This is a genomic window from Pseudomonas sp. NPDC077408 (assembly GCF_050269105.1).
GTDB lineage: Bacteria > Pseudomonadota > Gammaproteobacteria > Pseudomonadales > Pseudomonadaceae > Stutzerimonas.
Window position 1 is genome coordinate 1 of record NZ_JBNNHS010000015.1, and the last position, 45215, is coordinate 45215.

At 59.3% G+C, this 45215-nt stretch carries 45 protein-coding genes; 18 read left to right on the plus strand and 27 right to left on the minus strand.

Features of this window, described 5'->3' with window-relative positions; genetic code table 11:
• Positions 1-569 (minus strand): GntR family transcriptional regulator (locus ACQKEK_RS22330; RefSeq protein ID WP_499167701.1); only part of this gene is annotated, 569 nt, incomplete at its 3' end.
• 266 nt (positions 570-835) lie between these two features.
• On the opposite strand from ACQKEK_RS22330, the gene rloA reads away from it, so the two are divergent.
• From rloA to pabB, 4 genes are read left to right on the plus strand one after another with little or no spacing between them, the layout of a single operon-like run.
• Complete coding sequence (gene rloA / locus ACQKEK_RS22335; RefSeq protein ID WP_128121180.1) at positions 836-1372, plus strand: retropepsin-like aspartic peptidase RloA; 537 nt, start codon at positions 836-838, stop codon at positions 1370-1372.
• A 4-nt stretch (positions 1373-1376) separates the two neighbouring features.
• The gene (gene rloB, locus ACQKEK_RS22340) at positions 1377-2903 is read left to right on the plus strand and encodes an osmotic stress tolerance membrane protein RloB (RefSeq protein ID WP_128121179.1); all 1527 of its coding nucleotides are present in this window, start codon (positions 1377-1379) and stop codon (positions 2901-2903) included.
• Positions 2904-2906: 3 nt separating this feature from the next.
• Positions 2907-3890, plus strand: a complete 984-nt coding sequence (locus ACQKEK_RS22345) for an alpha-L-glutamate ligase-like protein (RefSeq protein WP_128121178.1) — start codon at positions 2907-2909, stop codon at positions 3888-3890.
• Between the two features lie 47 nt (positions 3891-3937).
• Entirely contained in the window at positions 3938-5287 is a 1350-nt protein-coding gene (pabB, locus tag ACQKEK_RS22350; RefSeq protein WP_499144393.1) for an aminodeoxychorismate synthase component I, read from the plus strand.
• A gap of 42 nt (positions 5288-5329) precedes the next feature.
• Here pabB and thrH read toward each other — a convergent pair whose 3' ends face one another.
• Positions 5330-5947: a bifunctional phosphoserine phosphatase/homoserine phosphotransferase ThrH gene (gene thrH / locus ACQKEK_RS22355; protein ID WP_045426436.1), complete on the minus strand. Its 618-nt coding sequence runs from the start codon at positions 5945-5947 to the stop codon at positions 5330-5332.
• Positions 5948-6132: 185 nt separating this feature from the next.
• Between thrH and ACQKEK_RS22360 the strand changes: the two genes are divergently transcribed.
• Complete coding sequence (locus ACQKEK_RS22360; RefSeq protein ID WP_499144394.1) at positions 6133-6867, plus strand: phosphoadenylyl-sulfate reductase; 735 nt, start codon at positions 6133-6135, stop codon at positions 6865-6867.
• 110 nt (positions 6868-6977) lie between these two features.
• On the opposite strand, the gene cysB is transcribed toward ACQKEK_RS22360, so the two are convergent.
• Both cysB and ACQKEK_RS22370 read right to left on the minus strand, forming a co-directional pair.
• On the minus strand, positions 6978-7952 hold the full coding sequence (gene cysB / locus ACQKEK_RS22365; protein WP_499144395.1) for an HTH-type transcriptional regulator CysB: 975 nt from the start codon (positions 7950-7952) through the stop codon (positions 6978-6980).
• Between the two features lie 320 nt (positions 7953-8272).
• Positions 8273-9220: a putative 2-dehydropantoate 2-reductase gene (locus tag ACQKEK_RS22370; protein WP_499144396.1), complete on the minus strand. Its 948-nt coding sequence runs from the start codon at positions 9218-9220 to the stop codon at positions 8273-8275.
• A gap of 264 nt (positions 9221-9484) precedes the next feature.
• On the opposite strand from ACQKEK_RS22370, the gene ACQKEK_RS22375 reads away from it, so the two are divergent.
• A complete protein-coding gene (locus ACQKEK_RS22375) occupies positions 9485-10561 on the plus strand; it encodes a 3-deoxy-7-phosphoheptulonate synthase (RefSeq protein ID WP_046163601.1) in 1077 nt (358 codons plus the stop codon).
• Between the two features lie 41 nt (positions 10562-10602).
• Here ACQKEK_RS22375 and ACQKEK_RS22380 read toward each other — a convergent pair whose 3' ends face one another.
• Positions 10603-10893, minus strand: a complete 291-nt coding sequence (locus tag ACQKEK_RS22380; RefSeq protein ID WP_499144397.1) for a GNAT family N-acetyltransferase — start codon at positions 10891-10893, stop codon at positions 10603-10605.
• A gap of 423 nt (positions 10894-11316) precedes the next feature.
• Between ACQKEK_RS22380 and ACQKEK_RS22385 the strand changes: the two genes are divergently transcribed.
• Positions 11317-11571, plus strand: a complete 255-nt coding sequence (locus ACQKEK_RS22385; protein ID WP_029404583.1) for an Lpp/OprI family alanine-zipper lipoprotein — start codon at positions 11317-11319, stop codon at positions 11569-11571.
• 87 nt (positions 11572-11658) lie between these two features.
• On the opposite strand, the gene ACQKEK_RS22390 is transcribed toward ACQKEK_RS22385, so the two are convergent.
• From ACQKEK_RS22390 to ACQKEK_RS22400, 3 genes are all read right to left on the minus strand, one after another.
• Positions 11659-12621 (minus strand): L,D-transpeptidase family protein, encoded by a 963-nt coding sequence (locus ACQKEK_RS22390; protein WP_499144398.1) that lies wholly within the window; start codon positions 12619-12621, stop codon positions 11659-11661.
• 68 nt (positions 12622-12689) lie between these two features.
• On the minus strand, positions 12690-12971 hold the full coding sequence (locus ACQKEK_RS22395) for a hypothetical protein (protein WP_499144399.1): 282 nt from the start codon (positions 12969-12971) through the stop codon (positions 12690-12692).
• Between the two features lie 45 nt (positions 12972-13016).
• A complete protein-coding gene (locus tag ACQKEK_RS22400) occupies positions 13017-13622 on the minus strand; it encodes an arylesterase (RefSeq protein ID WP_128121171.1) in 606 nt (201 codons plus the stop codon).
• A 10-nt stretch (positions 13623-13632) separates the two neighbouring features.
• Here ACQKEK_RS22400 and ACQKEK_RS22405 point away from each other — a divergent pair, with 10 nt between their 5' ends.
• The 5 genes from ACQKEK_RS22405 to ACQKEK_RS22425 all read left to right on the plus strand — a co-directional run bounded on the left by ACQKEK_RS22405 (position 13633) and on the right by ACQKEK_RS22425 (position 19695).
• Positions 13633-14319, plus strand: coding sequence for an ABC transporter ATP-binding protein (locus ACQKEK_RS22405; protein WP_499144400.1), 687 nt, complete (start codon positions 13633-13635; stop codon positions 14317-14319).
• Positions 14316-16817, plus strand: coding sequence for an ABC transporter permease (locus ACQKEK_RS22410; protein WP_499144401.1), 2502 nt, complete (start codon positions 14316-14318; stop codon positions 16815-16817). The genes ACQKEK_RS22405 and ACQKEK_RS22410 overlap by 4 nt, the downstream gene beginning before the upstream one ends.
• 64 nt (positions 16818-16881) lie before the next feature.
• Positions 16882-17379 carry a transcription elongation factor GreB gene (gene greB, locus ACQKEK_RS22415; RefSeq protein ID WP_045426408.1) on the plus strand — a complete coding sequence of 166 codons (498 nt, stop codon included), beginning with the start codon at positions 16882-16884 and terminating at the stop codon, positions 17377-17379.
• A 302-nt stretch (positions 17380-17681) separates the two neighbouring features.
• On the plus strand, positions 17682-18623 hold the full coding sequence (locus tag ACQKEK_RS22420) for a triacylglycerol lipase (RefSeq protein ID WP_499144402.1): 942 nt from the start codon (positions 17682-17684) through the stop codon (positions 18621-18623).
• A gap of 49 nt (positions 18624-18672) precedes the next feature.
• The gene (locus tag ACQKEK_RS22425) at positions 18673-19695 is read left to right on the plus strand and encodes a lipase secretion chaperone (protein WP_499144403.1); all 1023 of its coding nucleotides are present in this window, start codon (positions 18673-18675) and stop codon (positions 19693-19695) included.
• A 4-nt stretch (positions 19696-19699) separates the two neighbouring features.
• Here the strand turns inward: ACQKEK_RS22425 and ACQKEK_RS22430 are convergent, their stop codons facing one another.
• Positions 19700-21112, minus strand: a complete 1413-nt coding sequence (locus ACQKEK_RS22430; RefSeq protein WP_499144404.1) for an MltF family protein — start codon at positions 21110-21112, stop codon at positions 19700-19702.
• 174 nt (positions 21113-21286) lie between these two features.
• Here ACQKEK_RS22430 and ACQKEK_RS22435 point away from each other — a divergent pair, with 174 nt between their 5' ends.
• Together ACQKEK_RS22435 and ACQKEK_RS22440 are read left to right on the plus strand one after the other, a co-directional pair.
• Positions 21287-22099, plus strand: a complete 813-nt coding sequence (locus ACQKEK_RS22435) for a TatD family hydrolase (protein WP_499144405.1) — start codon at positions 21287-21289, stop codon at positions 22097-22099.
• A gap of 109 nt (positions 22100-22208) precedes the next feature.
• On the plus strand, positions 22209-23681 hold the full coding sequence (locus ACQKEK_RS22440; protein ID WP_499144406.1) for a methyl-accepting chemotaxis protein: 1473 nt from the start codon (positions 22209-22211) through the stop codon (positions 23679-23681).
• 65 nt (positions 23682-23746) lie between these two features.
• Here the strand turns inward: ACQKEK_RS22440 and ACQKEK_RS22445 are convergent, their stop codons facing one another.
• The 8 genes from ACQKEK_RS22445 to selD form a co-directional block, all read right to left on the minus strand.
• The gene (locus ACQKEK_RS22445) at positions 23747-24544 is read right to left on the minus strand and encodes an acyl-CoA thioesterase (RefSeq protein WP_499144407.1); all 798 of its coding nucleotides are present in this window, start codon (positions 24542-24544) and stop codon (positions 23747-23749) included.
• A 98-nt stretch (positions 24545-24642) separates the two neighbouring features.
• A complete protein-coding gene (locus ACQKEK_RS22450) occupies positions 24643-26664 on the minus strand; it encodes a transglutaminase TgpA family protein (protein ID WP_499144408.1) in 2022 nt (673 codons plus the stop codon).
• Positions 26661-27623, minus strand: a complete 963-nt coding sequence (locus ACQKEK_RS22455) for a DUF58 domain-containing protein (protein WP_499144409.1) — start codon at positions 27621-27623, stop codon at positions 26661-26663. The genes ACQKEK_RS22450 and ACQKEK_RS22455 overlap by 4 nt, the downstream gene beginning before the upstream one ends.
• Positions 27624-27655: 32 nt before the next feature.
• The gene (locus tag ACQKEK_RS22460; protein ID WP_499144410.1) at positions 27656-28573 is read right to left on the minus strand and encodes an AAA family ATPase; all 918 of its coding nucleotides are present in this window, start codon (positions 28571-28573) and stop codon (positions 27656-27658) included.
• Between the two features lie 178 nt (positions 28574-28751).
• Complete coding sequence (locus ACQKEK_RS22465; RefSeq protein WP_127839525.1) at positions 28752-29354, minus strand: flavin reductase family protein; 603 nt, start codon at positions 29352-29354, stop codon at positions 28752-28754.
• Between the two features lie 89 nt (positions 29355-29443).
• Positions 29444-29722, minus strand: coding sequence for a hypothetical protein (locus ACQKEK_RS22470; protein WP_045426380.1), 279 nt, complete (start codon positions 29720-29722; stop codon positions 29444-29446).
• A gap of 27 nt (positions 29723-29749) precedes the next feature.
• A complete protein-coding gene (gene mnmH / locus ACQKEK_RS22475; protein ID WP_499144411.1) occupies positions 29750-30856 on the minus strand; it encodes a tRNA 2-selenouridine(34) synthase MnmH in 1107 nt (368 codons plus the stop codon).
• The gene (gene selD / locus ACQKEK_RS22480) at positions 30856-31890 is read right to left on the minus strand and encodes a selenide, water dikinase SelD (RefSeq protein WP_463286199.1); all 1035 of its coding nucleotides are present in this window, start codon (positions 31888-31890) and stop codon (positions 30856-30858) included. Before selD ends, mnmH begins: the two co-directional genes overlap by 1 nt.
• A 181-nt stretch (positions 31891-32071) precedes the next feature.
• Here selD and ACQKEK_RS22485 point away from each other — a divergent pair, with 181 nt between their 5' ends.
• Positions 32072-33058 carry a patatin-like phospholipase family protein gene (locus tag ACQKEK_RS22485; protein ID WP_128121162.1) on the plus strand — a complete coding sequence of 329 codons (987 nt, stop codon included), beginning with the start codon at positions 32072-32074 and terminating at the stop codon, positions 33056-33058.
• 29 nt (positions 33059-33087) lie between these two features.
• Here ACQKEK_RS22485 and ACQKEK_RS22490 read toward each other — a convergent pair whose 3' ends face one another.
• The 8 genes from ACQKEK_RS22490 to ACQKEK_RS22525 form a co-directional block, all read right to left on the minus strand.
• The gene (locus ACQKEK_RS22490; RefSeq protein WP_128121161.1) at positions 33088-34182 is read right to left on the minus strand and encodes an AI-2E family transporter; all 1095 of its coding nucleotides are present in this window, start codon (positions 34180-34182) and stop codon (positions 33088-33090) included.
• Positions 34183-34262: 80 nt separating this feature from the next.
• Positions 34263-35066 carry a DUF4892 domain-containing protein gene (locus ACQKEK_RS22495; protein WP_499144412.1) on the minus strand — a complete coding sequence of 268 codons (804 nt, stop codon included), beginning with the start codon at positions 35064-35066 and terminating at the stop codon, positions 34263-34265.
• A gap of 178 nt (positions 35067-35244) precedes the next feature.
• A complete protein-coding gene (locus ACQKEK_RS22500; RefSeq protein ID WP_499144413.1) occupies positions 35245-36102 on the minus strand; it encodes an alpha/beta hydrolase in 858 nt (285 codons plus the stop codon).
• Positions 36099-36905, minus strand: coding sequence for an alpha/beta fold hydrolase (locus tag ACQKEK_RS22505; RefSeq protein ID WP_128121158.1), 807 nt, complete (start codon positions 36903-36905; stop codon positions 36099-36101). Before ACQKEK_RS22505 ends, ACQKEK_RS22500 begins: the two co-directional genes overlap by 4 nt.
• 106 nt (positions 36906-37011) lie before the next feature.
• Positions 37012-37467, minus strand: a complete 456-nt coding sequence (locus ACQKEK_RS22510) for a hotdog fold thioesterase (RefSeq protein ID WP_499144414.1) — start codon at positions 37465-37467, stop codon at positions 37012-37014.
• 78 nt (positions 37468-37545) lie between these two features.
• Entirely contained in the window at positions 37546-38004 is a 459-nt protein-coding gene (gene sixA / locus ACQKEK_RS22515; RefSeq protein ID WP_128121156.1) for a phosphohistidine phosphatase SixA, read from the minus strand.
• Complete coding sequence (locus ACQKEK_RS22520) at positions 38001-38339, minus strand: DUF4389 domain-containing protein (protein ID WP_128121155.1); 339 nt, start codon at positions 38337-38339, stop codon at positions 38001-38003. Before ACQKEK_RS22520 ends, sixA begins: the two co-directional genes overlap by 4 nt.
• A gap of 19 nt (positions 38340-38358) precedes the next feature.
• Positions 38359-39381 (minus strand): NAD(P)H-dependent glycerol-3-phosphate dehydrogenase, encoded by a 1023-nt coding sequence (locus ACQKEK_RS22525; RefSeq protein WP_499144415.1) that lies wholly within the window; start codon positions 39379-39381, stop codon positions 38359-38361.
• 416 nt (positions 39382-39797) lie between these two features.
• Between ACQKEK_RS22525 and fabA the strand changes: the two genes are divergently transcribed.
• Positions 39798-40313, plus strand: a complete 516-nt coding sequence (fabA, locus tag ACQKEK_RS22530; protein ID WP_045426348.1) for a 3-hydroxyacyl-[acyl-carrier-protein] dehydratase FabA — start codon at positions 39798-39800, stop codon at positions 40311-40313.
• Between the two features lie 11 nt (positions 40314-40324).
• Entirely contained in the window at positions 40325-41542 is a 1218-nt protein-coding gene (gene fabB / locus ACQKEK_RS22535) for a beta-ketoacyl-ACP synthase I (RefSeq protein WP_499144416.1), read from the plus strand.
• 122 nt (positions 41543-41664) lie between these two features.
• Here fabB and sstT read toward each other — a convergent pair whose 3' ends face one another.
• Both sstT and ACQKEK_RS22545 read right to left on the minus strand, forming a co-directional pair.
• Positions 41665-42903: a serine/threonine transporter SstT gene (sstT, locus tag ACQKEK_RS22540; RefSeq protein ID WP_128121152.1), complete on the minus strand. Its 1239-nt coding sequence runs from the start codon at positions 42901-42903 to the stop codon at positions 41665-41667.
• Positions 42904-43329: 426 nt separating this feature from the next.
• Positions 43330-44316, minus strand: coding sequence for an amidohydrolase family protein (locus ACQKEK_RS22545; protein ID WP_499144417.1), 987 nt, complete (start codon positions 44314-44316; stop codon positions 43330-43332).
• Between the two features lie 275 nt (positions 44317-44591).
• On the opposite strand from ACQKEK_RS22545, the gene ACQKEK_RS22550 reads away from it, so the two are divergent.
• Positions 44592-45215: IS4 family transposase (locus ACQKEK_RS22550; protein WP_499167704.1), on the plus strand; the 624-nt coding region annotated here is incomplete at its 3' end.

The following is a 45215-nucleotide window of genomic DNA, read 5'->3' on the forward strand; positions in this document are numbered from 1 at the left end:
GCGAACGCCTGACGCGGGCGGTTGGGCGTTGCGGAAAACTGGATGCGGTACATACGGACAAGTTGATACAGCTCGTCGCACAGCAACTTGGCCAGAGTGCGGTTACCGCTGCCTTGGATAATCCGGTAATGGAAGTCGAAGTCGCCTTCCTGCTGGTAGTAGCCGACGCCGGCCTGGAAGGCCTCATCGCGCTCGTGGGTGCTCAATACCTTGCGCAGGTCTTGGATGTCCGCCTCGCTCATACGCTCGGCAGCCAGGCGACAGGCCATGCCTTCCAGTGACTCACGGATCTCGTAGAGCTCGATCAGCTCGGCATGGCTGAGCGACACCACCCGTGCGCCAACATGCGGCACGCGAACCAGCAGCTTCTGCCCTTCCAGCCTGTGGATCGCCTCGCGCAGTGGCCCGCGACTGATGCCGTAGGTACGCGCAAGCTCAGGCTCCGATATCTTGCTACCGGGCGCGATATCGCCTTTCACAATGGCCGCCTGAATCCGTCGAAATACGTGCTCGGAGAGGGTTCCGCTGTCCACCTGATCAAGGCGGGGGACTTCCAGCGCATCCAGCATATTGTTGACACCTCAGCGGTTTATGGCCACAACTTAGCCCTGAGACCACGCTCGGTCAATAATACAAAAGTAGATTGTCGACAATCGCTCTATTGATGCTGAGGTCGCCTGGACCCATGGCGCCGCGTTACGGCTTGAGCCTAGCTTCGTGATCTGCCGCCCATGCTAGAATGCGCCGCTATATACGCCACGTCCGGCGCTCGCTCCGACGTGCTTCAGCCTGGCTCGTTGTTCCGGCCGCTTTTCCGACTCGACTACCTGGATTTATGAGCACCAAAACCCGCCTTCTATTGCTCTGCCTCTTAAGCGCCCCGCTCTGGTCACAGGCCGATGACAAAACGATCTACGGCCTGAATGAGCATGTGGCATTGCCGGATTTTGGTCTGGAGGTGCCAGCCAAGCTTGATACCGGCGCCCAGACTGCCTCGCTCAGCGCGCGCGACATCGAACGCTTCAAGCGCAACGGAAAAAGCTGGGTGCGCTTTTACCTGGCTATTGATGAAGCCCATGACCGCCCAATCGAACTCCCGTTGCAGCGCATCAGCAAGATCAAGCGTCGTGCTGGTGACTTCGACCCAGAGGAAGAGAAAACCTATACACCGCGCCCGGTTGTTGAACTCAATTTGTGTATGGGCAAGGCAAAACGCAGCATCGAAGTGAACCTCACGGACCGAAGCGCATTCCAATACCCACTTTTGATCGGTTCCGATGCGCTTTCTCGCTTCGGTGCCTTGGTCGACCCTGACCTTAAGTACGCTGCTGGCAAACCCGGCTGCATTATCGAATCTGACGCTGACGAGTAACCCCATGCGCGCACTTACCCTGCACCTGAAAATCCTGATTCTTTTGCTCGTCTCGCTGGGCATCGCAATCACCGCCTACCAAATATTCGTATTGGGCATTCCGGTGACTGAAGATGAAACCGATGACCTTTGGAATATTGACGCTAAGGTCGAATTCCAGGCCAACCCGCGCGAGCCGGTGAAGCTGCAGATGTACGTACCGCCGCTCAATCAGGAATTCGTCAGCCTCAATGAGAGCTTCATTTCCAACAACTATGGCGTGAGCATCAATCGTGCCGATGGCAACCGCCGGGTTACCTGGTCAGCGCGGCGGGTCAATGGCAAGCAGACGCTGTACTACCGACTGGTACTGACCCGACGCTATAGCGGTGAACAGACCAAGGCTACCGGCCCGATCTTCCGTGACAGCATTCCGGTTGAAGGGGCTGAGAAAATTGCGGCAGAAGCATTGCTATCACCCATTCGCCAGCATTCGGCAGACGTTGAAACCTTCATCAGCGAAGCCATCAAGCGGGTCAACAATGCCAATGACGACAACGTCAAGCTGCTGCTTGGCGGTGACGCTTCGACCCCCAACAAGGCACGGGTGATCGAGCTATTGCTGTCCATAGCCCACGTACCCATGGAGCGCGTACACACGGTTCGCCTGCAGGCCGACATGGCGCAATCTCCGGAGCTCTGGCTGCGGAGCTTCAACGGCGACAAATGGCTGTATTTCAATCCGGAAACCGGCGAGCAAGGTTTGCCTGATGACCGTCTGGTCTGGTGGACCGGCAACGAGCCGCTGCTGAACCTCGAAGGTGGGCGCAACCCGCAAGTTACCTTTACGCTCAACAGCAGCGAGATGAATGCCATCCGTCTGGCAAAACTGACTGACGAAAATACCGACGCCGACTTCCTCGAATATTCGCTTTACGGCCTTCCACTGCAAACTCAGCAGACCTACCAGATCATGATCATGATTCCGATCGGCGTTCTGGTCATTCTGATTCTGCGCAACCTCGGCGGTTTGCAAACACTGGGCACCTTTACACCAGTACTGATTGCGCTGGCCTTCCGTGAAACCCAGATCGGCTTCGGCATCATCCTGTTCACCGTCATCACTGCAATGGGCCTGTCGCTGCGCTCGTATTTGGAACATTTGAAACTCCAAATGCTGCCCCGCCTGTCCGTTGTGCTCACGTTCGTGGTGGTGCTGATCGCGGTGATCAGCCTGTTCAGCCACAAGCTTGGGCTCGAGCGCGGCCTATCCGTCTCACTGTTCCCCATGGTCATCCTGACCATGACCATCGAGCGCCTCTCCATCACCTGGGAAGAACGCGGCGGCGGTCATGCGTTCAAGGTGGCAGTCGGTACGCTCATCGCAGCTGCGCTGGCGTTCCTGCTGATGAACATTCCGGAGCTGACCTACTTCATCTTCACCTTCCCGGCAGTGCTGCTGATCATGGTTGGCTTCATGCTCGCGATGGGTCGTTATCGCGGCTACCGCCTGACCGAACTGTTTCGTTTCAAAGCCTTTTTGAAGGATTGAGCCATGTTCGGTCTAATCAAGACGTGGAAGGCCCTCGAAGCCAAAGGCATCATGGGTATCAATCGCCGCAATGCGGACTACGTGCTCAAGTACAACAAGCGCAACCTGTATCCGATCGTCGATGACAAGATCATCACCAAGGAACGAGCAATCGAAGCCGGTATCGATGTCCCGGAGATGTACGGGATCATCGAGACCGAGCGTGATATCGAAAAGCTCAAGGATATCGTCAAAGACCACACCGACTTTGTGGTCAAACCAGCGCAGGGTGCGGGCGGTGACGGCATACTCGTCATAGCCGATCGATTCGAGGGTCGTTACCGGACGGTGTCAGGAAAGATCATTACTCACGACGAGATCGAGCATCAGATTTCCAACATCCTCACCGGGTTGTATTCGCTGGGCGGTCACCGTGACCGCGCCCTGATCGAATACCGCGTTACCCCTGACCCGATTTTTAAGAGCATCAGTTACGAAGGCGTCCCGGATATTCGCATTATCGTTCTGATGGGTTACCCGGTAATGGCCATGTTGCGCCTGCCGACTCGGCAGTCAGGCGGTAAGGCCAACCTGCACCAGGGTGCCATCGGCGTTGGAGTAGATCTGGCGACAGGCATCACGCTACGCGGCACCTGGTTGAACAATAAAATCACCAAGCACCCCGACACCACCAACGCAGTGGACGGGGTACAGCTGCCGAACTGGGACGGCTTCATGAAACTTGCAGCCGGCTGCTACGAGCTTTGCGGCCTTGGCTATATCGGTGTCGACATGGTGTTGGATGAGGATAAGGGACCGCTGATTCTCGAGCTCAACGCACGCCCTGGCCTCAACATTCAGATCGCTAACGACTGTGGCCTGACCCACCGTGCCCACGCCGTGGAAAAGCGGGTCGAGGAGCTCAAGAAGGATGGGGTGCAGGAAACCCCCGAAGAGCGAGTGCGATTCGCTCAGGAGCTGTTTGGCCACATCCCGGCTCACGACTGAACCTGAGCCTGGCCCACTGGCCGGGCTTCCTCCGAACGAAACACATCATGCCCCTCTGCACGCTCCACACCCTTCCCTATCGCCCCGACCCAGCTTTCTGGTTCGAGCGCATCCACCATGCGCCCGGCGCAGTGCTGCTCGATTCCGGCCGGCCGGTTGCCGAACGTGGCCGATTCGACTTGCTCAGCGCATGGCCAATACAGGTTCTCGAACCTAGCGCGTCGGAAACGGGCGTTGAATTTTTTTCGAGGCTGCGTGAGGCGCTCCGTTCGTTAGGTGATGCCGAAGCGCCGCCGAACGCCGATCTTCCCTTTATAGGCGGCCTGCTGGGCTATCTCAGCTATGACTTCGGCTCACGATTGGAAAAGTTCTCAAATGATGCTGCCGACGACCTGGGTCTTCCCCATGCTCGGTTCGGCATCTATGCCTGGGCAGTGGTGAACGATCATCAGCGTCAATCCACGCACCTGGTCTTTCATCCATCAATGGATCAGACGGAACGCGATCGCCTGACCACGCTGTTCGAAACCGATTGGAAATCTCCACTCGTAACGTTCAGCCTGTCATCTGCCTTCACACCCGACCTGATACCCAGCAAGTACCAAGACGCGATCGAGCGTATCCAGCATTACATCCAAGCAGGTGACTGCTATCAGGTGAACTTCGCCCAACGCTTTCAGGCCACTTATAGTGGCGACCCGTGGCGGGCGTTCCGCCTCCTGCGTGACGCATGTCCGACCCCCTTCGCTGGCTTTATGACGACCGAAGAAGGAGCCATTGTAAGTGTCTCCCCTGAGCGCTTCCTGCGCGTGAGCGACAGGACAGTCGAGACCCGCCCGATCAAAGGCACTCGCCCTAGAAAGCTCGATCCTCGAAGCGATCAGGCACAAGCCGACGCGCTGATGGCCAGCACAAAGGACCGGGCAGAGAACCTGATGATTGTCGACCTGCTTCGCAACGACCTGGGCCGCAGCTGCGAAATCGGAAGTATCCGTGTGCCGGAGCTGTTTTCCTTGGAAACCTATCCCAATGTGCATCACTTGGTTAGCAGCGTCAGCGGGCGGCTTGCAACGGGCAAGGATGCGCTCGATCTGCTCACCGGCGCCTTTCCCGGCGGATCGATCACAGGCGCACCGAAGATCCGTGCTATGGAGATCATCGGTGAGCTAGAGCCTACTCGCCGCGCCATTTACTGTGGCTCGTTACTTTATCTGGATGTGCGCGGCGAAATGGATAGCTCTATTGCGATCCGCACCCTGCTGTTCCGAAAAGAAGACGTCTACTGCTGGGGCGGCGGCGGCATCGTGGCAGATTCAGCCTGGCAGGCTGAGTATCAGGAAACCCTGGATAAGGTGAGCGTGTTGCTGGAAACGCTGGAGACAACGCTAGAAGCATAAGGCTCCACGACGGATGGGCAAGCTGCCGTGGAGCCAATTTCTTTACAGCGTCAGCTTGCGGCTGGATGCCTTGATGAATTCTTGCTTGAGCGCATCGAAGGTATGCACCGCGGGAAACTGCGGGAACTCTCGGATGACGTTGTCCGGCGCATGGAAGAGGATGCCGGCATGCGCCTCGGAAAGCATGGTGGTGTCGTTGTACGAGTCGCCTGCTGCGATGATGCGGTAGTAGAGGCTCTTCAGCGCGATCACCGACTGTCGCTTGGGATCTTTCTGGCGCAGCTGGTAGTCCACGACGCGATCCGAGTCGTCGGTGATCAGACGATGACAGAGCAGCGTGGGGAAACCCAGCTGGCGCATCAGTGGCTGCGAGAACTCGTAAAATGTATCGGACAGAATCACGACCTGGAAACGCTCTCGCAGCCAGTCCACGAAATCGACGGCGCCATCGAGCGGCTTCAGCGTGGCGATGACTTTCTGGATGTCCGAGAGCTTCAGATTGTGCTCGTCCAGAATTCTCAGTCGCTGTTTCATCAGCACGTCGTAGTCAGGAATGTCGCGCGTGGTCGCCCGCAGCGATTCGATTCCGGTGGCCTCGGCGAAGGCAATCCAGATTTCCGGAACCAAAACACCTTCCAGGTCGAGACAGGCTATTTCCACGGGCGCGCTCCTTACAGCAGAAAAATTGAAGCGGCACTCTAACGGCATGGACCCATCGAAGCAACGCGTCGCTTATTCCACAAAGAGCGGTCTGTAGACCTGAAACGTTATTTAGCGTCATAACAACTGTTTGTTAACATCGTTGCCAGTAGAGCGCACCAAGCGCCAACCAAGGAAGCCGCCTGATGAGCCAACCCATTGATGTAGCCGCGCTGGCAGCCTCCTATGCCGGCAAATCCCCGCAGGACATTCTCAAACTGGCCTTTGATCTTTTCGGTGATGATTTGTGGATCTCGTTCAGCGGAGCTGAGGACGTCGTGCTGGTCGACATGGCCTGGAAGCTGAACAAGAGCGTGAAAGTGTTCAGCCTCGATACCGGACGACTGCACAGCGAGACCTATCGCTTCATCGAGCAGGTTCGCGAGCACTATGGTATCCCCATCGAAATCATGACGCCGGATCCAGCACTGCTACAGCCTATGGTCAACGAAAAGGGGCTGTTCAGTTTCTATCGCGACGGCCATGGCGAGTGCTGCGGGATTCGCAAGATCGAACCCTTGCGTCGCAAGTTGTCAGGCGTTCGCGCCTGGGCAACAGGCCAGCGCCGCGACCAGAGCCCGGGTACGCGCAGCCAGGTTGCGGTGCTCGAGATTGACAGCGCTTTTTCCACACCCAACCACAGCCTGTACAAGTTCAACCCACTGGCGCAGATGTCCAGCGAAGAAGTGTGGGGCTACATCCGCATGCTCGAACTGCCATATAACAGCCTGCACGAGCGCGGGTTTATCAGCATTGGTTGCGAGCCGTGCACACGTCCGGTACTGCCCAATCAGCACGAACGTGAGGGCCGCTGGTGGTGGGAAGAGTCGACCCAGAAGGAATGCGGCTTACACGCTGGCAACCTGATCGCTAAAAGCTAACGGCCGACGCTAGCCTTTCTCGATGAAGGGGCCTACGAATGGCCCCCTCGTCACGGCTTGGCACCGAACGTTCCCGTTTCGCCCGCTCCCTGCCTCTTGTCGAGGTGGGCTTAAAAGGTTGGCAGGTCGACGTTCATGAACAATTCATCCAGCTCGACCTTATTTTTGCAATGCACGGCTTTCTCCAGCATTTCGCGATCGAGATGCGGCGCAAAGGTTTCGATGAAGTCGCACATGAAGCCGCGCAGAAAGGTGCCGCGGCGGAACCCGATTTTGGTCACGCTGGACTCGAACAGCTCGCTCGCATCGAGCACGACCAGATCCGGGTCGAGCTTTGCATCGACGGCCATGCGCGCAACGATCCCGACACCCAATCCGAGGCGCACATAGGTCTTGATGACGTCGGCATCAGCGGCGGTAAAGACCACCTTCGGTGACAGCCCCCTGTGGCTGAACGCCTCGTCCAGCTTGGACCGTCCGGTGAAACCGAACACGTAGGTCACGATTGGATGCTCAGCCAAGGCTTCCAGCGTGAGCTTCTCCAGTTTTGCCAGCGGATGCCCCTGCGGCACGACGACGCAACGGTTCCAGCGATAGCACGGCATCATGACCAGGTCGCCGAACAGTTCCAGCCCCTCGGTAGCAATAGCGAAATCGACGGTTCCATCTGCGGCCATCTCTGCAATCTGCATTGGCGTGCCTTGGTGCATATGCAGCGATACGTCCGGGTATTGCTTGATGAATGCACTGATCACGGGCGGCAGTGCGTAGCGCGCTTGCGTATGGGTGGTCGCGATGCTCAGCGTGCCGCGCTTCTCGTTGGAGAACTCCTGGGCGATCTGTTTAATGCTTTCGCATTTACGAAGGATCTCTCCAGCGGTAGTGATGATCCGCTCACCAGCTGGCGTAACCCTGGTCAGATGCTTCCCGCTGCGCGCGAAAACCTCTACGCCCAGCTCATCTTCGAGCAAACGAATCTGTTTGCTTATACCAGGCTGCGAGGTGAACAGGCTTTGCGCTGTTGCCGATACATTGAGGTCATGATGCGCCACCTCCCAGATGTAACGCAGTTGCTGAAGCTTCATAGAGATCCCTCAAAGGCCAATGGCGCCCGGACGCCATCCATATTTTTATAACTTTAAGCACCAGAACGGCGGAATTCTAGGCCATTTCCGTATGAGCCGCCTGCAGATATCGAGCCATAGACTCCTTCCCCCCTTCGCCAAGGCAGAGCGACAAGCCCAACCCTCGCTCTTTATAGGTCTGCCAACCCAATCGCATTGCCGGGCCAGCCACAGAACCCGTATCTGGCGGTCCTATTGAGCTTAGCAGCCGAGAAGCGAACCACTACGGCACCGAGAACCGCCCAGCGGACATGAGCCGCCGGGCGGGCTGGCCAAAATCGTCAGAGCGCGCGTGCTGACAGGAAACGCAGAGCCTGGTAAAGCGTCTCGGTCTTCGGCATCGCAAATCCCACTCCTGCCGCAGCAGCCAGCGGAGCGGCATAGATCGCATCAAGCTCCATCGGGCGACCGTTTACATGATCGTGATACATGCTCGGCAGATAGTTGGGCATGTGATCGGTGGCCATCAACATTCGGTCCACCATCGCATCGGGCAGCGGCTCGCCACACGCGGCGGCAGCTCCACAGGCTTCCAGCATGATCGATCTAACCAGCGCTCGGCTGTTCGGATCTTTCATCAAGGGTTCCGTACCGGCGTCGAGCAATACGGAAAGACCGTTATACGGCAGATTCCAGACCAGCTTCTGCCAACGCGCCTGCGCGAGGTTCGTAGCCGCATTAGAGTCGACACCCGCCGCACGGAACATGAAAACACCCTCTTCAACCAAGCTCTGCTGCTCAGCAGCGCTGGCCGGGCCGGAGTGGTAGCCAAGATTCACTCCACCAAGCGCCTGGTGCTCCACAACGCCTAACGCTGATCGATGGGCGCAGATGAAACAGAGACCGCCCAGCAGATGGATGTCGTCCGGCAGCACCTGGCGCAGGGTCTCCTCAACCCCCAGGCCGTTCTGCAACACCACAACTTTGGCATTTTCCGCTGCAGCCTGGGCGATCAGGGGAGCCAACTCCGAATTGCTGGTGCTTTTCGCGCCAATCAGCAGCCAATCACATTTGGGCATTTGCGCAGCAATGCGGTAGGCCTGTACCGAGTCCAGGTGCATCGAGCCATGCACCGCACTGTTTATCTGCAGCCCATTCTGCAGAACCGTCTCGTATTCGCTGCGCAAAAGGAAATGCACATCGTAGCCAGCCCGGGCGAGCATCACGCCGTAAAAGCCGCCGATAGCGCCAGCACCGATGATTCCGATTCGAGATTTGGGAGCAGTCATGCGGGAACTCCAACTACAGATCAGTGGGACGCCATGGTTGGCGCACGTTAAACGGTCACCTTATCAGTGTCCCCAGGCAGCGCCCAGCGGCTATGAATAGCTACCTGGCACGCCAGCCACCGGCGATATGGCAGTCCGACTTCAAGATGATTGTCGAGGCAGCGCAATACGCGATAAGGTTCCGCTTCCCCGCTGCGCCCTCAAGCTCTGCTCCGCCGCACCGGGATTGGCTGGCGGACGGCATCTGTGATTGACGAGAACACGATGGCTGATTTACCGATCGATGACCTTAACGTTTCTTCCAACGAGACACTCATTACGCCTGAACAGTTGAAGCGTGATATACCGCTGACCGCTGCAGCGCTGGCGACCGTCTCCGAAGGGCGCCAGGTAATACGCGACATTCTCGACGGCAAGGATCATCGCCTGTTCGTCGTGATAGGCCCCTGCTCGATTCATGACCTGAAAGCCGCGCATGAATATGCCGAGCGTCTAAAAGTGCTTGCCGACAAGGTCTCGGATACCCTGTTCCTGGTCATGCGTGTCTACTTCGAGAAGCCACGCACCACGGTCGGCTGGAAGGGCCTGATCAACGATCCGTACATGGATGACTCGTTCAAGATTCAGGATGGCCTGCATATTGGCCGTCAGCTACTGCTCGATCTCGCTGAGATGGGCTTGCCGACCGCTACCGAAGCCTTGGACCCGATCTCCCCCCAGTACCTGCAGGACCTGATCAGCTGGTCGGCCATCGGTGCGCGGACCACCGAATCCCAGACTCACCGGGAAATGGCATCAGGGCTGTCGTCTTCGGTGGGTTTCAAAAATGGCACCGATGGCAGCTTGACCGTAGCGATCAATGCGCTGCAATCCGTATCCAGCCCACACCGTTTCCTGGGTATCAACCAGTCCGGCGGGGTCTCCATCGTCACGACCAAGGGCAACGCCTATGGTCATGTGGTGTTGCGTGGCGGGAATGGCAAGCCGAACTATGATTCGGTCAGCGTCGCAGTCTGCGAACAGGAACTCAGCAAAGCCGGCATCAAGCCCAACATCATGGTGGATTGTAGCCATGCCAATTCCAACAAGGACCCAGCCTTGCAGCCACTGGTGATGGACAACGTGGCCAATCAGATCCTCGAGGGCAACAATTCGATCGTTGGATTGATGGTGGAAAGTCACCTGGGCTGGGGCAACCAGCCCATTCCCAAGGACCTCGGCGATCTGAAATACGGTGTCTCGATCACCGATGCCTGTATTGACTGGGAAGCCACCGAAAAAGCCGTTATCGGCATGCACACGAAGCTTAAGGACGTACTGCCCAACCGTGCCCGCAGCTGACGCTGTCAGAAGCGGAAAAACGCCGGCTTGCCGGCGTTTTTTTATTCCCGGTCGAGACCGTCCGAGGAAGCACCCTGCCGTTCGATGTACCACTCCACATACGAACAGGAAGGAATAACCGTATAACCCTCCTTCGCGGCGTAATCCAGCGCATGCTGGGTCAATACGGCCGCAACACCTCGACCACGCAGCGCATCGGGTACGAAGGTCCGGTAGATATCCAGAGTTTGTTTGCCGAGATCAACATAGGCCAGATACGCGCGGTGACCATCCACGGTGGTCTCGAACTGATGGCTCGTTCGATCATGATGGATGTTTAGTTGTTCGGTCATCTCGCCTCCTCTGCAGGCTTGACCTGCCCTGTTTGTTTGGAAACTACGTGCAGCGTCCACACGTATTCTCCGTTCTTATTGTTAGCTGGACGACGCATGCTACCGCCAGGTAAGACTTGGCTTCAATTGCTTAAATCAGTAGCCGCCGCGCAATAAGCCGAACGAGCTGTAATCAAATGACCGACGCAGATGAAAACTGCAACTTTTCGGTACTCACACCGGTCCATGTATCGAGTGCAGCGGCTGAGTCTGGCTGTTTTTCAGCCAGTTTGACCAGCAGTTGCCGTTAAATGAATGAGCATGCAGAAAAAATGTGGTAGCGGCTGCTTGGCTCAGTTTACTTAGCGCAACTAATCGGTAGTATGTGCGCGCCAACTTTCCATAACGGGAGTTGCCATGGATTTCATCCTTAAGGGGAACACGATGAACAACGTTCTGAAATTTTCTGCTCTGGCTTTCGCCGCAGTTCTGGCCACTGGTTGCAGCAACAGCATGACCAAAGAAAGCGAAGCCCGCCTGACCGCGACCGAAGACGCCTCTGCCCGCGCTCAGGCGCGTGCCGACGAAGCGTACAGCCGTGCCGACGAGGCTCTGCAGGCTGCTCAGAAGGCCCAGCAGACTGCTGACGAAGCCAATGAGCGTGCACTGCGTATGCTGGAACGCGCCAGCCGCAAGTAAGCTTCAGGCAAAGAAAAGCCGACCTGCAATCAGGTCGGCTTTTTTATGCGCGCCAGATTCTCCTGGCGCGATCTACAGGCGCGGATTCTAGAAGACGTGCTCTTCATGAGTGGCCAGCGCTTGGCCCCGCTCGGCAATCTGGATCGGCAGGCCATCCTCGCCAGCGATGATCTCACGAACCATTTCCCAATCCAGCTGGAGGGAACCTGCAGCCTCATCACGCTTGAGCAATGTATTGATGACCACCGCATGCTTGTCCATGAGTGTCATCGGTTTCTCTTCGTCTTGAAGTGGCGTGTGTGCTTCCAGATAGATCTTGCCCTGGCTCACGCCAAATTTGTACGGCTCATCGATGATCCGCACCGAGGTGCCGACCTTGACCAAGCCTGCCAGCTCCAGGACGTTTTGGTTGAGCATACGGAAACAGCCATGACTGACGCGCATGCCGATACCGAATTTTTTGTTCGAACCGTGGATGAGATACCCGGGCAACGCCAGGCTCATCTTATAAGGACCAAGCGGATTATCAGGTCCTGGCGGTACGACCTTGGGCAAAGGATCGCCATCGGCAGCGTGTTCGTCGCGGATAGATTGCGGCGGGTACCAGGCCGGATTGCTTGTCATGGCTGAAATCCGTGTATTGCCAACCGGGGAACCCCACCCTTCACGCCCGATACCAAGCGGAAAAGTGTGCACCACGTTTTCGCCTTCCGGGTAGTAATACAGACGGTACTCCGCAAGGTTGATCACGACGCCTTCTCGCGGTCCGGGCGGCAGGATGTACCGCGTCGGTAGGATGATGTCGGTCCCTTCACCCGGTAACCAGGGATCCACGCCCGGGTTTGCCGCAATCAGTTCCAGATAGCCCAGATCATGCGTCTCGCCGAGTGCAGCGAACGTGTCCTCGTAGTTGGCCTTGATCACCTGAATCTGCCCAACCACGTCCTCACCCTCTGGAGGTAGCGGTAGTTCGAGAGCGACAGACTGGCCGGCCGAAAGCAAGGCTGCGAGTGACACACTGGAGGCGACTGCAAACGCACGCGAAAGCATTCAGGGGTTTCCTTGGGAAAGTGTTCGTGTTGGCGGCGATTGTACTCGAACCGCTGACGGCCGCCGAGCTACCAGGCGCTGACGGCAGACGGAAGGCCTTTACGCTGTGCGCTAAGTGCTTCACGGCAAGCGGGACAGAGGCGGCGATCTTTCAGATTCGAGCGCTCGATGTCTTGCCAGAGCGGGCGCGCTGGAAGAAAACCGCCACAAAGCGTGCGGTCAACCTGACCATTCAACTCAAGTTGCCGTAATGCCAAGTGCAGCCGATTTTCGCGGCAGGCAAACAGATCGAACTGCTCGTCTGGAACGATGAGGCGATAGGCAAAAAGGGTCCAGGCTGGGCGCGGCATCTGAGGCTCCGATTCGAGGGGCGCGACAGTAGCCGCGCGCACGTTTCAAAGCAAGGGTTCGAGCACCGGCCAGACGTTGTCCAGCAACTGCTGCTGCGCACTCGCAGTGGGATGGATTCGATCGGCTTGCATCATGCCCTCAACGCCCCCGATACCTTCGAGAAAAAACGGGACGTATGGAAGGCTCTGCTCGTCTGCAAGCGAGTCGAACGCGTCCGCAAATGCACTTGTGTAACGTTGTCCCAAGTTGGGGGGCAAGCGCATACCGAGCAACACGACCTTGGCATCGGCCTCGCGTGATAGGTCGACCATGGCTGCCAGGTTTTGATTCAGTTGTTTCGGCGGCTGACCACGGAGCCCGTCATTGCCACCTAACTCGATAATGACTACTTCCGGATCATATTCCTCCAGCAGCGCAGGCAACCTCGCCAGCCCTCCAGCGCTGGTGTCACCGCTGATCGAAGCGTTCACCACGCGATGATCGAGATTCTCTGTATCAAGGCGTTGCTGAAGCAGCTGTACCCAGCCCTGGCTGGTTTCCAGCCCGAAAGCGGCGCTGATACTATCCCCGACCACCAACACCGTTCCCGCCAAGGCGCCCTGAGCCCAGCACAGCAAAACCAGGACCCCACCTTTCAGCCAATTTCGCATCGGAATCTCCATGAGCGCCAGCATTCTTTACGCCCGGAACCTTAGCAAAGCGGTACCCAGCGCGGAAGGCGAGCTGGCGATACTAGACGATGTGTCATTGAGTCTCGACAAGGGCGACAGCCTTGCGATAGTCGGCACTTCCGGTTCTGGTAAATCGACACTGCTCGGCTTGTTGGCTGGCCTGGACCTGCCCAGCTCGGGCGAGGTGCACCTGGCCGGCCACCTGCTTGGCGCACTCGACGAAGACCAGCGGGCACGCGTGCGAGCTGAACACGTCGGTTTCGTCTTTCAATCGTTTCAGCTGCTCGACAGTCTCAACGCCCTGGAAAACGTCATGCTGCCACTGGAACTGCATGGCCGCCGTGACGCACAGGCGAAAGCTACCGAACTGCTCGACCGGGTTGGCCTAGGCGCGCGTTTGCACCATTACCCAAGGCAACTGTCAGGCGGCGAACAACAGCGTGTCGCCGTGGCCCGCGCATTTGCCGCGGAACCGGCGGTGTTGTTCGCTGATGAGCCGACCGGCAACCTCGACAGTCATACGGGCGCAACCATCACCGAGCTGTTGTCCGAGCTCAACCGCGAACGCGGCACGACATTGGTGCTGGTGACTCATGACGAACGCTTGGCACAGCGTTGTCAGCATCTGCTCCGCCTGGAAGGCGGTCGGCAACTCCTCGACGAGTTGAGCCGATGAAGAATGTCCCCGCCAGCCGCTTGGCGACGCTAGCGCTGCGTCAGCTGTTGCGTGATGCGCGCGCTGGTGAGTTGCGCGTATTGTTCTTTGCGCTGTTGATCGCGGTCGCAGCCAGCACGGCTATTGGCTATTTCGGCGCGCGCCTGAACGACGCCATGCTGCTGCGTGCAACCGAGTTTCTGGGCGCCGATCTCGTGCTGCGCGGCAGCGCGCCCGCCGAACCCGAACAGGTCGAGGCAGGCGAGCAACTACAACTCCAGCACGCTCGGGTGGTTGAGTTCTCCAGCGTCGTCGCAACGGATGACAACCTGCAGCTGACCAGCGTCAAAGCCGCTGACGATAGCTATCCGTTACGCGGAGAGCTTCGCAGTGCAGCAGCGCCCTACCAGCCAGAACAACCAGGTCCAGGCCCGCAGCCAGGCGAAGCCTGGGCCGAAGCGCGCCTGTTCCCCGCCCTGGACCTGCAGATCGGCGATCAAATAGAGGTGGGTAACAAGCCGCTGCGGCTGACCCGCGTACTGACTTACGAACCTGATCGCGTCGGCGATTTCTACAGCTTGACGCCACGCGTGCTGATGCATCTCGACGATCTAGAGGCCACCGGCGTGGTCCAGCCCGGTAGCCGTGTGAGCTATCGCGAACTCTGGCGCGGCTCGCCCGAACAGCTGGGAGCTTATGAAGAGCGCATCAAAGCCGACCTCCAACCACACCAACGTATCGAGACAGCCAAAGACGGCAACCGCCAAATCGGGGGTGCGCTGGGGCGCGCCGAGCGCTACCTGAACTTGGCCAGCCTGGCCGCCGTGCTGCTCGCGGGTGTCGCAGTGGCCTTATCGGCGGCGCGTTTCGCGTCGCGCCGCTTCGATGCCAGCGCGCTGTTGCGCTGCCTCGGTCTGTCACGCCGCGAAGCACTGATGCTCTATTCCCTGCAACTCGCCTACCTCGGCCTGTTTGCCAGCACGGTTGGCGCACTGCTGGGCTGGGCAGCGCAACATGGGTTGTTCTTCCTCCTGCGCGAACTTGTGGTCAGCGAAGTGCCACCGGCCACGCTCTGGCCGGCCCTGGCGGGAATTGCGACCGGCCTGGTTGCGCTGGCCGGTTTCGCACTACCGCCCCTGGCCGCGCTCGGTCGTGTGCCACCGCTGCGGGTACTGCGCCGCGACATGTTGCCGATCCCGCCAAGCTCCTGGCTGGTGTATGGCGCCGCCGTAATCGCCCTTGGCGTGATTATGTGGCGGCTCAGTCTGGACCTGAAGATTACCCTGGCGCTGCTGGGGGGTGGTCTGCTCGCCACCGCGATCCTTGGCGGGTTGCTTTTGCTGGCACTGAAAGGGCTGCGTCGAGCGCTTTCCGGGGCGTCGCTGACATGGCGTTTAGGGCTCGGGCAACTGCTCCGACACCCGCTGGCGGCGGCTGGTCAGTCGCTGGCTTTCGGCCTGATCCTGCTCGCCATGGCTCTAATAGGGCTGCTGCGCGGCGAACTGCTCGACACCTGGCAGAACCAATTGCCGGATGACGCCCCCAACCATTTTGTTCTGAATGTCCTGCCCGCCGACCGGGACGCATTCGCCGCACGCATCGACGCACTCTCCGATCACGTCGCGCCTTTGTATCCGGTGGTACCGGGTCGCCTGGTTGCCATCAACGGCGAGCCGGTGCGCCAGCTGGTCAGCAAGGAAAGCCAGGGCGAGCGCGCGATTCGTCGGGACCTGAGCCTGACCTGGGCCCAGGAAATACCTGCCGACAATCGCCTAACCGCCGGCCAATGGTGGCCTTCAGCGAGAGGCGAACTGCCTGGCGTGTCAGTGGAAGCCGAGCTGGCCGAGAGTCTTCAGGTACAGCTGGGTGACCGACTCAGCTTCACAGTTGGTGGGCTCACCCGCGACGTCAGCGTGACCAGTCTGCGGGAGGTCAACTGGGACAGCTTCCAACCCAACTTCTACATGATCTTCGAGCCACAGACCTTGGAGGATATACCCGCCACCTACATGACCAGCTTTCATCTGCCCGAAGGGAAGGATCGCGAGCTGGTACAGCTAGCCAGGGATTTTCCGTCCGCAACGATATTGCAGGTGAAAGCCTTGCTCAGCCAGTTGCGCAGCATCCTGTCGCAGGTTTCGCTAGCGGTCGAATATGTGCTGATGTTCGTGCTGGCAGCAGGGCTAGCGGTATTGTTCGCCGGTCTACAAGCCACGCTGGACGAACGGATTCGTCAAGGTGCACTGCTCCGAGCACTCGGAGCGGAGCGAACGTTATTGATCAGAGCCAGACGTACCGAATTTGGGGTATTGGGGGCCGCCAGTGGTGTACTTGCCGCATTGGGTTGTGAACTGGTCAGCGCCCTGCTCTATCACTTCGTCTTCGATCTTCGCTGGCAGCCGCATCCATGGCTGTTACTGCTACCGCTGATCGGCGCGCTGCTGGTCGGTGCGGCTGGGGTGCTGGGGACGCGGCGAGCCCTTAATGCCAGCCCACTGAACGTCCTGCGTGAAAATTGACCGGAGCAGGCTGAGCGTTTGACAACCTGTAGAATGCCCAGCCCGTGCCTGAACTGGAAACTCCATGAGCCGTTATCGTCCACCTCGCCCTGCCGGAACCCCTCTGATCACCCCCGAAGGCGAGGCACGGCTACGAGCCGAACTGCACGAGCTGTGGCACGTGAAGCGTCCACAGGTCACCCAGTCTGTCAGCGAGGCGGCGGCGCAAGGTGACCGTTCGGAAAACGCCGAATACACCTACGGTAAGAAGATGCTGCGCGAAATCGACAGCCGCGTACGTTTTTTGACCAAACGACTGGAAAAACTCAAGGTCGTCGGTGAACGACCCAGCGACCCCGGCAAGGTGTATTTTGGCGCCTGGGTGACAGTCGAGGACGAAGATGGCGCGCAGGCCCGCTACCGTATTGTCGGGCCAGATGAGCTGGACCTGCGCCAGGGGCTGATCAGCATCGATTCGCCGTTGGCGCGTGCCTTGGTTGGAAAAACGCTGGATGCTGAAGTCCAGGTGCAAACGCCCACCGGACCAAAACTCTGGTACATCGTCGCGATCGACTACCCATGACCAACCAGTTATCTTGAGACCGATTAGTCACGTATTTCTTCGATCTAGCGGTTAATTTCGGCTAACTTACAAATCATCACTTTCCTACCCAGCCAGATGTTCCATCTGGTAACAGACGCCTCGGTGGCCGCCACCAAGCCCGGCCACCATCCCGCAGGCGGAACGCCTGCGCTAGAGCCTCCTATCTATATCGCCTGGCAAACTGGCACGAATGCTGCGCCTGTAGCCACTGCAGTACGCGCTACGCGCGGTGAATGGCGAGGGATTGCCCAATGTCCAGTCACCCTTGATTGAGTGCATTCATGAACAAGAACAAGACTGTGTTCGCTCTATGCCTCGGAACCTTCGTGGCAATTTCAAGCCAGGCCCAGGCCGGCCTATTCAGCTCCAGCGGCTACACCCAGACGCGTTACCCGATCGTGCTGGCGCATGGCATGCTCGGCTTCGACAGCATGCTTGGCATCGACTATTGGTACGGCATTCCCCAGGCGCTTCGACGTGATGGCGCACAGGTTTACGTTACCGAAGTCAGCCAACTCAACACCTCGGAGCTGCGTGGAGAGGAACTTCTTCAACAAGTCGAGGAAATCGTTGCGATCAGTGGCAAACCGAAAGTGAATCTGGTCGGCCACAGCCACGGTGGGCCAACCGTGCGCTATGTTGCCGCCGTTCGTCCCGACCTGGTCGCGTCGGTCACCAGCGTAGGCGCGCCGCACAAAGGCTCCGACGTTGCCGACCTGTTGCGCAAGCTCCCCGAGGGCTCGGGTGGCGAAGCCATACTCGCCGGGCTCACCAACGGCATGGGGGCATTGATCCATTTTCTTTCGGGAAGCCCCAGTACCGAACCACAGAATTCGCTCGGCTCACTTGAATCACTCAACAGCGAAGGCGCCGCCCGTTTCAACGCGAAATACCCGCAAGGGGTTCCGACCAGCGCCTGCGGCGAAGGCGCGTACAAGGTCAATGGGGTGCGCTATTACTCCTGGAGCGGCACCAGCCCGCTGACCAACCCGCTGGATGTGAGTGACGCCATGCTGGGCGCCGGCTCGCTGGCCTTTGACGAAGCCAATGACGGCCTGGTTGGCCGCTGCAGCTCGCATTTGGGCATGGTTATCCGTGATAACTATCGGATGAACCATCTGGATGAGGTCAACCAGGTGCTTGGACTGACCAGCCTGTTCGAAACTGATCCGGTAACCATCTACCGCCAGCACGCCAACCGCCTGAAGAACGCAGGCCTCTGAGGCTCCGGTGGGGCCGCTCGGCCCCACACCTGACCACAAGGCATCCTTGATGAAAATGCTTGCCGCCCTGTTCGTATTGACACTTATCCTCGGCGTCGCGATGTACGGAGGTGTCCCGCCCGACCCTACGCCTGCTCAAGTCCTTGGCCGCCCTCAGCCCGTTCAGATCAACACTAGCGAGGTCAGTCCGCAACAAAGCCCAACACCCACCCGGAAGCTGGCGCGGGCTGACGCGATTGCCCGTCTACCGGACTCTTTTGCAGGTACACGGGTGGACGGCCGACTGCGGGCTGACGCGGGCGGAAGTCTGATCATCGATGCGGAGATACGCCGTGTCTTCGATTACTTCCTGGCCTCAATTGGTGAGGAACCGCTCGAAACCAGTGTCGCCAGGCTACGTCGCTACATCGAAACGCAGCTCCCGGAGCCTGCAGCGGACCATGCCATCCAGGTGCTGAGCCAGTACCTGGATTACAAAAGGCAGCTGCTGTTGCTGGAGCAGCACCATACGCAACAGGCCGACATTGAGGCCATGCGCGATCGCCTTCGCGCGGTTCAGCAGCTGCGTGCGGGAATCTTCGATGATCGGGTCCACCAGGCATTCTTCGCGCTAGACGAGGCGACTGACCACTTCACGCTGGAACGCCTGGCCATTCGGCACGACGCAACGCTCGACGCGTCAGGCAAAGGCGCGGCATTGGACAGGTTGCAAGACAGCCTGCCAGCGGAACTGCAGGATACAGTGGCGGTACAGATGCAAATGCAACTGCGAGAGCAGACACGTGCGCTGGCAGCCAACGGTGGCAACCCGGCCGATCTACGACAGCTACGCCAGCAGCTGGTCGGCAACGCAGCCGCAGCCCGCCTGGAGGAACTCGACCGTCAGCGCCAGGCATGGCAAAGCCGCCTGACCGCCTATAACCAGGCGAAACGCCGGATTGAACGCAGCCAGGGACTCGGCGAGGCGGATAAACGTGCCGCCATCACCCGCTTGGCGGCCGAGCAATTCAATGAGCACGAGCGCCAACGGCTGCAAGCTGCTGAGCAGCTGCTCGCCGCCAAGCGCGGCTAAGGATTCAATTGCTGGAAGCGCTCTGCGGACCGCCTTCGAGTAGGTACCGCTCCCGGGTGTAGGCCAGGTAGTACTTGTTCACGGCATTGACATAGCTGACCACACCCATACCCATGCTCGACATGGCAACGCGCTCAACCTGGAAAAACCACTGGTCCGGGTTAAGGCCTCGACGGCGGGCCTCGGCACGCAGGCTCTGGACCCGCTGCGGTCCGAGGTTGTAGGCCGCGAGCACAAACGCCATGCGCTCGCGCTCATTCAGCCTGGGACTGGAAAAGAAGGTTTGGCGGATATTTGCCAGATACTTCGCGCTGGCAAGCACGTTGTTATCCAGTTGACCGATATCCTTCACACCCATGCTACGAGCGGTCGCCGGCGTCACTTGCATCAGCCCGGTGGCTCCGCCTGCACCGCGCGCCGACGGATCGAGCGTCGACTCTTTGAAGGCTAGCGCAGCCAGGTTGAGCCAATCGATCTCTTGCTGCTGGGCATGCCGCTGCAAGGTCGGACGAACTTTTTCCAGGCGCTGTCTGCCGACACGATCCAGTGGATACTGCACCCGATAGAGTCTGCGATAGACGCGAACGAATGCTGCATCCTGGTTATCAGGCGCGCTGTAGGTTTGGAGGAAACGGTCGACGCTCGCACTTAGCATTCCCGCGTCCTTTTGCACAAACCAATGCATATCGGCGGGGTCGCCCAGTGTCAGCTGCGATTCGATGCGCAGCTTAGGCAATACTTTTGCCCAGCGCTCTGCAATGGGCTGCTCCACCACGGTAGCCGGGTAGACGCCAGCCTGTACCATCTCCAGCACGTCCTCCACCGCCAACGTGGGGTCAACCCACTCGACAGCGATCGGTGCCCGTCCGGCTTGCATCAGGCTCCGATTGAGCTTCTCCAGCGCGGGACCCGCTGCACTGCCGGCCGACAGTGCCAGGCTACGACCTGATAGTTGCTCGAAGCTCTTATAACGAGCGCCACCCTGTCGACTCACCAACACCATCGGCACCTGAGCGATCACAGCACGGCTGCGGCTTATCCGGCGCGCCGCGCCTTGCGGCAAAATTTCTCCAGGGGCAACCAGATCACCCTCACCGCGTTGCAGCGCACCGAGCAACTGGTCCTTGGCCTTGGGAATGATTTTCAAGCTGATCGGCGTGCCCTTCGAACCACGATTGAGATACTGCTCGAAGGCGCGCAGGCGCACGTATTCCACACCGATGGGCTCGCCTTTGACCTCGCCGGAACTGTTACGACTTTGATTGACCAAAACCCGAAGAACGCCGCTGCGGCGAATATCGGCGAGATCGCGTACGGTACCCACCGACTGCCAGGCTGGCGGCCCCATCACCCGTGCGACCACCGGCCAGGGTGCAAGCACCAGCAGACACAGCAGTAGGGAAAATAATCGAGTCATTTCCGGGTATCGGCTCGAATGAGACAAAATGCACAGCAGCACCCTGCCGCAAAGTGGCGAAGACTCTCATAGCCTTTGCTTGGCCGCCAGCGGCACCTTCTAATAGGCTTTAATTAACAGTCGCAAATACCTGATTTTTATCTATATATTTTGATCTTATAAGCGAGACGCTTCATGCAACTTGTCGACATCGGCGTCAACCTCACCCACCCAACGTTTGCCCGTGATCCCCGTGCAGTAGTGGAGCGCGCCTACACGGCGGGCGTCACACAATTGGTTTTGACCGGCACTAGCCTTTCTGAAAGCGAAGCAGCACTGGCCCTCTGCCGGGAGCTGGATGAAGGCCGGCAACGGTTGTTCTGTACTGCAGGTATCCACCCTCATGACGCGAGCCAATGGAGGTCCAGTACTAGTGCACAGCTCAAAGCCCTACTCGCCGAACCCGAGACGCGCGCGGTCGGCGAGTGCGGACTGGATTTCAACCGGGATCTGTCCCCTCGTGCACAGCAGGAGCGGGTCCTGGAAGAACACCTACAGTTGGCAGTAGAAACCGGCCTGCCGGTGTTTCTTCACGAGCGCGACGCCGACCAGCGTCTGGTACAAATACTCCGGCCGTTCCGTGACAAGCTCAGCGCTGCGGTCGTGCACTGCTTTACCGGTGAGAAACGCGCGCTCTATGCCTACCTCGATCTCGACCTCCACATCGGCATTACTGGCTGGATATGCGATGAGCGCCGCGGCACTCACCTGCATCCATTGGTGCGCGACATCCCTGAAGCTCGCTTGATGCTCGAAAGCGATGCACCCTACCTGCTGCCACGCACGCTGCGGCCGAAACCTAAAGGTGGGCAGAACGAGCCGGCATTTCTTCCTGAAGTACTCCGTGAAGTGGCGCAGCATCGAGGTGTCAGCGAGGAACAGCTGGCGCAGAGCACGACCCGCTGTGCTCAGAAATTCTTCCGCATCGAGCCGCTGAATGAACACTGAACGGGCTCAAGCCCAACCACTTTCGGCCGTTAACAGAACGGGTTCGCAAAAAGGCGGCGATGCCACTGCGCGACGAACGTTCCGGTCATCGACATAAGAAGAGCATGCAATGGCTTTATTGATTCGCGATCTCTCACTGAAGTACAAGTTCTGGGCGCTGAACTTGGTGTCATTCGCTACCACGCTGCTACTGGTGCTCTTTGCCCTGCAACTCGAACAGCAATCGCGAAGCCACGACGCTCAGAACAATGCACAGCAATTGGGGGCTGTACTACAGGCCTGGCCAGAAGGCTCCGCAATACCTAGGAACGCCGACATTCAAGTATTTCCGGCCGGTCAGGCAATTGCTGTCGAGGGGCAACCTGTAACCGCCCGCCAAGGGTGGGTTGCAATCGAGCATGACCGGCTGTTCGGCAAGACACCGATCGTGGGCACCCAACTGGTAGCCCGACCGGGCGGGGACACCCTTGCCGTGCTGGCTCGTGTGCCCAGCACCATGCAGCTGCTGGGTGAACATTTCTTCAGCTATGCCATTGCTGTTGCTGTGTTGATGTTGGTGCTGCTGGCCGCATCACAGTTGTTGATCCACTTCCTGCTAAGCCATCTCAATACGCTCAAGAACGTAATGGTGCATGTCGAGCGCAGCGGCGACCTGTCGGTGCGAGTACCTTTGGCCAGCGGTGATGAAGTTGGCGAGATGGCTGCCGCATTCAACGCAATGCAAGCCGGTTACCAACGCATTGTCAGCACCGTTGCCCAGGCGGCGACCCGGCTCGATGACGGAGCCGCTCGACTGGCATCAAGCATGAGCGAGGTCCGCCAGGGCATGCTCGGCCAGCAGAGCGAAACCGACCAGGCAGCGACCGCAATCAACGAGATGACCGCCACTGTCCACCACATCGCCGAACACGCCAGGGAAACACGCGACCAGTCGCAGAGTGCCGACCGCCTCGCGGGCAACGGGCAGAATGTCGTGGGACGGGTCGAGCGCTCTATATCCAGCCTGTCGCAGGGCGTCCAGCAAACGGCCGAAACGATCGGCCAGCTGGCGGCCGACAGCCAGAAAATCAACGGCGTGGTCAGCGTTATCCACAGCATCGCCGAACAAACCAACTTGCTGGCCCTGAACGCTGCGATTGAAGCCGCACGTGCCGGTGAAATGGGCCGCGGCTTCGCTGTGGTTGCAGATGAAGTGCGCAGCCTGGCCAAACGCGTTCAGGTATCGACTGACGAAATCACCCAGATGATCACCGGCCTGCAAACCATGACCCGCGACGCCGTCGAATTCATGCAGGAAAGCTCACTCAAGGCAGACGACTGCGTGCGCGAAGCACGCGAGGCAGGACTCGCGCTCGAAGCCATTACTGCGGCAGTCGCACAGATGCGCGAAAGCAACACGCAAATTGCCGTGGCCGCTGAACAACAGAGCGAAGTTGCCGAGGAGCTGAACCGCTCAGTCACCGGCATTCGCGACGTCACCGAGCGAACTGTCCAGCAAACCGTCGAATCGGCAAACACCAGCGCAGAACTCGCGGCACTCTCCGGCGAACTCAGCAAAGCGATTCACCAGCTCAAGCTTTGACCGCATCAGCATGTACGGATGGCCTATTGGCCCGCTGGCGTAAGAGCCAGCGGGCGGCGCTCTGCTTATCCGAAGACGGTTACCGTCTGTCGACTCAATGCAACCAGTTCACCGCTGCCGGTCCATAACGCGGCCGCGCAATGACCGTAGCCGTCCTGAGCGTGCTCGATCACCGCGCGGTACCGGCACCATTCGTGGGTATCGAGTATCGGCAGTGGCTGGACAAACTCGATGGTCCAGGTCAGCGAGCTGCCCGGGGCGAAACTGTTCAGGTGTGGCAGCACGGCCGGTGGCCATGCGTCGACGAGGGCAAGCAGATGCGAGACAGTTACTGGTTCCCGGTCGACCTCGCCACGCTGACGAACCCATCCGCCCATTTCTCGCGATGTATTACCTGAGAAAGGCAGACCGCCAATGCCCCAGCGCATGGCCAGATGGCGGGTGAACTCAGGTGTCGCACCGCTGATGTAGGGCAGCTCCTGGCAGGCTTCCACCGGCGGCAGTTCTGGCGCCGGCTCAGCCTCCACCCTGACGGCGGAGACACGTGCTGCGCCGAAGCTGCCTTGCACCAGAGTCACCACCTGGCCGTTCTGGATGGCACGGCCGAGTACCTGACTGACCGCCTTGCCTTCACGCAGCACTTCAGCCTCGAAGCTGACGGGCACATCAACCGCAAGCGGCCCAACAAAGGTGATCGACAGCGACCGCACCGGACGATCACTCGGCACTTTCGCCTGCATGGCCTCAAATACCAGCGCCGCGGCCAACCCTCCAAAACCGGCCCGGCCTTGCCCCCAACTGGCAGGCACGACGACATCTTGAGGGGTTTCACGCACGGCTTGTAGCAGTTCGGACAGGGTCATTCCTACCTCGACTCGTTGTTATTGCGGTTCATCTTATCGCTGCGCGGACCAGCGGGGGCATCGCCGAACAGTTGGTGATGTCATGCCATCTCGAGCAGCTATAGGTTGTCGCCGTCGATACCACCCCGCGGCTTGCTCACTCTGGCACGCCAAGGCAGCTGGCGTCGCAAGCTTCGGATTGCAGTCTTCATCTCGGCCAGGTCGGTCGGCTGACCCGCATAACGGGCCTGTTCGTACAGTCCAGCGAACGCTTGAATCTGGGCGGCAGCACCCGGCAGCCGCGCTGCTGCACGTTGGGCGAAGTCGCGCGCACCCTCGCCTGCCTGCCGCGCCACGCCATGCCGCGCAAGCAATTGTTCGAAGCCCTGAAACTGGCGCAGTTGCGCATCTTGCTCCCGGCGCCAAGGCTTCAGGAGCAGAAGCGCCAGCAGGACAACTAGCAAAGCCCCCGTGACGACCATCAGTAGACCGAGCTTGCGGGAGTCGACTTTGCCGAACAATCCTTGCAGTACTTCCAGCTGACGTTCGCCCTGGTAATTAAGGACCCAGCGCTGCCAGCCGTAATTGAGACTGTCCCAGCCAAAACGCAGGTCGTTCAGCCAGCCAATGTCGCGGTAGCGCCGGAGGTCCATGATGGCGCCTTCGAACAGATCCTGCTCAGCGTCAAGCGCCTCCTCCAGCCCGCGCTCGATCCGTTCCGGCGCAACCTGAAATGTCGGATCCACACTGACCCAACCGCTGCCCGCCTCCCAATATTCAACCCAGGCATGGGCATCAAGTTGACGCACCGACAGGTAGTTGCCCGAAGGGTTGACCTCCCCACCCTGATAGCCAGCGACCACTCGCGCGGGGATACCGGCCGCGCGCAGCACGAAGGTCATCGCGCCTGCATAATGAATGCAAAATCCGTTCAGCGTATCGAAGAGAAAACCGTCGACGATATCCTCACCCACCGGCGAAGGGCGCAGGGTATAGCTGTACGGCTGCTGGTTGAAACGGCTGAGCAGCGCTTGCACCGTTGCCTTGGGCGTCTGATGCGCGCGTCGCAGCTCCGCCGCCCAGGCCCTACTGCGTAAGTTGCCAGTGGACGGCAGTTCCAAAGCCCTTCCCAGAACAGCAGGTCCAGCATTTGGCTCGCGCAGCGCCTCCGGCCAGGAAGTCGCTTGGTACAACAGCGGTTTGTCGACTGGCCGAGGGCGCGCCAGGTGGAAATCGCTCATCAGTCGCACATCGCCCGCGTCGACCTGCGCTACGTCCAATCCATACAACCATGGCCGCCCACTGGGCTGCATGACGATGCTGTATGCAACCGGTGCGCCCCGCGGTGACCATTCTGGGGTCTGCGGAAGCTGCGATTTGAAAGATTGCGACCATCGCCTTCCATCGAAACGCTCAAAGGTTACTGCTCGCCAGTACAGCTGATCCCTATCAGGGATCGGGCCCTCGAAGCTGGCGCGAAATGCCAGGGCACTCGAGCGACTCAGCTCGGCCATATCGCCTGGCGACATGCTGTCAGCCAGACCGGTGACGCCGCGATCCTTCGGTTGAGGCAATGACCAAAGCGGCCCTAGACGCGGAAACAGGACGAACAGCACCAGCATCAGTGGGATCGCCTGCAGGAGCAACGAGCCGGCCAGTCGCAACGTTGGCCAGGGATGAGTGCCCGCAGGGCTCTGCTGTAAGCCGATCATCGCCGCCAGCAGCGCGGTGATTGGCGCCAAGCTATAGATCCCAGCGAGCAGGCCGTCATTGAACAGATAGCTGGTGACCACGGCAAAGAAGCCAAGAAAGATCAGTACCAACGCATCGCGACGACTGCGCATCTCCACCAGTTTGAGAATAAACGCCGCGATCAGCAGCACCACACCTGCATCGAGCCCGATCAGCCCGCCGCGTGAGAAATAAACGCCAAATGCAGCACCCAGCATCATCAGTGCCTTTACCCAGCTCCGTGGGTATGGAGCGCGCATGCGGAAGATCTGCACCCGCCAGATCGCGCAACCCAGCCAGAGGCCGATGATCCACAGTGGCAGATGAGCCAGATGCGGCAGGATGACCAGCACCTGCGCGACCAACAGCCAGACCAGGCCGTTGCGTGGGATAGGCTGCAAGCTGCTCATTGCGGCGCCGCCGATTGCTGGCCGAACAGCGCCAGTGCTCGCAGACAACGGTTCCGGTGCTCAACACCCACAGCGGCCTCGATGGTGGTTTCCGCTATTCGGAGGGCGAAGGGTTGCTGGCGCGACGACAGTTCCACGACCCAGTGACAGAGCAACGACAATCGGGATTCGATATCACCGGCGAGTTCATCGAAATCCAGTAGCGGGTCCTCACCGGACAGCGCAGTGAAATCCTTCACCAGCAAGCCTTGACCGCGGGAATAGGCTTTCCAGTGCAATCGTCTTTTCGAGTCGCCTGGTTGCCAGGGACGCAAGCCCTGGTAATCGTCGATGCCGCTGCCCAGCGCCCGCGAACCTTCACCGTTCTCTTCGTCCAGCCCGACGGCCTGAGGCAGTTCGCCCACGAGTGGGCGTGGGTACACCAGCGCGGCGAGCTGCAAATCCACCCAGCTCCACGCCACGAGAATGCCCAAGGGGAATCTACTCTCAACGCGCAACCGTCCTGGTCGTAGCCAGCCACGGCGCTCGGTGGGCAGGCTAAGCTGCAGTTCACAGGTGGCTGCGGCCGGCACGTCAACCAATTGGAGCCCGCTTTTGGGCCATCCGACCGAGACGGCTTGGTAAAGGCGTCCGCGACTCTCCAGGCGCACCCGCAAACACGCCTGCTCGCCAAGAAAAACCGCCTCCGCCCCTCCTGCCTGCAATTCGAGACCCGCCAGGTTGCGCCAGGTATGCAAAATCGCCACGACAAATACCGAGCCCAGCAAAAACGTCAGGGCATAAGCCAGACTGTTCTCGTAGTTAATCGCGGCAAGCAGCATCAACAGCAGCGCGACGAGGAAGCTCATCCCGACCGCTGTGGGCATGATGAAGATGCGCCGCTGGTTGAGGCGTACGCTAGGGCCCGGAGGGATGCGTTTCAGAAGCCAGCGATCTCGTATCCGTGGTAGCACTCGCATAGCCGCTCCCCGTCAGCCCAGCAGCGGCGGCATCACAGCGCCGGCACTTCGCGCAACAGCCATTGCACCAGCGCGCCGCCGCCATGCCCGGTGGCATCGGCGCGTTCGCGCAACCGATGGCCAACCACCGAGGGCAGCACCGCCTGGACGTCTTCCGGAATCACGTAATCTCGGCCGTCGAGAAAGGCCCAGGCACGGGCTGCCGCCAGCAGCGCCAGGCTGGCGCGAGGTGACAAGCCCCAGGCAAATTGCGGCTGGGTGCGCGTGGCCTCGACCAAGCGCAGGACGTAATCGACCAGAGCATCACTGACGCGAACGGCGCTCACCGTCTGCTGGATAGCAGTGAGCTCGGCGCGATCCAGCTGGGGTTGTAACCGAGTGAGCAAATCACGACGCGAATCGCCGAGCAGCAACGCTTTCTCCGCCGCTTTGGCGGGGTAGCCCAGCGAAAGGCGCATGAGGAAGCGATCCAGCTGGGATTCGGGCAGCGCGAAGGTGCCGCCAGAGCTGACTGGGTTCTGCGTGGCGACCACGAAGAAGGGCTCCGGTAACGGCCGGGTCGCGCCCTCGATCGTCACCTGTCCTTCTTCCATGGCTTCAAGCAGCGCGCTCTGGCTTTTCGGTGTGGCCCGGTTGATCTCGTCAGCCAGCACCAACTCGGCGAAGATCGGTCCAGGGTGGAATACAAACTGACCGCTATCCTTGTCGAAAACAGAGGTACCGAGGATATCGCCGGGCAGCAGGTCGGAAGTGAACTGGATGCGCTGGAAGTCCAGCCCCATGACCTTTGCAAGCGCATGGCTCAAGGTCGTCTTGCCCATGCCGGGTAGGTCCTCGACCAGCAGGTGCCCCCTCGCCAGCAGGCAAGCCATGGCCAATCGCACCTGCGATTGCTTGCCGAGCAGCACTTCATTGACCGCCCGCAGACAGACATCCAATCGGGTGCGCATGCAACTCTCCTTTGTTTTATCCGTCGATCCTACTGACCCGGCCTAGCTCAAGCAAAGCGGTGAAATCCTGGTGTTACGAACTTGTGATATGACGCTTGATCCTGCGTGTGCTGACGTTGTGCCTCATCAGAGATCGAAACGTGCGTCATCACCCAAGCGGTCGAAACGTACGCGCCCACTAGGGTCGCTGCATCTCGAAACGCTCGCGCGTGTAGCTATATGCTGCACCGCCGAGCCTGCCGACTAGATCGAGCCGCGCGGAATCAACACGACCGCGCTCATCTAGCACGCGGTCATCGATATGCGCCAACAACACCTCAGCGAAGATGAGCTGACAATTGGGCGACTCGGAAGGATACGGCAGGATTTGCGCGACACGGCATTCGAAGGCAACGGGTGCACCAGCGACCCGCTGCACCTTCACAAGGCTCGCGGATTCGCTGGCAATCCCGCAGTGTTCAAATTCGCTGATGCCATGAGGCAATGCAGCCGCAGAGGCGTTCATCGCTTCGGCTTGCTCTGCACTGACGAGCTGCACAACGAGCTCCCCCGTTTCGTGCGCGTTGCGGGCGGTGTCTTTCGGCAAGCCGTCCTTGAGTCCGACGTTGATCAGCAGCGTTGGCGGGTTGCTGCTAATCACCTGGAAAAAACTGAAAGGCGCAAGATTGCTGACGCCTGCGGTCGAACACGTCGAGACCCAGGCAATCGGTCGGGGTGTGATGGTGGACGCCAGCCAGCGGTAGGCCTCGACCGGCGCCAGGTTGGAAAAATCGAGCAGCATGCGGATTCCTACTGAGTCGGTCTGGCACTCGGCCAGAACCGATGGATAAGAAGTGGCAGCCGGACGGCTGCCACAGAATCGCAGCGGTATTAGCGGCCTGCGCGGGATTCACGCAGATAGAAGCGCGCCTTCTTGGCCTTCTCGACGCAGCCCTGGTAAGCCTCGAATTGTTGCTGGGTCTTGGCGCCAGTCAGCAGTGCCATCGCCTTGGAATAGCTCACCGTGCCGGCGAACCCTTCCGCCTCGGCCAGGCTCTGCTCTTCCCAAGCGGCGTTCAGCTGAGATGCGCAGCTGTCTCGATAGGCCGTCTTGGCGGCGCAACCGGTAAGGGCAAGTGCCAACAGCGATAGACAGATAATGTTCTTCATCGATACATCCTCTTTTCCGAGACCTGCTCAGTTTTGTTGAACCGCGGCGCGCTCGCGCAAGAATTCCACGACCGCGTCCTGTTCACCTGCGAATTCGATCCGGGCGGCCTTGCTTTCGCGCTGGTAGGCGTACATCGGATCGTAGTACTGCCTTAACAACGTCTCGATCCACTCGCGGTGGAGATCAACCGAGCCGGTACTCGCTTGCTCGGCAAGCGCCTGATTCATGATTGCCGCCAGCCGTGTATAGCATTCACTGCCAAGCCGCCTGCTGATATTGACCAGACTTTGCTGCAAACGCTCGGCAAATGCGTTGAATCCTTCTGCGCCGTACTCAACGGTGAACTCTGCACAGAGGTCGATCACATAATCCTTGAGGATGCGGTCCACCCGTCCATCGAAACTGTCTTCGAGCCAGACCAGCGGATAGTGCTGCATCCCCTGAAATAAGGGCAGCGGAATCGAACAACGACCGACCAGCCGCGCTTCATCCTCCAAAACGAACTGCCTCGCACCCGCTTTCTGCATCTTCAACAAGCGAATCGCCAGGGCGTTCTCGAAGTCGATCTGCACCGGCTGCGGAGTGGCGCGCTTGCCGAAGCTAGAACCGCGATGATTGGCAATGCCTTCCAGATCGATTCCGTCGTCCAGGCGTGCCAGCACCTCGGTTTTACCCGTCCCAGTCATACCGCCGACCAACACGAAATTGTCATGCGCGGCGGCATGCTCAATGGTTTCAAGCAAAAAGTGCCGCATCGCCTTATAGCCACCGGTCACGCGCGGATAGTCGATCCCCGCCTCGGTTTTGAGCCACTGCTGCACCAGCTGTGAACGCAACCCGCCGCGGAAACAGTAGATGTAGCCCTGAGGGTTGTTGCGCGCGAAGTCGGCCCAAGCCTGGATGCGGTCGGCCTTGACTTGACCACTCACCAACCGATGGCCCAGTTCAATCGCCGCTTGTTGCCCATGCTGCTTGTAACAGGTGCCAACCTTCTGCCGCTCAAGATCGTTCATCAGCGGCAGGTTGACCACGCCGGGGAATGCGCCTTTGGCAAATTCCACAGGCGCTCGCGCGTCCATCATCGGTACATCGTTAAGGAACAGCTCAGCAAAGTTATCGGTATCACCACGCATCAACGTACCTCAACGGCATAGGCGCCGGCTTCGATCACTTCACCGATTGGCTTGAGCGTCAGGCCGAGTTCGGCGGCGACCGCGAGGAACTCCGCCTCGCCTTCCGGCGCGACCGCAACCAGCAATCCGCCACTGGTTTGCGGATCGCAAAGCAGCTGTTTCTGCACCTCGTCAATGGCCGCGATGCGGTCGCCATAACTGTCGAAGTTACGGCCGGTGCCACCGGGCACACAGCCTTGTTCGAGGTAGAACTCGACGCCGTCCAGACGCGGCACACAGGCGTAGTCAATGCGCGCGGTCACAGCGCTGCCATCGGCCATTTCAACCAAATGGCCAAGTAGCCCGAAGCCAGTCACATCGGTCATCGCCCGCACGCCGTCAAGCTTGCCGAAGCGGCTGCCGGGCGTGTTGAGCGTGCACATCCAGTCACGCGCCCTGCCGACATCCTCGGGCCGCAACTTGGCCTTTTTCTCCGCAGTGGTGAGGATGCCGATTCCCAATGGCTTGGTCAGATAGAGTTTGCATCCAACCGTGGCCGTGTCGTTGCGCTTCATCTGGCTCTTGTTGACCAGGCCGGTGACCGCTAGACCAAAGATCGGCTCGGGCGCGTCGATTGAATGCCCGCCCGCCAGCGGAATGCCTGCGGCTTCACACACGGCGCGACCGCCTGCGATGACTTCGCGGGCTATTTCCGGCGGCAGCACATTGACGGGCCAGCCAAGGATGGCGATCGCCATCAGCGGGTCCCCGCCCATGGCGTAGATATCACTGATGGCATTGGTCGCGGCGATGCGGCCGAAATCGAAGGGATCATCGACGATCGGCATGAAGAAATCCGTAGTCGATACAACCCCGCGCTCTTCGTCGATGCCATACACCGCAGCATCATCACGCGAGGCATTTCCGACCCACAAACGCGGATCGAGATTCTGTGCCCCGCTGCCGGCGAGGATCACGTCCAGCACCTTGGGTGAAATCTTGCAGCCGCAGCCGGCACCGTGGCTGTATTGGGTGAGGCGGATGGGTTCGCTCATCTGGGAAAGGTCTCGTGATGCTGGCAAAACGGGTGACGATTGTAGCAAGGCTGGTCACCGCATCGCTGCGCCATGGCCGATAGGGCTGCAATGAAGCGGCCGGCTCCTCGGCTTTAGCTTGAAGCTTGCAGCTTGCAGCTCGAAGCTTGAAGCTACAGCCCCATGCCAAAGGGAGAATCACATGGGCAACAAGGTCGCACTGGTATTGGGTTCAGGAGGCGCACGCGGTTATGCGCATATCGGCGTGATCGAAGAACTCGAAACCCGGGGGTACGAGATCACCTGCGTCGCAGGTTGCTCGATGGGTGCAGTCGTAGGCGGTATTTACGCAGCAGGCAAGTTGGAAGAGTACCGCGAATGGATCGAAAGCCTGGATTACTTCGACATGCTGCGATTGGTTGATCCGAGTTTCAGCCTCGGGGCGATACGCGGCGAGAAAATCTTCGGACGGATCCGAGAGATGCTCGGATCGGTCAACATCGAGGATTTGCCGATTCCGTTCACGGCCGTTGCGACCGATCTGACGAACCAGCAGGAAATCTGGTTCCAAGAAGGCAACTTGGAACTGGCCATGCGTGCCTCAGCAGCCATCCCAAGCCTGTTCACGCCGGTCATGCAAGGCAACCGAATGCTGGTCGACGGCGGGATACTCAACCCATTACCAATCGTGCCGGTGGTCTCAAGCCACAGCGACATCATCATCGCCGTCAACCTCAACGCCAATAACCATCGACAATACCCCCTGCCGGAAGTGGTCCGACCAGGACGCTTCGATGCCATGGTCAGCTCGATCAGCTCGCACCTTCCTTTCTGGCGCAGCAAGGGGCTTGAAGAGCATATAGCCGAACTCACCGCTGTCGATGGGCCTGGTGCGAGCCAGCCGCCGGGCGCCCCGTCTGGGCAAAGCGCGCCGAAGTCAGCCGAGGGTTCGATGGTGATCGACGTGGGCGGCCCGGCATCCTTGCTGGAACTCATCAACCAGAGCTTCGAGGTGATGCAATCCTCACTGACGCAATACAAGATTGCCGGCTACCCACCCAACGTGCTGGTCAACATTCCCAAGCGCGCCTGCCGTTTCTACGAGTTTTACAAAGCACCGGAGCTGATCAAGCTGGGGCAGATTATCGCCAGCGACGCGCTTGATAAGTACGAGCGCGAGCAGCTCTAAACAGGGAGCCGACAATCAGCAACAGCCGGCTAGTCGCGGACTGCTGCATCGTTGGATTGATTGCCCGATAGTTTTGCTGGCGTGACGACCCCAGGCACTTCCTTGACCAGCCAGTCTTCCAGGAGGCTGTAGGCAACTGCCAGCAGCGTCGGGCCGAGGAACAGCCCCATGAAACCGAACGCCAGCACGCCACCAAACACGCCAAGCAGCACCACCACCAATGGCAGGTTGCCTCCGCGACTGATCAGGTAGGGTTTCAGCACGTTGTCCACCCCACTGATGATGAACATTCCCCAGATACCCAGGAAGATCGCCATGCCGTACTGTCCCTGCCAGACGAGCCAGAGCGTGGCGGGGCCCCAGACCAAGGGTGGGACCATCAGGAAACTGAAAGCGAACGTCAGCAGACCAAGAATCAGCGCACCGGGTACGCCTGCAATGCTAAAGCCGACATATGCCAGAATCGCCTGAGCAGCAGCAGTGCCGATCACACCGTTGACGACGCGCTGGACTGTCCCTGCCACCAGTTCCAGATAATGATCAGCGCGATCACCGATCAATCGGTGCAGCAAGCTATGGACGAATGCAGCCAGTTTTGGCCCGTCGCGATAGAAAAAGAACACGAGTATCAGGCTGAGCGCGAGTTCCAGCATTCCCCCGCCTACGCGCGCGCTGCGCACCAGCAACCAGTTGCCGACTTGACCGACATAGGGCCGGATCGTCGCGAAAAAGGCCGTCCCTTGCTCGTCCAGCGTGTTCCAGATATTCAACAGGTTGTCGCCGATCAGTGGCAGCTCAGCGAGCCACGCCGGCGGTGCTGGCAGTCCCTGCACTTGCAGGTTGTGCACTAGCACGTTGAACTCGCGGATCTGGTCGGCAATGTTGAATCCGAGCCAGACCAGCGGCACGGCTACCAGCACCATCCAACCCCCGGTCAACAGGGTTGCGGCAAGCGTGGAATTGCCCTTCATCCAACGGGTCAGCACGCGCATGATCGGCCAGCTGGCGAATGCCAGCACCGCTGCCCAGAATAGCGCCGAGGCAAACGGGGCCAGCACCCACACACAGGCACCGAGCAGCACCAGGAGCAGAATCTGCACCAGCAGACGATCGTTGTTAAGCATGGTGTTACCTATGGAGAAGGCGGTGCACTTTGGAGCAAAGTGCACCAGAAGCAGTGGCTATTGCAGTCTGGAATATACCTTCAACGCAACAGCGTCATACGCAGCCCATCCTCGACGGAGGTCTCCGCTTCCATGCGCCGCGCCTTGATTCGTTCCTGTGTAAGCGCTTCATACCAAGCCGCAGCGCCTTTGCCTTTCAGCGAGACCCGTATCGTGCTGTCGAGCCGCAGGACATTGGCCAGCAGCGCGCCCCACTCCGCCGTCGGCTCTTGCGGCAATCGAGGCAGCCAGAGTTCGCCAGTGCTTTTCAACTGACGCAACAGGGTGCCCGGATTTGGCAGGATGATACCGAGCGACTGATCAGGCTCGAACTGCTCCACATGCAGATAAGGACGACCGTTGCCACGGGTTACACCGTATAGCGCCATCAACCGATCCGAATCGCCTGGCAGGCGCGCCAGCAAATAGGCTTGCCTCGCCTCTGGGCCGTACAGCGTCGAGCGATGAAACACCTCGTTAGCCCATAGACTGCTCGATCCGCACTCACGACCCTCACACCAGAAAAGCAGTTCAGCGCCCTCGTTCAACAGACGATTTCGTCCACGCTCGAACGCTTCGATGCCGGTATGGACATCAGGCAGCAGATAGGTAACTGCCGTTAGGTGGCCGCTGGCGGTGATCTGGTCGCTCATTCGCAGCCGCCCGCTGATACGCCGTATCGAATCCAGCGGATAGGTTCGGTCCAGCACGTCCCGCTCTTTGAAGCCTACGATTTCAGATTGCGGGTATCGCGGGAGCAGGTCGAAATCTCTGCTGCCAGGAAGATCCGCCGCATCAGCGGTACCGATAGCCAGGATCAGCGCTGTTATCCATCTAACTCGCATACGACACCTCAATGGGTCACGACCGACGGCGGGGTCTGACCCTTGGAGGTGGCAGTGGTATGGAGGTTGATCATTGCGGTGTTCCCTGCTGAGGCGATAGCCCAGCGTCACCAGTTGGCAAATGCAAGTCAAGCGGGGCTTTGCGACAGATTCTTGCGTAATCCCGTCCTGGCTCGATTCACCCTGCGAAGAACGGGTTGAAAATGGCCGCCACCGCTTCGGCCCCGACTTGATCATCCAAGTGCAGGTGATGGCCGCCGGGCAACCGATGCAGCACGAATGGCAAGGCCTGGGTCAGTTCGAGCATGGCCGGCTGGGTCAGCAAACCTTGCTCCGCCAGCACCAGGCTCGCCGGGCAGGCAACGCCATGCACGAATGCCAACGCGTGGGCACGAGTCAGGCGCATCGACGACGGAAGCATCAAGCGTGCATCAGTGCGCCAGGTATAGCCGCCGGGAACCGGCATCAACCCTCGCTGCGCGAGCCGCTCGGCCGCCTCGTGGCTGACCGCCCCCACGCCTTTCATGCGCGCCGCGACAGCCTGTTCGAAGCTGGCGTAGACCGGCTTTCGCTTGTCGTCGACGACAAGCAATTTTTGCAGCGATTCCCCAAGCTTCTGCGGCGCCGTTTCGGCTTCGCCGGTATAGGGGATCACCCCGTCGATCAGGGCCAGTCGCTCGACCCGATCAGGCATGGCACCGGCCAGCAACACCGACACGATGGCGCCCATCGAGTGCCCCAATAAAGAAAACCGCTTCCAGCCAAACTGTTCGGCCGTCTGCAAGACGTCGTGCGCGTAGTCCCAGATGTTGTACGCCGCCCCAAGCGGTCGATGATCGGAATGCCCGTGCCCTGGCAGGTCTAGCGCAACGATCCGGACGCCCTCAAGCAACGGCGCCAAACGCGAAAAGGTGGCCGCATTGTCCAGCCAGCCGTGCAAAGCAATGACTGGTTGACCGTCCTCCGGACCGTACAGGTGAGCCGCAACCTCGATATGTGGCAGGCTCAGACGGATCTCTTCGAACGTGACACTCATGCGGCACCCCGCCTGTCCAGTTCGGTCCAGCGACCGAACAACTGCCTGAGCAGGGCCGCGGTTTCATGCGGTCGCTCGAGCGGAAACATATGCCCGCCGGGCAAGGTATGCGCCTCGCCGTGCGCAACCAGCCGTAGCAGATAAAGATGATGGGGCAGCACAACTCGGCTCTCACGTCCCCGCACGACAGCCAGCGGCATCTTCAGCGCATGGGGCCAGCCGGGCGTCACATGCGGCACGCTGCGATAGATACGAATTTCAGTCTCCGGGTCGAAGCGCAAACGCACCCCTTGAGCAGTCGGCTCGAGCCCATGCTCGACATACGCATCCAGGCAGGCAGGATCGAAAGCACGAAACAGTGCCTTGCTGGCGAAGTAACGCCGCGCTTCGTCGACGCAACTGAACTGTTCGCGACGACCAAGGGTACGTCCCGCGGGCGTCAGACGATCAATGAAACCAAAGCGTTTACCCGCCCAGATCAAGGTCTGATCCAGCCAGGTCGGCATAGGCGAATCGAGCATGACCACCCCGCGATAAAGCTCCGGGCGTTGCAAGGCGGCGTGATAGTGCAGCATTCCACCAAGCGAATGACCGACTCCCCAGACTGGCTCCTGCAACGCCGCTAGCTGTTCAATCAGCTCCTGCACCAGGTTCTGCCAGTTGTCATCGACCGGGAAGCGCGGGTCATGACCGTGCTGATCGAGGTGGGTGACTGCGTACTCAGGCGTTAGGTCTTCAAACAGCTTGCGATAGGTGGCGGATGGAAAACCGTTGGCGTGAGCGAAAAAAATGCGTTGCATCATGAGTTATGGGCGCTGATGGAGACGACGGTCATTGTCTGGCGCCCCTTCCCTTAACGGCAATCGGCCGAAGCGGCAGAAGCAAAGGCAGTCCTGCCAAATAGAGCGTTTACGACGCCTCGATAGGCTGCGGACTGTTTTCGCCAATCGGCACGACCGCAACAGTCAAACGCGAGATGCAGCTCAGTTTGCCGTCATCCCCGTGCAGCCGTATGTCCCAAACATGGCTGGACCGTCCCAGATGAACCGGACGACAGACCGCGGTGACACGACCGCTGCGTACCGCGCGGATATGGTTGGCGTTCACTTCGAGGCCAACACAATAAAATCGGCTCGGGTCGATACATTGGTAGCTGGCCATCGACCCAACGGTCTCGGCGAGCACTACCGAAGCACCGCCGTGCAGCAACCCATAGGGCTGGTGAGTACGGGAGTCCACGACCATGCTGGCCGTGAGGCAATCCTCTTCGACGGCTTCGAAACGAATATCGAGCAGCTCGACAATGGTGTTCTGACGGTTGGCGTTGAGTTGCTCGAGGCTCGGTGGTCGCTGCCAAATGCTCACATGTCGCTCCTGTCTTTGTTTTATCTGCGGCAAGTCACTTGCAGTTGCAAGCGCAGCATCGATCGTAGCTAGTTGCAGTCAGACTGGATGCCGCAGCGCAACCAGGCGCATCAACCCCGCCGCAACGTGCTCCCCTTCCAATTCGGCCAGGCTGGCGGTTGCCATCGCAATAGGCGCGTCACGGTGACCACTGACCAGCCACCCGCCGAACACACCGACAAAGGGTTGATGGGTGACCAGCAACACATGCTGTTCGCTTCGACGATCGAGATAGAGCAGCGCATCGGCCGGATCAGATTCCGGCGTCAACCAGGGTACGGTTTCTACCGATCCGGTAAAACCGAGCGCCTGCCGGACGATCTCAGCAGTCTGCTGGGCTCGCTGATAGGGACTTGCCAGAATGGCCTGCAGCGGTTGCCCTTGTAGATGCGCGGCGGCGCGCTCCACTTCGACTCGGCCCGCAGCGGTGAGGTTACGCTCGGCATCGGTCCGGTTACGGGGCTCCGCTTCGCCGTGGCGCAACAGCCACAACATCATGGCTGCGGCTCCTGTTTTGGCGGGGCCGGCTGCACAGGAGGCACCGATTCCCTGTCGGCCGGACGCGGTTTCGGCCAATCAGACATCGGCCACGGTTTGCGATCGGTATTGAACGTGCCGAAACGGCCTATCTGCGCCACGTACTGGCTGAGGCTGTCACCCAGCTCCAGCAAGCTGTCATTGGCTTTGCCATTCACCGCCTGCAGCACTAACTGCGCCACGATTACAACCAGCAGAGCCAGTTCGGCCAGCTGCCAGACAAAAAAGAAAATCAGCATCCAGAGTGCGCGCAGAATCAGCGACTCGCGCTCTGCGCTACGTTGTGATGTGTTCATTGGTAGCTCCGTTGTCGTATCAGAAACCGTCGGTGGAAATGAAATCCACGTCGGTCTTCGGTTCACCGCGCATCAGCAGCGCAATCACCTGATCCAGCGTACGCCCCTCATACAGAATGGCATGCAGACCCGCGACCAGTGGCATGTAGACCTGTAGCTCCTCTGCCTTGGACTTCAATACCTTGATGGTATTGACGCCTTCGGCCACTTCACCCAGCCGCGACACAGCCTCATCGAGACTCAACCCCTCACCAAGAGCATGGCCCACCTGAAAGTTGCGACTCTTCGTCGAGGTGCACGTGACGATCAGGTCTCCCACTCCTGCCAGCCCGAGGAACGTCATCGGATTTGCGCCGAGCCTAACAGCAAAGCGAGTCATTTCAGCCAGGGCGCGCGTGATCAGCATACTGCGGGTGTTTTCGCCCATGCCGAGAGCCGCGGCCATACCTGCCATGATCGCGTAAACGTTTTTCAATGCTCCGCCAAGCTCGACGCCAAACCGGTCGGAACTGGCATAGACACGAAAGGTCCGCCCATGCAGCGCCTGCTGCACGCAACGGCAAAGCGCCTCATCGTCGCTGGCGACAACCGTCGCGGTCAGTGCATGCTCGGCTACTTCTCGCGCCAGGTTAGGTCCTGAAATCACCCCGATTCGAGCCTGTGGCGCGATTTCTTCGAGGATCTGGCTCATCAGCATGAAGCCCTGTGCCTCGATGCCTTTCGTAGTGCTGACCAACATCTTCCCCGATAGATGATCAGCGAAAGGTGATAAGGCTTGGCGCAAGGCGCTGGAAGGCAATGCTACGAAGATCAGCTGACACTCAGCCAGCGTCTGCCCTAGATCGGTGACAGGGCAGACGCCTGGCAGCAGCGTCACACCTTTCAGATAGCGCGGATTCTGGCGGTGCGTGCGAATGCTCTCGGCCTGCTCGGCATCGCGCATCCACAATCGGACGCTGTGGCCGTTCTCGGCAAGCAGGTTTGCGATAGCGGTTCCGAAGCTGCCGCCGCCAAGCACCGCAATGGGTTGCTGTTCAGTCATGGGGGATCCGTTTAGGCACCGAGTGCAATGGTCAGCATTATACGTAGCGCTCCGCACGCAACCAGTGCAAACCCTGATGGCAGCTGAATCATCCGATTACAATTTCCAGTCGCGCCGAGCGATCGCGAAAGACCGTTTATCCAGGCTTGCGTGTCAGCATCCTGGGGCGGCATTCCCCAATGGTCTATAAGAGGCAGAACGTCACATGGTCGTTGTCACGGATCAGGAGTGTTAAAGTATCGGCCCGTTTCTACCATGGTCGTCTCGTGGTTGGTCGAAACGAGCGGTACCCATGTCGCTGTGCTGTGACTTTCAGCGCAAGGCGGCAGTCTATGACTAGTCTTATGACCGGACTCGCTTATTCGAGTCGGATGAACGCAGCAAGCCCTCCATAAAGGGACCATTGAGGAATACGCATGACCAAACAACAGGCCTTTACTCGGGAAGATCTGCTCCGTTGCAGCCGCGGCGAGCTGTTCGGCCCCGGTAATGCGCAACTGCCCGCGCCGAACATGCTAATGGTTGACCGCATCGTTCATATCAGCGAAGTCGGCGGCAAGTACGGCAAGGGCGAGCTGGTTGCAGAGCTGGATATCAACCCTGATCTCTGGTTCTTTGCCTGCCACTTCGAAGGTGACCCGGTCATGCCTGGCTGCCTGGGCCTCGATGCCATGTGGCAGCTGGTCGGCTTCTATCTGGGCTGGCAGGGCAACCCGGGCCGTGGTCGTGCGCTGGGTTCTGGCGAGGTCAAATTCTTCGGTCAGGTCCTGCCGACCGCCAAGAAGGTTACCTATAACATCCATATCAAACGCACCATCAGCCGCTCTCTTGTCCTCGGTATCGCCGATGGCACCGTCAGCGTGGATGGTCGCGAGATTTACAGTGCCGAAGGTTTGCGTGTCGGCCTGTTTACATCTACTGATAGCTTCTGAAGGACTTCCGCATGCGTCGCGTCGTAATCACCGGCCTGGGTATCGTTTCCTGCCTCGGCAATGACAAAGACACCGTTTCCGCCAACCTACGGGCCAGTCGCCCCGGCATTCGCTTCAATCAGGCCTATGCCGATATGGGCCTGCGTAGCCAGGTCTCCGGCTCGGTTGACCTGAACCTCGAAGAGCTGATCGACCGCAAGGTTCTGCGCTTCATGGGCGATGCGGCAGCTTACGCCTATCTGGCGATGCAACAGGCCCTGGAAGACTCAGGCCTCAGCGCCGAGGAGATTTCCAACCCGCGCATCGGCCTCATTGCAGGATCCGGTGGCGCCTCTACCATCAATCAGATGGAAGCCATCGACATCCTTCGCGAGAAGGGCGTCAAGCGCATCGGGCCATACCGTGTACCCCGCACCATGAGCAGCACGGTTTCCGCTTGCCTGGCGACGCCGTTCCGCATCAAGGGCATCAACTACTCCATCGCCTCGGCGTGCGCCACCAGCGCGCACTGCATCGGCCATGCGATGGAACAGATCCAAATGGGCAAGCAGGACGTCGTCTTTGCCGGCGGCGGAGAGGAAGAGCACTGGAGCCAGAGCTGCCTGTTCGATGCCATGGGCGCCCTCTCCAGCCAGTACAACGAGACGCCGGAAAAGGCCTCGCGCGCCTATGATGCCAAGCGTGACGGCTTCGTCATCGCGGGTGGTGGCGGCATGGTGGTAGTCGAAGAGCTGGAGCATGCGCTCAAGCGCGGCGCTAAAATCTACGCGGAAATTGTCGGCTACGGCGCTACCTCCGATGGCTACGACATGGTCGCGCCGAGCGGCGAAGGCGCGCTGCGCTGCATGCAGCAGGCGATGGCCACGGTTGAAGGTGATGTCGATTACCTGAACACCCATGGCACCTCCACTCCGGTGGGCGACGTCGCTGAGAGCAAGGCCGTACGCAACATGTTCGGTGACAAGATCCCAGCCATCAGCTCGACCAAGAGCCTATCAGGTCACTCATTGGGCGCCGCAGGTGTTCATGAAGCGATCTATTGCATGCTGATGATGCAGGGCAACTTCATTGCCGGCTCGGCCAACATCGAAGAGCTCGATGCAGAAGTCGCTGACCTGCCGATCGTTCGCGAAACCCGCGAAGATGCCAAGATCGACACCGTCATGAGTAACAGCTTTGGCTTCGGTGGCACCAACGCAACGTTGGTACTGAAGCGCTGGAAAGGCTGATCAGCACAGCTAGTAAACGACAACGGCGCCTCAGGGCGCCGTTGTTGTTTGTGGATGTTTATATGTCGTCATCATCAGATCGCGTGACCGGACCGGAACGCGACCTGGACGAAAGCAGTAGATCAGGAGGCCTGCACCTGTCCTTCCACATCTCCATGCGCTATGCATGATGCTGCTGTAAAGAGCGCATCCGTCGAGGAGTTCAGCGCCGTCTCGGCCGAATCCTGAATTACTCCGATGATGAATCCGACTGCGACGACTTGCATCGCCAAATCGTTGGAAATCCCAAACAGGCTGCAAGCCAGCGGAATCAGCAACAGCGAACCGCCAGCGACACCAGAGGCACCGCAGGCACAAACCGCCGCAAGCAGACTGAGCAGGATCGCCGTCGGGATATCCACAACGATGCCCAGCGTGTTCACGGCTGCCAATGTCAGCACTGTAACGGTAATAGCCGCCCCACCCATATTGATGGTCGCACCAAGCGGGATCGAAACCGAGTAGGTGTCCTTATGCAGCCCGAGCCGCTCGCACAACTGCATGTTCACCGGGATGTTGGCTGCTGAGCTGCGGGTAAAGAACGCAGTGATACCGCTCTCCCGCAGGCAGGTGAACACCAGCGGGTAAGGGTTGCGGCGAATCTGCCAGAACACGATCAAGGGGTTAACCACCAGCGCCATGAACAGCATGCTGCCCACCAGCACCATTAGGAGCTGCAGGTAACCGACCAGCGCGGCAAAGCCGGACTCGGCTAAGGTCCCGGCTACCAGACCAAAGATACCCAGCGGAGCAAACCCGATGACGACCTTGACGATCAAGGTAACGCCTTCCGAGACATCGGCGATTAGATCGCGAGTGCTCTCACGCGCATGCCTAAACGCAAACCCAAGTCCAATCGCCCACGCCAGGATGCCGATGAAGTTACCTTCGATCAGCGCATGGACCGGATTATCCACGACGTTGAACAGCAACGTCTGCAAAACAGCCGCGACACCTGCTGGCGGTACGACGTCATTTGCCTGGCTGACCAACGTCAGGCTGGTCGGAAACATGAAGCTGGCGATAACGGCAACGGCTGCCGCACTGACCGTGCCCAACGCATAAAGCATCAGAATCGGACGAATGTGCGTCGGCTGTCCGCGCTTGTGATTGGCCAGCGACGCAGTGACCAGAACGAACACCAATACCGGCGCAACCGCCTTCAATCCTGCGACGAACAGACTTCCCAGCAAACTGACTGACGCTGCGGCCTCGGGCCACAGCCAGGCCAGAAGACAGCCAGCAACAAGCCCGACCACAATCTGCGTGACCAGACCGATACGGTTATAAGCTCGAATTAGAGGAGATGAGGGATTGGACATAGCGAAGTCTCGGCGTAGACGGCTGGATCAGGCGAGGCCCATCGCCCTGAAAGCGACAGCCGAAGCCCTGCGAAAAACGCCGGATGGTACGCATCTCCACCCGTTCTGCCCAGCTTTGGGGCAAAACGGATGGACTGACGCCTTGTAGCACAGTGCAGAACATGAAGCCCCTTGCGGGGCGTCGCCGAAACAAAGCGGGTCAGATAGGAAGTCGCGCTACCCGCTCGTTAAGATTAATCCCAGCGATGCCCGTACCTGGCTCGCCGCGCTGGCCTGAATAGCACCCAAAGATGGCTAAAGAGACAGGTCACGAATCTTGATCAATTAGCAGGAACGGACACCTCGAAATCCTGGTGTCGAGAAGGGGCGAATCAGGGGTGACGCCGGACGAGCGGCCATGGAGCCAACCCGACGCTACGCCCGTGTTTACCGCACCTCCGCCTGCCGCTTACGCGGAAGTACAGCGAGAAAATTGTCACGCGCCACTTTGCGTGCCACGGCCTCGGGCAACGCATCGAGGAAAGGATCAAATGCGCGCATCGCCTCCCCCAAACCTTCGAAGCGCCCCACCACATCGGAACCAATCATGAAGCGCGTAGGATGCCGCTCGACCAAGGCCACCCACTCGGGATCGGGTCCGCCTGCGCTATCCAGCAGATACGGACGAAGCATGGTCCATGACAAATCGACGTATAAATTCGGATAGTCATCGAGCAGGCGTTTGACGGTAGGTAGCAGGAAGTCCAGCTTCTTCTGGTGACGATGCAGCTCCTTGCTGGTACCAGCATGCGCCCAGATAAAGCGCGTATGCGGGTGGTTACGCAGCGGCTCTTCCAGTTCAGCCAGATAGAGCGGATTGCGCTCGCGCTTGGAGGTGATGTTTGAGTGCAGCATGACCGGCAGATCGAACTCGGCTGCCAGGTGGTAGACCCGCGTTAACGCTTCGTTGTTGGCACGGGGCGTATCGCCCTGAGTCAGAGCCGTCACATCATCATGCCGCGTGAAGATCTCACCAAGTCCCTGCCATAGACCTGGATCCATATCGAGCATCCGACGGATATGCGCATCGGCGTTCTTGTCATTCGGATTGAAGCCCGACAGAAACGGATGGAAGCGCTTGCGCTGCTCTTCGTCTAACTCCTTAAGTGCCGCAGCGACCACCACATCGGTCGCACTGTACCAGTAGACGGCCGCGTCATCGCCCGCGTAGTAGCGAGGGCGTTTGGGCTCATTCTCATGCCATTTCTTAGCAACCGGTATGCCGCTGATCATCACGTGATCGATATCGCCCTTGTCCATGGCCTTAAGCAGCTGGTCCATGCCAGCGCTTTCCTGAAAAAAGTCGACGAAGTGCAGATGGGCGTCGCTGTAGTGGTAGTCCCGTGCCTGTACCGGTGCGGCCGAGACAACCAGGCAAAACGCGGCGAGACAGTTTCGTATGTTGAGCAACCGATGTCCTCCTGATGGCACGCAGATAGACCGTCCCGTCGCTTGGCGGTTCATAACGCGGTGACGCTGTTACAAGCGAGCCGCGCTTTTAGCCTGATTTACCCTGGTTCTTTCAGCAAACGCAGCTGAACGAAAAAGGCCCGTCAGTGACGTAATGCTGTTCACTTAAGCATTTGAGTCCAGGCCGGGGCTTCTAGAAAATCCGATACCAGTCCTCTGGTATCGGATTTTTTATGCCCATTCAGCAGCAATTGCTCGACCTCGGTGATCTCTTCAATTTCTCTGATCTGAGTACCTTCACCCAGAACATTGCTGTTGAGTGGGTCGCCAGTGCGCTGAACCTTTCAGCGCAAGCCACCATAAGGCGTCGTCGCCTACCAAGCGATCAGGTGCTTTGGTTGGTGCTGGGCATGGCCCTGTTCCGAAATGAGCCCGTACATGAGGTAGCCAGACGTCTGAATATCTGCGCTCAAGGCTTGGCCTCCGATCAGTTGCTGGCGCGAAGCGGCGTGACTGAAGCGCGTAAGCGACTGGGGGCTGATCCGGTCGAATCGTTGTTTCGTCAGACGGGTAAACAATGGGGCTGCGAGCGATACGAAGGCGACGACTGGAATGGTTTACAGGTGTTCGCAGTCGATGGTGCATTACTGCGAACCCCCGATACACCTGAGCTAAGAGAACATTTTGGCTCTGGCAACACGGGCACTGGACGCCAGACGCCTTTTCCAATGATGCGGCTCGTCGCCTTGATGAACGTGCGTTCCCACGTGATCCTCGATGCCCAGCTCAGCCCCTACCGGGGCAGCGAAATGCGCTTGGCCGAAACCTTCCTAGGCCAGATTCCGGACAATTCGATCACGCTA

What these genes read in the sequence shown, in the direction of transcription:
- rloA (WP_128121180.1), top strand. Translation starts at nt 836, where the DNA reads ATGAGCACCAAAACCCGCCTTCTATTGCTCTGCCTCTTAAGCGCCCCG.
- rloB (WP_128121179.1), top strand. Translation starts at nt 1,377, where the DNA reads ATGCGCGCACTTACCCTGCACCTGAAAATCCTGATTCTTTTGCTCGTC.
- ACQKEK_RS22345 (WP_128121178.1), top strand. Translation starts at nt 2,907, where the DNA reads ATGTTCGGTCTAATCAAGACGTGGAAGGCCCTCGAAGCCAAAGGCATC.
- pabB (WP_499144393.1), top strand. Translation starts at nt 3,938, where the DNA reads ATGCCCCTCTGCACGCTCCACACCCTTCCCTATCGCCCCGACCCAGCT.
- ACQKEK_RS22360 (WP_499144394.1), top strand. Translation starts at nt 6,133, where the DNA reads ATGAGCCAACCCATTGATGTAGCCGCGCTGGCAGCCTCCTATGCCGGC.
- cysB (WP_499144395.1), bottom strand. Translation starts at nt 7,952, where the DNA reads ATGAAGCTTCAGCAACTGCGTTACATCTGGGAGGTGGCGCATCATGAC.
- ACQKEK_RS22370 (WP_499144396.1), bottom strand. Translation starts at nt 9,220, where the DNA reads ATGACTGCTCCCAAATCTCGAATCGGAATCATCGGTGCTGGCGCTATC.
- ACQKEK_RS22375 (WP_046163601.1), top strand. Translation starts at nt 9,485, where the DNA reads ATGGCTGATTTACCGATCGATGACCTTAACGTTTCTTCCAACGAGACA.
- ACQKEK_RS22380 (WP_499144397.1), bottom strand. Translation starts at nt 10,893, where the DNA reads ATGACCGAACAACTAAACATCCATCATGATCGAACGAGCCATCAGTTC.
- ACQKEK_RS22385 (WP_029404583.1), top strand. Translation starts at nt 11,317, where the DNA reads ATGAACAACGTTCTGAAATTTTCTGCTCTGGCTTTCGCCGCAGTTCTG.
- ACQKEK_RS22390 (WP_499144398.1), bottom strand. Translation starts at nt 12,621, where the DNA reads ATGCTTTCGCGTGCGTTTGCAGTCGCCTCCAGTGTGTCACTCGCAGCC.
- ACQKEK_RS22395 (WP_499144399.1), bottom strand. Translation starts at nt 12,971, where the DNA reads ATGCCGCGCCCAGCCTGGACCCTTTTTGCCTATCGCCTCATCGTTCCA.
- ACQKEK_RS22400 (WP_128121171.1), bottom strand. Translation starts at nt 13,622, where the DNA reads ATGCGAAATTGGCTGAAAGGTGGGGTCCTGGTTTTGCTGTGCTGGGCT.
- ACQKEK_RS22405 (WP_499144400.1), top strand. Translation starts at nt 13,633, where the DNA reads ATGAGCGCCAGCATTCTTTACGCCCGGAACCTTAGCAAAGCGGTACCC.
- ACQKEK_RS22410 (WP_499144401.1), top strand. Translation starts at nt 14,316, where the DNA reads ATGAAGAATGTCCCCGCCAGCCGCTTGGCGACGCTAGCGCTGCGTCAG.
- greB (WP_045426408.1), top strand. Translation starts at nt 16,882, where the DNA reads ATGAGCCGTTATCGTCCACCTCGCCCTGCCGGAACCCCTCTGATCACC.
- ACQKEK_RS22420 (WP_499144402.1), top strand. Translation starts at nt 17,682, where the DNA reads ATGAACAAGAACAAGACTGTGTTCGCTCTATGCCTCGGAACCTTCGTG.
- ACQKEK_RS22425 (WP_499144403.1), top strand. Translation starts at nt 18,673, where the DNA reads ATGAAAATGCTTGCCGCCCTGTTCGTATTGACACTTATCCTCGGCGTC.
- ACQKEK_RS22430 (WP_499144404.1), bottom strand. Translation starts at nt 21,112, where the DNA reads ATGACTCGATTATTTTCCCTACTGCTGTGTCTGCTGGTGCTTGCACCC.
- ACQKEK_RS22435 (WP_499144405.1), top strand. Translation starts at nt 21,287, where the DNA reads ATGCAACTTGTCGACATCGGCGTCAACCTCACCCACCCAACGTTTGCC.
- ACQKEK_RS22440 (WP_499144406.1), top strand. Translation starts at nt 22,209, where the DNA reads ATGGCTTTATTGATTCGCGATCTCTCACTGAAGTACAAGTTCTGGGCG.
- ACQKEK_RS22445 (WP_499144407.1), bottom strand. Translation starts at nt 24,544, where the DNA reads ATGACCCTGTCCGAACTGCTACAAGCCGTGCGTGAAACCCCTCAAGAT.
- ACQKEK_RS22450 (WP_499144408.1), bottom strand. Translation starts at nt 26,664, where the DNA reads ATGAGCAGCTTGCAGCCTATCCCACGCAACGGCCTGGTCTGGCTGTTG.
- ACQKEK_RS22455 (WP_499144409.1), bottom strand. Translation starts at nt 27,623, where the DNA reads ATGCGAGTGCTACCACGGATACGAGATCGCTGGCTTCTGAAACGCATC.
- ACQKEK_RS22460 (WP_499144410.1), bottom strand. Translation starts at nt 28,573, where the DNA reads ATGCGCACCCGATTGGATGTCTGTCTGCGGGCGGTCAATGAAGTGCTG.
- ACQKEK_RS22465 (WP_127839525.1), bottom strand. Translation starts at nt 29,354, where the DNA reads ATGCTGCTCGATTTTTCCAACCTGGCGCCGGTCGAGGCCTACCGCTGG.
- ACQKEK_RS22470 (WP_045426380.1), bottom strand. Translation starts at nt 29,722, where the DNA reads ATGAAGAACATTATCTGTCTATCGCTGTTGGCACTTGCCCTTACCGGT.
- mnmH (WP_499144411.1), bottom strand. Translation starts at nt 30,856, where the DNA reads ATGCGTGGTGATACCGATAACTTTGCTGAGCTGTTCCTTAACGATGTA.
- selD (WP_463286199.1), bottom strand. Translation starts at nt 31,890, where the DNA reads ATGAGCGAACCCATCCGCCTCACCCAATACAGCCACGGTGCCGGCTGC.
- ACQKEK_RS22485 (WP_128121162.1), top strand. Translation starts at nt 32,072, where the DNA reads ATGGGCAACAAGGTCGCACTGGTATTGGGTTCAGGAGGCGCACGCGGT.
- ACQKEK_RS22490 (WP_128121161.1), bottom strand. Translation starts at nt 34,182, where the DNA reads ATGCTTAACAACGATCGTCTGCTGGTGCAGATTCTGCTCCTGGTGCTG.
- ACQKEK_RS22495 (WP_499144412.1), bottom strand. Translation starts at nt 35,066, where the DNA reads ATGCGAGTTAGATGGATAACAGCGCTGATCCTGGCTATCGGTACCGCT.
- ACQKEK_RS22500 (WP_499144413.1), bottom strand. Translation starts at nt 36,102, where the DNA reads ATGAGTGTCACGTTCGAAGAGATCCGTCTGAGCCTGCCACATATCGAG.
- ACQKEK_RS22505 (WP_128121158.1), bottom strand. Translation starts at nt 36,905, where the DNA reads ATGATGCAACGCATTTTTTTCGCTCACGCCAACGGTTTTCCATCCGCC.
- sixA (WP_128121156.1), bottom strand. Translation starts at nt 38,004, where the DNA reads ATGATGTTGTGGCTGTTGCGCCACGGCGAAGCGGAGCCCCGTAACCGG.
- ACQKEK_RS22520 (WP_128121155.1), bottom strand. Translation starts at nt 38,339, where the DNA reads ATGAACACATCACAACGTAGCGCAGAGCGCGAGTCGCTGATTCTGCGC.
- ACQKEK_RS22525 (WP_499144415.1), bottom strand. Translation starts at nt 39,381, where the DNA reads ATGACTGAACAGCAACCCATTGCGGTGCTTGGCGGCGGCAGCTTCGGA.
- fabA (WP_045426348.1), top strand. Translation starts at nt 39,798, where the DNA reads ATGACCAAACAACAGGCCTTTACTCGGGAAGATCTGCTCCGTTGCAGC.
- fabB (WP_499144416.1), top strand. Translation starts at nt 40,325, where the DNA reads ATGCGTCGCGTCGTAATCACCGGCCTGGGTATCGTTTCCTGCCTCGGC.
- sstT (WP_128121152.1), bottom strand. Translation starts at nt 42,903, where the DNA reads ATGTCCAATCCCTCATCTCCTCTAATTCGAGCTTATAACCGTATCGGT.